Annotated in this window: 56 protein-coding genes, 4 pseudogenes and 1 riboswitch (1 of these 61 cut by a window edge); of the genes and pseudogenes, 47 read left to right on the forward strand and 13 right to left on the reverse strand. The window is 39.0% G+C overall.

Features of this window, described 5'->3' with window-relative positions; translation table 11 throughout:
* Positions 1 to 602: 602 nt before the first annotated feature.
* The gene (locus KP78_RS12150; RefSeq protein ID WP_041089312.1) at positions 603 to 2,270 is read right to left on the reverse strand and encodes an alkaline phosphatase; all 1,668 of its coding nucleotides are present in this window, start codon (positions 2,268 to 2,270) and stop codon (positions 603 to 605) included.
* Between the two features lie 595 nt (positions 2,271 to 2,865).
* Between KP78_RS12150 and KP78_RS12155 the strand changes: the two genes are divergently transcribed.
* The 5 genes and pseudogenes from KP78_RS12155 (at position 2,866) to KP78_RS12170 (ending at position 6,532) form a co-directional block, all read left to right on the forward strand.
* Positions 2,866 to 3,669: a CAP domain-containing protein gene (locus KP78_RS12155; protein ID WP_041089314.1), complete on the forward strand. Its 804-nt coding sequence runs from the start codon at positions 2,866 to 2,868 to the stop codon at positions 3,667 to 3,669.
* 254 nt (positions 3,670 to 3,923) lie between these two features.
* The gene (locus KP78_RS20700) at positions 3,924 to 4,091 is read left to right on the forward strand and encodes a PspC domain-containing protein (RefSeq protein WP_422723710.1); all 168 of its coding nucleotides are present in this window, start codon (positions 3,924 to 3,926) and stop codon (positions 4,089 to 4,091) included.
* Positions 4,092 to 4,244: 153 nt separating this feature from the next.
* Positions 4,245 to 5,360, forward strand: a pseudogene (locus tag KP78_RS12160) (IS4 family transposase).
* A gap of 314 nt (positions 5,361 to 5,674) precedes the next feature.
* The gene (locus KP78_RS12165) at positions 5,675 to 6,109 is read left to right on the forward strand and encodes a membrane lipoprotein lipid attachment site-containing protein (RefSeq protein ID WP_041089316.1); all 435 of its coding nucleotides are present in this window, start codon (positions 5,675 to 5,677) and stop codon (positions 6,107 to 6,109) included.
* Between the two features lie 237 nt (positions 6,110 to 6,346).
* Positions 6,347 to 6,532 (forward strand): hypothetical protein, encoded by a 186-nt coding sequence (locus KP78_RS12170; RefSeq protein ID WP_041089317.1) that lies wholly within the window; start codon positions 6,347 to 6,349, stop codon positions 6,530 to 6,532.
* Positions 6,533 to 6,667: 135 nt separating this feature from the next.
* Here the strand turns inward: KP78_RS12170 and KP78_RS12175 are convergent, their stop codons facing one another.
* The 4 genes from KP78_RS12175 to KP78_RS12190 all read right to left on the reverse strand — a co-directional run bounded on the left by KP78_RS12175 (position 6,668) and on the right by KP78_RS12190 (position 10,391).
* Positions 6,668 to 8,191 (reverse strand): NCS2 family permease, encoded by a 1,524-nt coding sequence (locus KP78_RS12175; protein ID WP_041089319.1) that lies wholly within the window; start codon positions 8,189 to 8,191, stop codon positions 6,668 to 6,670.
* 31 nt (positions 8,192 to 8,222) lie between these two features.
* Entirely contained in the window at positions 8,223 to 8,816 is a 594-nt protein-coding gene (locus KP78_RS12180) for a xanthine phosphoribosyltransferase (RefSeq protein ID WP_041089322.1), read from the reverse strand.
* Positions 8,817 to 8,991: 175 nt separating this feature from the next.
* Positions 8,992 to 9,093: riboswitch (purine riboswitch) on the reverse strand.
* 392 nt (positions 9,094 to 9,485) lie between these two features.
* Positions 9,486 to 9,857, reverse strand: a complete 372-nt coding sequence (locus tag KP78_RS12185; RefSeq protein ID WP_041089324.1) for a hypothetical protein — start codon at positions 9,855 to 9,857, stop codon at positions 9,486 to 9,488.
* 15 nt (positions 9,858 to 9,872) lie between these two features.
* Positions 9,873 to 10,391: an acyl-CoA thioesterase gene (locus tag KP78_RS12190; protein WP_041089326.1), complete on the reverse strand. Its 519-nt coding sequence runs from the start codon at positions 10,389 to 10,391 to the stop codon at positions 9,873 to 9,875.
* A 456-nt stretch (positions 10,392 to 10,847) separates the two neighbouring features.
* Between KP78_RS12190 and KP78_RS21100 the strand changes: the two are divergent.
* Positions 10,848 to 10,931 (forward strand): annotated as a pseudogene (locus KP78_RS21100) (DUF6366 family protein); the annotation flags it as partial.
* Positions 10,932 to 11,141: 210 nt separating this feature from the next.
* Here KP78_RS21100 and cidR read toward each other — a convergent pair.
* Both cidR and KP78_RS20090 read right to left on the reverse strand, forming a co-directional pair.
* Entirely contained in the window at positions 11,142 to 12,041 is a 900-nt protein-coding gene (cidR, locus tag KP78_RS12195) for a cidABC operon transcriptional activator CidR (protein ID WP_041089328.1), read from the reverse strand.
* 554 nt (positions 12,042 to 12,595) lie between these two features.
* Positions 12,596 to 12,745 carry a hypothetical protein gene (locus KP78_RS20090; RefSeq protein ID WP_157841494.1) on the reverse strand — a complete coding sequence of 50 codons (150 nt, stop codon included), beginning with the start codon at positions 12,743 to 12,745 and terminating at the stop codon, positions 12,596 to 12,598.
* 243 nt (positions 12,746 to 12,988) lie between these two features.
* Between KP78_RS20090 and KP78_RS12200 the strand changes: the two genes are divergently transcribed.
* From KP78_RS12200 to KP78_RS12345, 30 genes are all read left to right on the forward strand, one after another.
* Complete coding sequence (locus KP78_RS12200; protein WP_041089330.1) at positions 12,989 to 13,795, forward strand: helix-turn-helix domain-containing protein; 807 nt, start codon at positions 12,989 to 12,991, stop codon at positions 13,793 to 13,795.
* Positions 13,796 to 13,863: 68 nt separating this feature from the next.
* Complete coding sequence (locus tag KP78_RS12205; RefSeq protein WP_041089332.1) at positions 13,864 to 14,082, forward strand: DUF1659 domain-containing protein; 219 nt, start codon at positions 13,864 to 13,866, stop codon at positions 14,080 to 14,082.
* Positions 14,083 to 14,116: 34 nt separating this feature from the next.
* Positions 14,117 to 14,335: a DUF2922 domain-containing protein gene (locus tag KP78_RS12210; protein ID WP_041089334.1), complete on the forward strand. Its 219-nt coding sequence runs from the start codon at positions 14,117 to 14,119 to the stop codon at positions 14,333 to 14,335.
* Positions 14,336 to 14,390: 55 nt separating this feature from the next.
* A complete protein-coding gene (locus KP78_RS12215) occupies positions 14,391 to 14,528 on the forward strand; it encodes a YvrJ family protein (protein ID WP_041089336.1) in 138 nt (45 codons plus the stop codon).
* Positions 14,529 to 14,737: 209 nt separating this feature from the next.
* Positions 14,738 to 15,709 (forward strand): oxygen-dependent tRNA uridine(34) hydroxylase TrhO, encoded by a 972-nt coding sequence (trhO, locus tag KP78_RS12220; RefSeq protein ID WP_422723711.1) that lies wholly within the window; start codon positions 14,738 to 14,740, stop codon positions 15,707 to 15,709.
* Between the two features lie 880 nt (positions 15,710 to 16,589).
* Positions 16,590 to 17,375 carry a response regulator transcription factor gene (locus KP78_RS12225; protein ID WP_041089340.1) on the forward strand — a complete coding sequence of 262 codons (786 nt, stop codon included), beginning with the start codon at positions 16,590 to 16,592 and terminating at the stop codon, positions 17,373 to 17,375.
* Positions 17,376 to 17,382: 7 nt separating this feature from the next.
* The gene (locus tag KP78_RS12230) at positions 17,383 to 18,504 is read left to right on the forward strand and encodes an XdhC family protein (protein ID WP_052474786.1); all 1,122 of its coding nucleotides are present in this window, start codon (positions 17,383 to 17,385) and stop codon (positions 18,502 to 18,504) included.
* A 47-nt stretch (positions 18,505 to 18,551) separates the two neighbouring features.
* Positions 18,552 to 19,103, forward strand: a complete 552-nt coding sequence (locus KP78_RS12235; RefSeq protein ID WP_052474787.1) for a nucleotidyltransferase family protein — start codon at positions 18,552 to 18,554, stop codon at positions 19,101 to 19,103.
* A gap of 3 nt (positions 19,104 to 19,106) precedes the next feature.
* Positions 19,107 to 21,521 (forward strand): xanthine dehydrogenase family protein molybdopterin-binding subunit, encoded by a 2,415-nt coding sequence (locus KP78_RS12240; protein WP_041089342.1) that lies wholly within the window; start codon positions 19,107 to 19,109, stop codon positions 21,519 to 21,521.
* Between the two features lie 15 nt (positions 21,522 to 21,536).
* A complete protein-coding gene (locus KP78_RS12245) occupies positions 21,537 to 21,992 on the forward strand; it encodes an SRPBCC family protein (protein ID WP_041089343.1) in 456 nt (151 codons plus the stop codon).
* Between the two features lie 14 nt (positions 21,993 to 22,006).
* A complete protein-coding gene (locus tag KP78_RS12250) occupies positions 22,007 to 22,876 on the forward strand; it encodes an FAD binding domain-containing protein (RefSeq protein WP_041089344.1) in 870 nt (289 codons plus the stop codon).
* Positions 22,877 to 22,881: 5 nt separating this feature from the next.
* Complete coding sequence (locus KP78_RS12255) at positions 22,882 to 23,376, forward strand: (2Fe-2S)-binding protein (protein ID WP_106388565.1); 495 nt, start codon at positions 22,882 to 22,884, stop codon at positions 23,374 to 23,376.
* 4 nt (positions 23,377 to 23,380) lie between these two features.
* Entirely contained in the window at positions 23,381 to 24,940 is a 1,560-nt protein-coding gene (locus tag KP78_RS12260; protein ID WP_041089345.1) for an AMP-binding protein, read from the forward strand.
* 19 nt (positions 24,941 to 24,959) lie between these two features.
* Positions 24,960 to 25,748, forward strand: a complete 789-nt coding sequence (locus tag KP78_RS12265; RefSeq protein ID WP_041089346.1) for an enoyl-CoA hydratase/isomerase family protein — start codon at positions 24,960 to 24,962, stop codon at positions 25,746 to 25,748.
* 204 nt (positions 25,749 to 25,952) lie between these two features.
* Positions 25,953 to 26,132, forward strand: coding sequence for a hypothetical protein (locus tag KP78_RS19770; protein ID WP_131272625.1), 180 nt, complete (start codon positions 25,953 to 25,955; stop codon positions 26,130 to 26,132).
* Between the two features lie 521 nt (positions 26,133 to 26,653).
* A complete protein-coding gene (locus KP78_RS12275; RefSeq protein WP_041089348.1) occupies positions 26,654 to 27,685 on the forward strand; it encodes a TRAP transporter substrate-binding protein in 1,032 nt (343 codons plus the stop codon).
* Positions 27,686 to 27,811: 126 nt separating this feature from the next.
* Positions 27,812 to 28,312, forward strand: a complete 501-nt coding sequence (locus KP78_RS12280; protein WP_041089349.1) for a TRAP transporter small permease — start codon at positions 27,812 to 27,814, stop codon at positions 28,310 to 28,312.
* Positions 28,297 to 29,574, forward strand: coding sequence for a TRAP transporter large permease (locus tag KP78_RS12285; RefSeq protein WP_041089350.1), 1,278 nt, complete (start codon positions 28,297 to 28,299; stop codon positions 29,572 to 29,574). Before KP78_RS12280 ends, KP78_RS12285 begins: the two co-directional genes overlap by 16 nt.
* 62 nt (positions 29,575 to 29,636) lie before the next feature.
* On the forward strand, positions 29,637 to 30,209 hold the full coding sequence (locus tag KP78_RS12290; protein WP_041089351.1) for a UbiX family flavin prenyltransferase: 573 nt from the start codon (positions 29,637 to 29,639) through the stop codon (positions 30,207 to 30,209).
* A gap of 17 nt (positions 30,210 to 30,226) precedes the next feature.
* Positions 30,227 to 31,684 (forward strand): aldehyde dehydrogenase family protein, encoded by a 1,458-nt coding sequence (locus KP78_RS12295; RefSeq protein WP_041089352.1) that lies wholly within the window; start codon positions 30,227 to 30,229, stop codon positions 31,682 to 31,684.
* 39 nt (positions 31,685 to 31,723) lie between these two features.
* Positions 31,724 to 32,857 carry an iron-containing alcohol dehydrogenase gene (locus KP78_RS12300; RefSeq protein WP_235420915.1) on the forward strand — a complete coding sequence of 378 codons (1,134 nt, stop codon included), beginning with the start codon at positions 31,724 to 31,726 and terminating at the stop codon, positions 32,855 to 32,857.
* 11 nt (positions 32,858 to 32,868) lie between these two features.
* Positions 32,869 to 34,275 (forward strand): UbiD family decarboxylase, encoded by a 1,407-nt coding sequence (locus KP78_RS12305; protein ID WP_041089354.1) that lies wholly within the window; start codon positions 32,869 to 32,871, stop codon positions 34,273 to 34,275.
* A gap of 80 nt (positions 34,276 to 34,355) precedes the next feature.
* Positions 34,356 to 35,234: a R2-like ligand-binding oxidase gene (locus tag KP78_RS12310; protein WP_041089355.1), complete on the forward strand. Its 879-nt coding sequence runs from the start codon at positions 34,356 to 34,358 to the stop codon at positions 35,232 to 35,234.
* Between the two features lie 175 nt (positions 35,235 to 35,409).
* Positions 35,410 to 36,504, forward strand: a complete 1,095-nt coding sequence (locus tag KP78_RS12315) for an NAD(P)-dependent alcohol dehydrogenase (protein WP_200889233.1) — start codon at positions 35,410 to 35,412, stop codon at positions 36,502 to 36,504.
* 22 nt (positions 36,505 to 36,526) lie between these two features.
* Positions 36,527 to 37,999, forward strand: a complete 1,473-nt coding sequence (locus tag KP78_RS12320; protein ID WP_041089357.1) for an aldehyde dehydrogenase family protein — start codon at positions 36,527 to 36,529, stop codon at positions 37,997 to 37,999.
* A 548-nt stretch (positions 38,000 to 38,547) separates the two neighbouring features.
* Positions 38,548 to 38,931, forward strand: a complete 384-nt coding sequence (locus KP78_RS12325) for a VOC family protein (RefSeq protein ID WP_200889226.1) — start codon at positions 38,548 to 38,550, stop codon at positions 38,929 to 38,931.
* 297 nt (positions 38,932 to 39,228) lie between these two features.
* On the forward strand, positions 39,229 to 39,657 hold the full coding sequence (locus KP78_RS12330) for an ASCH domain-containing protein (protein ID WP_041089359.1): 429 nt from the start codon (positions 39,229 to 39,231) through the stop codon (positions 39,655 to 39,657).
* A gap of 205 nt (positions 39,658 to 39,862) precedes the next feature.
* Complete coding sequence (locus KP78_RS12335) at positions 39,863 to 40,345, forward strand: GyrI-like domain-containing protein (RefSeq protein ID WP_041089954.1); 483 nt, start codon at positions 39,863 to 39,865, stop codon at positions 40,343 to 40,345.
* 264 nt (positions 40,346 to 40,609) lie between these two features.
* Positions 40,610 to 41,806 (forward strand): MFS transporter, encoded by a 1,197-nt coding sequence (locus KP78_RS12340; RefSeq protein WP_041089360.1) that lies wholly within the window; start codon positions 40,610 to 40,612, stop codon positions 41,804 to 41,806.
* A 170-nt stretch (positions 41,807 to 41,976) separates the two neighbouring features.
* Entirely contained in the window at positions 41,977 to 42,240 is a 264-nt protein-coding gene (locus KP78_RS12345) for a DUF6980 family protein (protein WP_235420916.1), read from the forward strand.
* Positions 42,241 to 42,247: 7 nt separating this feature from the next.
* Here the strand turns inward: KP78_RS12345 and KP78_RS20710 are convergent.
* Positions 42,248 to 42,497, reverse strand: a pseudogene (locus tag KP78_RS20710) (IS1595 family transposase); the annotation flags it as partial.
* 453 nt (positions 42,498 to 42,950) lie between these two features.
* On the opposite strand from KP78_RS20710, the gene KP78_RS12350 reads away from it, so the two are divergent.
* Positions 42,951 to 43,400 (forward strand): RsiV family protein, encoded by a 450-nt coding sequence (locus tag KP78_RS12350; protein WP_084220013.1) that lies wholly within the window; start codon positions 42,951 to 42,953, stop codon positions 43,398 to 43,400.
* A 120-nt stretch (positions 43,401 to 43,520) separates the two neighbouring features.
* Here the strand turns inward: KP78_RS12350 and ltaS are convergent, their stop codons facing one another.
* The gene (gene ltaS, locus KP78_RS12355; protein WP_041089361.1) at positions 43,521 to 45,452 is read right to left on the reverse strand and encodes a lipoteichoic acid synthase; all 1,932 of its coding nucleotides are present in this window, start codon (positions 45,450 to 45,452) and stop codon (positions 43,521 to 43,523) included.
* Positions 45,453 to 46,018: 566 nt separating this feature from the next.
* On the opposite strand from ltaS, the gene KP78_RS12360 reads away from it, so the two are divergent.
* Both KP78_RS12360 and KP78_RS12365 read left to right on the forward strand, forming a co-directional pair.
* Complete coding sequence (locus KP78_RS12360) at positions 46,019 to 46,498, forward strand: divergent PAP2 family protein (RefSeq protein ID WP_041089362.1); 480 nt, start codon at positions 46,019 to 46,021, stop codon at positions 46,496 to 46,498.
* A 394-nt stretch (positions 46,499 to 46,892) separates the two neighbouring features.
* On the forward strand, positions 46,893 to 47,084 hold the full coding sequence (locus KP78_RS12365; RefSeq protein ID WP_041089363.1) for a hypothetical protein: 192 nt from the start codon (positions 46,893 to 46,895) through the stop codon (positions 47,082 to 47,084).
* Positions 47,085 to 47,571: 487 nt separating this feature from the next.
* Here the strand turns inward: KP78_RS12365 and KP78_RS12370 are convergent, their stop codons facing one another.
* Positions 47,572 to 47,868 carry an antibiotic biosynthesis monooxygenase family protein gene (locus KP78_RS12370; protein ID WP_041089364.1) on the reverse strand — a complete coding sequence of 99 codons (297 nt, stop codon included), beginning with the start codon at positions 47,866 to 47,868 and terminating at the stop codon, positions 47,572 to 47,574.
* 401 nt (positions 47,869 to 48,269) lie between these two features.
* Here KP78_RS12370 and KP78_RS12375 point away from each other — a divergent pair, with 401 nt between their 5' ends.
* The 6 genes from KP78_RS12375 to KP78_RS12400 all read left to right on the forward strand — a co-directional run bounded on the left by KP78_RS12375 (position 48,270) and on the right by KP78_RS12400 (position 54,037).
* On the forward strand, positions 48,270 to 48,875 hold the full coding sequence (locus tag KP78_RS12375) for a glycerol-3-phosphate responsive antiterminator (RefSeq protein WP_041089365.1): 606 nt from the start codon (positions 48,270 to 48,272) through the stop codon (positions 48,873 to 48,875).
* The gene (locus tag KP78_RS12380) at positions 48,872 to 49,990 is read left to right on the forward strand and encodes an ABC transporter ATP-binding protein (RefSeq protein ID WP_041089366.1); all 1,119 of its coding nucleotides are present in this window, start codon (positions 48,872 to 48,874) and stop codon (positions 49,988 to 49,990) included. Before KP78_RS12375 ends, KP78_RS12380 begins: the two co-directional genes overlap by 4 nt.
* 62 nt (positions 49,991 to 50,052) lie before the next feature.
* Positions 50,053 to 50,922, forward strand: coding sequence for a carbohydrate ABC transporter permease (locus tag KP78_RS12385; protein WP_235420917.1), 870 nt, complete (start codon positions 50,053 to 50,055; stop codon positions 50,920 to 50,922).
* Positions 50,919 to 51,731 (forward strand): carbohydrate ABC transporter permease, encoded by an 813-nt coding sequence (locus tag KP78_RS12390; protein ID WP_041089370.1) that lies wholly within the window; start codon positions 50,919 to 50,921, stop codon positions 51,729 to 51,731. Before KP78_RS12385 ends, KP78_RS12390 begins: the two co-directional genes overlap by 4 nt.
* A 139-nt stretch (positions 51,732 to 51,870) precedes the next feature.
* On the forward strand, positions 51,871 to 53,211 hold the full coding sequence (locus KP78_RS12395) for an ABC transporter substrate-binding protein (RefSeq protein WP_041089371.1): 1,341 nt from the start codon (positions 51,871 to 51,873) through the stop codon (positions 53,209 to 53,211).
* 37 nt (positions 53,212 to 53,248) lie between these two features.
* Positions 53,249 to 54,037: a glycerophosphodiester phosphodiesterase gene (locus KP78_RS12400; RefSeq protein ID WP_235420918.1), complete on the forward strand. Its 789-nt coding sequence runs from the start codon at positions 53,249 to 53,251 to the stop codon at positions 54,035 to 54,037.
* Between the two features lie 131 nt (positions 54,038 to 54,168).
* Here KP78_RS12400 and KP78_RS12405 read toward each other — a convergent pair whose 3' ends face one another.
* Entirely contained in the window at positions 54,169 to 54,465 is a 297-nt protein-coding gene (locus KP78_RS12405) for a TetR-like C-terminal domain-containing protein (RefSeq protein WP_084220015.1), read from the reverse strand.
* 7 nt (positions 54,466 to 54,472) lie between these two features.
* Here KP78_RS12405 and KP78_RS19225 point away from each other — a divergent pair.
* Positions 54,473 to 54,601: pseudogene (locus KP78_RS19225) on the forward strand (aldo/keto reductase); the annotation flags it as partial.
* Between the two features lie 238 nt (positions 54,602 to 54,839).
* On the opposite strand, the gene KP78_RS12410 reads toward KP78_RS19225, so the two are convergent.
* Together KP78_RS12410 and KP78_RS12415 are read right to left on the reverse strand one after the other, a co-directional pair.
* On the reverse strand, positions 54,840 to 55,724 hold the full coding sequence (locus KP78_RS12410; RefSeq protein WP_041089373.1) for a hydroxymethylglutaryl-CoA lyase: 885 nt from the start codon (positions 55,722 to 55,724) through the stop codon (positions 54,840 to 54,842).
* Between the two features lie 31 nt (positions 55,725 to 55,755).
* Positions 55,756 to 56,391 (reverse strand): GntR family transcriptional regulator, encoded by a 636-nt coding sequence (locus tag KP78_RS12415; RefSeq protein WP_235420919.1) that lies wholly within the window; start codon positions 56,389 to 56,391, stop codon positions 55,756 to 55,758.
* Positions 56,392 to 56,609: 218 nt separating this feature from the next.
* Between KP78_RS12415 and KP78_RS12420 the strand changes: the two genes are divergently transcribed.
* On the forward strand, positions 56,610 to 57,671 hold the 5' portion of the coding sequence (locus KP78_RS12420; RefSeq protein WP_041089375.1) for a CaiB/BaiF CoA transferase family protein. The gene runs 141 nt beyond the window's last position; the window shows 1,062 of its 1,203 coding nt (coding positions 1–1,062); the start codon lies at positions 56,610 to 56,612; its stop codon lies off the right edge, out of view.

Below are 57,671 nucleotides of genomic sequence, written 5' to 3' on the forward strand. Positions count from 1 at the left end.
TTATCGGAGTAAGTTTAGCAACCTTGTTTGGTAAGTGAAATAACCATAAGACAACAAAGAAAAGGCCGTGCGCTCGCATGGCCGCAGGTGTATCCGACTCAGTTAGATAAAACCTTTTTGTAATTGTATAAGCTGTTTGCTGAAAAAACCAGTTTACATCCAAGAAACAAAGACAAGAAGAAACAACCGCTTGCGGCGGCTGTTTCTATTTACACTGTTTTTTTATGATAGGGCATTTCTTACTCGTCTGAATAAGAGGAAACTCCCAATGAAAATTAGGGCTCCGATTGCACTGTTCGTCAGTAGGCTGGACCCTGAATTACAGTAGTTGAAACATCCGGAGAATCGTTTACAATACTCTTCAAGAGACCAAAACTGAACATTTCACCGGGTAATATAAAAAGATCGGCCAGGGGGTATAGATAACCGCTATACAGGTCAATACAGACGACAGCCTTGATTAATCCATCCATATTTAGAGGTTCGGACGATGTAACCTCTATTTCTGTACAATCTTGAATCAAGGTGAAGGTGGACCAAGTAAGATTAAACATAGTTAAAAGCACTTCGTTGACTAAGCAGGTTTAGGTGAGATATTTATGCTATTTTACTGCTTTTAATGCTTGTTCAGAAATATAGAAATTATCTCCATTGTAAACCGTGATCGCGTTTATTTCTTTTTGTTGAGTCGACTTAGAAGTTTTCGTGATAACAATATTTTTATTTGCAGGAAGCTCCACTATTTGACGCCCTTTTTCTGCTACGAATACAGGGTTATTTGGATCGGTAACGTCAATGCGGGTTGAATATCCTTTTTTCTCAAAGGCTTCTTTTGCATTCATATAAAGTTTGTTTGTTAATTGTTCTAAATCAAAACCCATAAATTGTGCCATCTTTTTAGCAAGATCTGTATTTTCAACTAAACCTGTAGGTCTTGAAGGACCGTAAGAATACAAGAATACATCTTCTCCTGTATGGCCTCCCGTTGTAAAGCCAATATTCGCGCGGTCAGCCAGCATCTTTGTCATATCTGATCCTACGTTTTTAGAAGAATTAAGTTTTTCTAATTCTTCAGTCGTTAAATTATCAAGTCCGTAAAGAGCAGCAACTTCTTTTAGATTCGATTTCTCTGAATTTAGCTGACTTAGAGCACCTTCAACTGTCATTTTCGCTTTCTTTAATGGATCAATGTAAGCTGAAACTGGTGTTTCTGAGTATGTGGAGTCCGTGTTCATATTTCCCAGTGTAATGCCGCTGTTTCCATGGTCAGATACAGCAATAACCATTGTGTTTCCATCTTCTTTGGCAAATTCAAGGGCTTCCTTCACGGCATCATCAAAAGCAAGAGTATCACTGATCATTCCGATTGTGTCGTTTCCATGGGCTGCCCAGTCAATTTTGCTTCCTTCAACAAATAAGAAGAAACCGTCTTTATCTTTATTCAATGTGTTAATGGCTTTTTTAGTCATTTCAGCCAAGGTAGGTTCACTTGGCTTCATTGTTTCTCGATCAAAATCATACGCAAGGGCACTTGGCGCAAAGCTTCCCCATATTTTACTCGATTTAGAGGCTAATAGCTCGTCACGGCTTTCCACAATGTCATAGTTGTTTTCATCAAGCACTTCTAATAGATTTTCTCCGTCTTGTCTAGCATTTTTTGTCGTTCCTGGAGAAAGAGCTTCTTTTCCCCCGCCTAAAACGACATCAATACCCTGATAAACTTGCTGTTCTGCAATATCACCGTAATTGCTCCGGTGCGTCACATGAGCAGAAAAGCCTGCTGGCGTCGCATGCTGAATTTCAGATGTGGAGATAATGCCGGTTGCTTTTCCCAGCTGTTTCGCACCTTCTAATACGTTAGCAACTGGTTTGTAGGCATCTTCCGGATTAACCGGGTCGAGGCCTGGTGAATTAACGATAGAAGGTAGAACACCAACATATTTATCGTTTGATTTATTTCCAGTAGCAAGTGCTGTTGCTGCAGGTGCCGAATCGGTAATCGCAGATTCAGCAGAATATGTACGCATACCACCAGCCATCATTTCATCCATCGCCAGATTGTCTCCTTTATACCATCTTGAAAGGGTGGTGGCACCTGCACTCGTTCCATCCATAACCATCATGATGACATTTGTTGGTTCTTTTTGCTTGTCTTTTGCTTGAACGTTTTCTTTTAATGAAGTAAGCCCTATTGATGAAATAACCAATGCCCCCGCTAATGATAACCCGGCTACTTTTTTACTCACTTTACTCAATGTACATACCTCCATCAGATCGCTATTATCTTACGTTTTTAATGATAAAGTAAGTATATTAAGAAATTGCTTTATTAAAGTAAAGAAAAAATTTTAGTCTTGTAAATAATTATAAATTTTTAATTTGATTCAAAAAATAGGGAAATATTTAACTTGAATATTGTTTCTATTATGAAATGGTTGTAATTGAATGGGATTAGTCATGCCCTCTTTTGCAATTAAAGCAACTTGTACAATATTAATTTTTTGCGCAATTTAAATATGAATAGATAGAACGTAAATAAAAAAATCTAAATAATGGAAAATAACGTTACATTTTTGTCATATGTGTAATAGAGAATGAGATTTTATAACCGTGTCAATACTCATTTCCCTGAAATAATTAGTTTGATTATATGAACTTTTCCAATGAATAAACGTATTTACTGATATGGAAAACAACGGAAATCCTATTGGCAACAATAGATTTCGTTGTTTTTTCTATGTAGCGAACATTAAAAGCTAGTAATCATTTAAAGTAATGATTTTTTCCAAATTTAACTATGAATATGACAAAAAACAGATGATAGGATGAAGTAGTCGAAAGAACAAAAAACAAGGGGGAAGAAAAATGAACGTTAAATCATTTGTTATTTCCGGAGCATTAGCAGCATCATTATTGTTAGCACCTACAGCAACACAAGCATCTTCTGGAGCTGTTAATGTAAATCAAGACCTAAATAGTTTTAAAATAGAGCAGGCTGTAAAATCAGCTGCACAACAACAGCGCTTGCCTAAAGATTGTAATACTAATTGGGGAATGAAGACTCCAGCTCCTCAAGCAAATCAAGCTGTAAAACAACCTGCTGCTCCAGCTAAACAGCAGCCTGCAACAAAACAGTCTACTGCGACAAAGGCAGCTCAACCAGTTCAAGCTGTGAAACAACCAGCTTCACAAGCACAAGAGAAGCAAGCTGGGAACCAACAAAGCACACAAAAGTCAGCACCAGCTGCAGAAAACCAAAAACCCGCTAATCAAAGTGCACACAACAAAGCTGTTTCAGCTTTTGAACAAAAGGTAGTTGATCTGACAAATGCAGAACGTGCAAAACAAGGATTAAAGCCATTAACACTAGATGTAAGTCTAAGCAAGGTTGCGAAAGATAAATCTCTTGATATGAAACAAAAAAACTATTTTTCTCATACAAGCCCTACGTACGGATCACCGTTTGATATGATGAAATCATATGGCATCAGCTACAAGACTGCTGGAGAAAATATTGCAATGGGTCAACGTTCACCTGAAGAAGTTGTAAAAGCATGGATGAACAGTGAAGGCCACCGAAAAAATATTATGAGTTCATCGTTTACACATATCGGTGTAGGACATGTTGAACAAGGCAACTATTGGACTCAAATGTTTATCGGAAAATAAGTGAAATAATTAAAGGCATTAATTAGTGCATCAGATCATGGAAAACCCCGATTTCAACTCCTGTTGAATTGGGGTTTTTTTAGCTGAATGCATATTTCTTATTGGTCAGATGATCCTGAATATGTAACAGGATACGTTTCTTCAATTTATGATAAACTCACGGTTTCAGAATTAACAAAATAACAAATTTCAGTTCATAAAGGAGTGTTAAAATACAATAAAAATAAAAAAATCTTCAACTGATGTAGCTATAGCTGGAGTGTGGAGGGGCAGTTGAATATCTGGGTGTATCTTCCACTGCAGTTAGAATAATAGTTATCTTTCTACCTTCTACTATTCTTATTTATCTCATTCTTCCCTATACAGTGCCTGATAGCCCTCCTTCTTTGTACAGAAAACCCTTAACAAAAAAATTTTTATAAATATGAAAGAGATCACTAGTGCTGCATTAAAGAAAATTAAATTTTAAAACAATCAAAATATTCAATAATTTTACTTCGTGTATAAAAAAACTCCTTTATAACGGATAAGGTCAGGTGGTAACCCGTCCAAATTCCATAAAAAGGACACATCTCATGGACAAGATTACACGAAAAACTTCATTTGGACAATGGGTTTCACCAATAAATCTTCAATTATTTGATGAATTGGTGAAAATGATGAAATTAGATTTTTATACGAAAAAATTAACGACAGAGTCATTTCTAAAATTATTACTCTACGTACAGCTCGGAGAAGTTGAAAGTCTTAATACGCTGAGTGATTGTCGTTTCGATGACCAGCTTCAGAAAGGAATTGGCCTTGATTCGATCAGTATTTCTCAGCTGTCACGGCATTTAAATGGGATGAATCCAGATCTATTTCAACGGCTTTTCCTTGATTTAGTCGCACAAATTCATGCCCAAACACGATACCAAAGCTTGTTATGCCGTTAAAAATCATTGAAATAAGCACATTGCAACTTAATTTGACCAATCATAAATGGGCTAAGTTCCGTAAAACAAAAGCGGGTGTAAACCTGCATTTGCGCCTTGTCTTTATGGAAAAGGGAGTATCTTACCCTGAAAAAGCTGTTATAATAACGGCAAAAGAACATAATTGTGGTCAGCTTGAAAATCATGGTGGATGATAAGGCGTACATGTATGTGCTTGACCGGGGTTACCTAGACTACGAGCGCTTTGACCGGATGACTGATGATGGCTACTTTTTTCTTTCTAGACTACGTAAAAACGCAGTCATACGGGAAGTTTACGAATTTAAACTACCAGAAGATTCGGCTGTTTTATCGGATCAACTGATGTTAATTGGGACCACTCAAAACCGTACTGAAAATTACTTTCGCCTTTTAAAAGTGATGGATTCAAAAGGAAATGAACTTCCTTTCATCACCAATCGTTTTGATTTGAGTGCCGAAGAAATATCTGAGGTGTATAAATCAAGATGGGCAATCGAATTGTTTTTCAAATGGATTAAGCAGCCTCTCAATATCAAAAAATTCTACGGTCAAAGTGAATGGGCGATTCAAAATCAAGTGATTATCGCATTCATTGTTTTTTGCCTCCATGTGCTCGTTCAAATGGAGGCAAAAAGCAAGCGCAAAACCTTACAAATTAGTTGTTATTTAAGGGCTGCTTTGTGGAAACCGGCACATATTTGGCTTCGAAAAATTGAAGGAAAAGCCATTCCTTAATAAACAAACTGTCGTCGTCGCATAGATCTAATTATAAATATAATCCAAATGGAGGGAGCCGCCATTATGGGGTATTTCCTTTTGTCTCTAGACAGAAAAGATAGTTAGACGGAAAATTCAGTCATTATTTATGCGACGCTAGTGGAAAGAGATATTATCAAAAAGGTATAAATTCCATATTAAAAAACAACAGTAAATTTTAACATAGCTTTTACACTACTAGTTTTTAAGGATATTAATTTTTTCCTGATTGTTCACTTATTTCATTTTTTATTCACTCTGTAAATATTTTTACTTAAATAAGGAGGGCAAGGATGAAGAAGTTTTTATACTTAATTTTTTTAATGCTTGTATTAACGGGGTGTAATATACTCACTGATAACAAGGAGTTATATTATACAGAAGTTATAATGGAATCTACTGACAAAGCTGTTCAGAAATTCATCAATGAAGTGAAAGAAAAGAACGGCATTTATCTTTATCAAGATGCAGGAGAACGATTGTTTGTTTTCTTGAATAACGTTTTAGTGGAACAAGGAAGTGAGGCTATTTTCTTTAGTGGCTTTGACATTAAAAATGAAAAGGATACAGTTAACATTTATTTCAATCAAGAAACTAAAAAGGATTATGTTAATAAGGACTTAAACAATCAAGTTTTATATGAAGTGAAATTAGATAAAGAATATGACTATATTAAACTTTTCAGCAATAATGAAGAGACACATTTTTCTTTAGTAACAGGCGGGTAATAAACCTTGGTGGAAATTAAAGACTTTATGGAACTAGGGGTCCGTTAACGCAAATTTAATTACGTTAGAAAAACTGTGTTGGTGTTTTTATTCATGGTGTACAAGAGGTTCAGGTAACGAATCGACTGATTAAGCAATATCTAATTGGTGTCTAGTAAATTGACACTCCAATTTATAAGCAATTACGATGACTAATCACGTGAAAAAGGGGAATACAGTTTAAAAGGAGTGATAAGGATGGAACAAACTCATTTTACCTTAGAGACTGAACAACCTGGTCCAAACGAAGTGCCTACTGAGGACCCGAAAGAAGTTCCGGGAGAAATTCCAAAGGAAGCCCCTTATGAACTGCCAAAGGAAGAACCCTATCAGCCGCCGAAAGAAATCCCGAACATCCCGAGAGAAATCCCTAATGATAGATGATCAATCTGATTGAGGGAAACGAGGAAAATAATTATAGCTGGGAGTAATTAAAAAAGCAAGAACCTTTCGGGTAACAGTGAAAGGTTCTTGCTTTTTAAGCTCATTATTACAAAAAGGGAACATGAAATTGAATAATTAAGAAGCCGCTCTTTCTTTCCCTGTTATTAATTCACCTTCATTGGCAGTGCTTTTTGCATGTTTATATGCACAATATCCTAAAAACACGGATACGAGTATATAAGCGATGACAAAGTCCGGAGCCGAGTTTATAGCAAGTTTAGGCGCATGCATGAATCCGACAAAGGACAACAATGCACCAATTAATGAGAAAATACTCGCTTTTCTATACTGCTTATCAATGATATATACAGTTATGGCACCTAATATAATACCAGTAAACATGGCACCCTGACCAAGTGGAACAATACCTGCGGATATATTGGATACAACGTCGCCCGCTGCATTGTTAAAACGTGTCATCACATAGTTTGCTAAATACGGAAGCATCGCAAGGGCAACGGCAGGAAAGTATTTTGCATCATTCGATTGAAATGCAGTAGCAACCATAGAAATACCAACAAATACTAAGATTGGAGCAACAGCAGCGAGAGGAATAATAGCTGAAAAGGCTGCGATCACTCCAGACATTGCAGCAAGTCCAAATACGATTGCATTTAAAATGCTATAACCTCGGCCGGCTCCCATCCATTTGGAACCTACTGTAGCAATATATACAGTCGTAGGGAATAATCCTCCAAAAACAGCGCCAAGCATCGTTCCTACACCATCCACAGCCTGAGATTCACGTACATCATATGAATCTCCAGCAGCTGCCATGGCGTCCACATTATTCATAGTTTCAATTGCATTATATAACGTAATAGGCAGAATGATTGCAAGTAAGCCAATTAAACTTCCGAACAAATAGTTCATTCCTTCAAATGCAGCCAGGCTAGGTAAAATTGGATAAAACCCAACGTGTGTGAGACCTTCTGTAATTTGAGCAGGTGATTGATAGCCAAGTACAAAGGCTAAAATCGTCCCAATAAGCACGGCAAATAGAGAGGTAGGGATTTTAAATGGCATCGACATTTTCCCTACTACACCGACAATTATTATAATAAGAGAAACAAGGCCGACAACTGGAACAGAAAACGTATTGAACAGCATTTCCCCAGCGATAAAAGTAAGGGCGACACCCGCAAGAGCTCCCAGCATGGCAGCGCGAGGAAGATGATTACGAACCCAGTTACCGGATAAACTTACTAAAGCTTCAACCAAGCCGCTTAAAAATGCTGCCGCAACAGCAATTTTCCATGCGAGTTCATGGTCATTTGTTAACGCTAAGGCAGGTGCGAGAACGCCGAATAAAAATACAAACATAACAGGTGTACTTATTCCATAAGAAAGAGCCGTTACATCTGTTCTTCCTTCTTTTTGGGCAAGGCGGTTTGCCATGTGGGCATAATATAAATTTCCAACCATTACAGCAACCGCAGCACCTGGAATCACTTTTCCAAAAACAATTTCTGCGGAGAATCCCATGCCCAGCATGGTAACAGCGATAATCACAAAATTCGCTAAGTTATTTTGAAATAGAGCAAAAAAGGCGTCTGTATCTTCTTTTTTATACCACGGATAATGGACAGTTTTATTCATGTCGTTATTTCCTCTCGTATTTAAAAATTTTTTATTTGTTTAGCAGTATTGGGTCTGATAGGAAGGTTACTTTTCCGTTTTTTAATGATTGGATCCGTGCAAGGGATTCCACTAGATAACCGGCTTCTTTTAGTTTACTGCTGCCGTCCTGGAATGACTTTTCGATCACAATGCCAATTCCTGCTACTGTAGCGTCGGCCTGCTCCACAATTTTGGTTAAGCCAATCGCTGCCTGTCCATTCGCGAGGAAATCATCAATAATCAACACACGATCCTCAGCTGATAAGAAATTTTTAGAAACTGTTATTTCGTTTGTTTCTTGTTTAGTAAAGGAGTAAACACTGCTCGTGTACACATCATTTGTCATCGTCAGCGATTTTTTCTTGCGGGCAAAGACAAGAGGTACAGCCAATTCATTTGCTGCCATAAAACTAGGTGCAATACCAGATGATTCGATTGTCAATACTTTTGTAATCTGGTTATCACGGAATCGATTTGCGAGTTCCTTCCCGACATTGATCATAAGCTGTGTATCGATTTGATGGTTTAGAAAGCTGTCAACCTTTAATACGCCATCACTTAAAACCGTTCCTCTTTCCATAATAGCCTTTTCTAATTCTTTCACTGTTTTCGCCTCCTGGAGTGTATAACGATCATTTGTTATAAAATCAAGCTCATAAAAAAATAAAAAACCCGAACGTCAAGGCCACTTTAAACTGCAAGTGATCGCCTGACATTCGGGTCTAATTTAAATAAATAAAGACCATATTTCCCAATATAACCTTTGGCTTTTTTGGAAACGATGCAAGATTATCACTCATAGTCAAGTCATTTACGGTAACCTGGTAGAAACTTGTAGGCCATATCCCTACGATTATATGAGTTTTCATTCGATTGTTTGTGTATGAGTGAGATTATAAAGGAAATCACGTGAAAATAAAACCTAAATATCCAAAAAACGAATCAATTTAATTTTTTAAAATATTCTGTTCGTTTATGAGGGATCTTTATTTGGTTTACAAATTGAGAGATTAAAGAAAAAAACACCTATTTTGCTGCTGATTAATCCTTTTAAGATTTGATTGAAGATCTGACTAATTTTGTATAATTCAGAGTGGAGGAAAAAGGTGTTTTATGAAATCTATTAATTTATCAAGGCAGCAAAAAAGCAGAAGCAGGAACCTTGTGAATGATCCCTGCTTCTGCTTTAAAGATGGAATAAAGGTCTAAGCATTGATAATAAAACATGTAAGCTATTAATTATTTTGCTTTTTGATGAAGTGATAGGGGTATTTTATTTAATACTAGATGTGCCTACTAATGATTCGGGTGTCATTTCGAGTAGTAAGAGACTTATTTTTGAATAACCAATACTTTTATGTTCAGAAAAAGTTTGTTTTAATACTTGGAAATCACGGTCATCTTTCAATTTTTGAACTTCCTTTTTAAACAAACGTAGAACAGAGCGGTATACAAATTTAGGGGTATTTGCTCCAGGATTTTCATTCATTATTAAACACCCAAGGTAATGGTATTTAAATTGAAGGGCACGGGTAAGATTAACCATATCCAACAGTTTATCAAAAAGGTTAGGATAGTCTTTTTTAAACTTTTCTAAGGCTTCTTCAGCTGCTTTTAACTCATTAAGACTTGATAAAGTTATCATTGATGCTTCCTCCTTTTATTTGTCCCAAGGTTTATCCAATGAAATATTTTCAGCTAATTCTTTACTTTTCTGTCTTCTTAATTTACGCATTTCTGCTCTTTCTTTACCGGTTTTATAAAGAAATTTTTCTTCTTCTGTTTGTGGAATGATACCGGGAACTTCAACTGGCCGTTTCTTTTCATCTAAGGCTACAAATGTCAGAAATGCCGTAGCGGCAATTCGGCGCACACCATTCATCATATCTTCTGCGATAACTTTACAAAAAATTTCCATAGAGCTCTTTCCAGTATATGTGACGAAGGATTCGACACAAACTGAGTCAGTTTGATGAATAGGGCATAAGAAATCGATATGATCCGTAGATGCAGTTACGCATTCCTTAACTCTAGAATGCCTGCGGGCTGATAAAGTTGCCGCGTCATCGAGCTTTTTCATCAAAACGCCGCCAAACAGCGTATTATAGTTATTTAAATCGCAGGATAATACTTGTGCTGTATTAACAATACGACTTTCATTTACTTTTTTCACATCCATTTTTTGCTTCCTTTCATGTTTAGAATCAGGATATAAGATCAATTTTTTAATTAATTCAGTTTTTTTCCTGATGCAAGTGTATGCCGCGCTGTACCGTAAGTAAAATGGTTATTTTTTATCTTTATCATAGCTTTTATCTATGGAAACGCTTCAACCTATGCCTTGTATACAGTATTTTTAAAAAATAAAGGCTGTTTTCTAAAGGATTGTTTTTTAAAAATATGGACATTTATTAATTTCCTATAATATGCTAAAAATTAATTATATATCCATTAGGATAGATTTGTTTAAAGAAAATTAATCTATATATGTTAGATTATACAAATTCGGGGTGTGGTAATGAGTAAAGATAAAGAAACTCCTGAAAGAAGAAGAGAAAGATAAAAACAAGACGAATTGAAAAAAAGTCCAACTGAAAATATGAACGATGCGTTTAACAGGTAAGAAAATGGAAATCTTGTTAATTTAGCAGGTAGTTTAGGTTGGAAAGTCACTGAGGTACTTATACTTGTAATTATTATAGGTTTTGAATTTATTTAATCCAAGACTTCCTTATGCATTCAAGATTTTGTGTCTTCAATAAAATACAGTAGAAATGTGTATGTGAAGTTTTTCAGCAATTTTAGATAGAGTATAACTTTCTATCATTTATTACAGTACGGTCAAGAAAGCAACAATCTATACGAAAACAGCGTAAATAAAAAAGACAATTCAATTTAATTGAACTGTCTTCATGAATCTGGGAGCATATCATTCATCATCTTGAGATCCCTTTGTAAGCTGTTGTTTTGTAAACTGCAGCCATTCTTTTGCAGCATAGGAGAGGTATTGATTTTTTTTCCAAATAATCGCTAGGTTCCAGCTTATTGATGGGTTTACTACTTTAACCGAACGTACATTTTTATTTAGATTATGGCAGATACTCTCCGGTAAAAGGGAGATTCCAAGTTTGAACGCGACCATTTCTTCAATGAAAGAATGATGAGAACTTTCAGATATTATGTGTGGCGTAAAGCCTACATTGTTACAAGAAAGAATAATTCGATCGTTTAAGACGAAGTCCTGATTAAACAAAATGAAAGCTTCATTAATCAATTCAGCTAAATGGACTTCCTCCCTATCTGCCAGGGGGTGTGCCGGGTGAAGGATGAGCTTTAGGTCTTCTTCCATAAAAGAGAAATGGTCGAAGATGTCGTTATTAGTAGGAAGAACAATAATACCAACATCAAGAAGGTTGTTTCCTACGTCTTCTTCAATTTTCTTTGAACCATCTTCTACTAGCTGAAAAGTAATCCCAGGATACTTTTCGTGAAAGCTGCTAACAATTTTTAGGAAAAAATGCGCATAAAAAATTGGAGGCAATCCAATCCGTATATGTCCTTTTTTCAGCCCCGTAAGATTGTCTAATTCCGTTTCCAAATTATTAAATGCTTTGTTAATCAATTTTGCTTGCTCCAAAATGATTTGTCCTGCATCAGTTAAGGTTAACTGTTTACGGGAACGGTCAAAAAGAGCCACTCCCAACTCGGTTTCAAGGTTTTTAATCATTTTACTAATGGTGGGCTGGGTAATAAATAAGTGGTCTGCTGCACGGGAAAAACTATTAAAATTCGATACTTCAATAAAATATTGTAAATGTTTGATATCCAATTTCGTACACCTGCTTATAGCTATTTTTTGGAGTATTACTAAGGAGCAGTTTCAATGAATTAATTGGGTGTTTGTCCTATTGATCTATCTGCTTTTTTCTCTATTTAATGATTATTGTAAAGAATAAACAAAAATAATTGCTGCAGCATTCAACGGAATGATCAAGATAAGTGTTAAAAATGTGAATAAAGAAAAAAATTTATCGTCTTTAAATATTTCACCATATTTTAGAGTATTAAACTATTTTTAATTCAAATCCTATTAAATTAGGTTGAATGTTTCTTTAATTGAACGATGTTTTGTAGAAATTTATGATACATATATAAATATAATTCTCTAAGTTCAACGATTTAGCATTCAATAAAGGAAGAATAGTATGTATGAGTGATGTGAAAATCTTCATAGCTTGGTTTAGGTGAAGAGATATGCGAAATTTTATTAATAAGTACAACATAAAAGAGTCCGATGTATCCTTAAATTCAGGATTTTCGGACTCTTTTCGATGACCTAAACCAAACCCAAGAAGGTTAAACTCCTTGGCGAGACTGAATGTCTTACTGAATTTGTTTGTAGCCAAGGGAGACCAACTGATGTAAATTTTCACGTCGAACACTGTAAAAATTTTCGTCGTCCGCAGTGACCGTGACATAGTCTTCCGTGAGCATATCCATTTCCTCGCCTAAAAAATCGTCAAGTTTGCGCATTCAGAGTCCCTCCTTTCATTGTTATAATTATATTAACTGAAAATTAAAAATATATATATCCGCCAAAAGGCTGAATTATTATAATGGATAAGTTATAAAAACTCACATCAAATGAATGTATACTTGGTGATTACTATTTTGAAATTTTAATTGGGACGGTGTCTTTTCTCGCTGCTTTTCGCTATCTAACTAGTGTAGGGAGTCATTTAATTGATCAACCTCAAGTGAAAAGGAGTGGATACAATGTCCTGGTTGCCGTATTATCAAACATTTCATTCAAAAGAAGAGCTGAATCGCGCGGTAAAGAAGCATCTTTCTGAAAATGCTCATAATATGAAGGAAGCTGAACGAATTCTTTTTCAGTTGATCAGCCGTTATGCGGTTAAATTTCCGGGTGCTGCTCATTTAAAAGCAGCGACGATGGCAGAGCATATGGGCTGCTCTGAAAAAACAATACGACGTCTTCTCATACTGCTGGAATCCAAGAGGATGATTAAAAAAATCCCAACGATCCGAAAAGTCAGCGGAGGAAAAGGAGCCAATGTCATCATTATTCAATCTTATGATGAAAAGGCTGAAAAATGTCTTGAATATACACATAATGACCAGTCGGAATTGTCCAGTCGCACTTCTGCTGAAACCTCTACTGCCACAAGTAATAAACCTCGAAATTCTTCAAATGAAACCATTACTTCTTTTAAGCAAAAAGATCCTTTAAAGAATTTACAAGATACGGCTGTGCCAGCGTCCGTTCTATCCAAAAAAATTCCTGAAGAAATTTTCACTGCCATGTCCAAATATTTCAGTAACGATGCAGAAGCCATGTATTCGTATTATGGGTTGCTGCTCCGAGCAAAGGCATCGGTTGCAAAGGACCTGCGAATTGAGGAAAGTCCTGAACCGTTTATTGAAGCCTGGCACGGAGTAATATTAAAGGCAAAGCAAGGAAAGGTACGCTCGCTCAACAGCTATTTATACAGGGCTTGGCAGCAGGCGGCGCTAACGGCTTTAAGACAAAAAAATCCTATTTTTAATTGGCTTGAATCGTAACTTTTTTACTCAGGGGTGTCTCTTGGCAGGATGAACAGCTATATAGAGGGTGAAGGGAGGTGAGCAGGATGGCACAAATTTTTGTAAATGATGTAAAGCTTCGCCTTGTGTTTGAAGCGGGACTTGGCAACGAGGGTATGCCGATTTTGAAAAATAAAACGTTCAACCGCGTTCGCTTAACGGTTACACCAGAAGAGCTGTACAATACCGCTGCTGCTATTGCTTCATTGAGTGACTATGCTTTATTTGAAGTGAACCGCCTTGAAAAGGCCGCTGTTGCTCAGTAATGTGAAAATCTAGAAAGTGAAGGGAGGAGACAGTGTGATTAAAACATTGGAGCTGCAATTTACAACGCAAGAAGGCGGAACATCATCCATCAGCATCGAGGCACCAAAGGAATCTATAGATCCTGCTGCTATTAAAGCGGCGATGGAGGCCATTATCGCAGGAAATGCCTTTACTTCACCATCAGGCGGACTAGTTGCCATAAAAGGTGCTAGACTGGTTGCGCGTGAAGTAACGCAAGTAGAAATCGTGTAAAAAGTAGAGATGGTCAAGCGTTGCTTGGCCATCTTTTTATAAAGGAGGAGAATAAATGGAGCAATGGATGTCATTTATCAGTGAGCTAGGATTTCCAATCATTGTGACGCTGTATCTTCTGCACAGGATCGAAGCAAAGCTCGAAGCGGTCATTCAATCCATTCAGCATTTACCTGAAAGAATTAAATTATAACCTCTTGAAGAAAAACAATCGTACCAAAGCTTTGTTAAGTACGCTTTATGTATAGCATATGCAGACGGATCCTTAAAGGGTTCGTTTTTTTGGATCAACCTTGTAGAAAAAGTAGAATTACATTTGTTATAATAAAAAATACAATAAAAACACGATTCGTAGGCAGCAACTGTTTTTATTGCAATTAATGATAAGGTGGGCGTATTGTGTTGGAAAAAAATAAATACAGCGTATTGCTGTACTATAAATATGTAACCATTGAAGATCCAGCTGAGTTTGCGAAAGAACATAAAGCGTTGTGTGATGAAATTGGTTTAATGGGCCGTATTTTAGTAGCAAATGAAGGAATCAATGGAACTGTTTCTGGAACCAAAGAACAAACTGAAAGCTATATGGAGGCAATGAGGAACGACCCCCGCTTCCATGACACAGTGTTTAAAATTGATGAATCAGAAGAACATGCCTTTAAAAAAATGAAGGTGCGTCATCGTAAAGAGCTCGTGACACTTCGCTTAGAAAATGATATTAATCCTCTTCAAACAACCGGTAAATATCTTTCTCCAGCAGAATTCTATGAGCAAATGCAAGCAGAGGATACGGTCGTTATTGATGCAAGAAACGACTATGAGTACGATCTAGGCCACTTTAGAGGGGCCATTAAACCGGAAATTCAGAACTTCCGAGAACTTCCTGAATGGATTCGTGAAAACAAAGAACAGTTTGAAGGCAAAAAAATTCTCACCTATTGTACAGGGGGAATTCGCTGCGAAAAGTTTTCAGGCTGGCTGGTTGAGGAAGGCTTTGAAGATGTTTCCCAGCTGCATGGAGGAATCGCAACGTACGGAAAGGACGACGAAGTTCAAGGCAAGCTTTGGGATGGAATGATGTATGTTTTCGATGAAAGAATCAGTGTACCAGTCAATCAAGTGGAGCACGTTGTCGTCGGAAAGGACTACTTTACCGGAGAGCCATGTGAGCGCTATGTAAACTGTGCCAACCCTGCATGCAACAAGAAAATACTTTGTTCAGAAGAGAATGAAGCCTTCTATCTGAGAAGCTGTTCACATGAATGCCGTGTAGATGAAAGAAATCGCTATGTGATTCAACACGGTCTAACGGCTGAAGAGGTTGAAGTGCAATTGCACAAAATTGAGTCTGCAGCTAAAACCGCAGTATGCTGACGTTTAATGTGAACCTGTAATTACTAAAAGTTGATAAAATACAAGAAAAAGGACTCCAGGAGAGTCCTTTTTTCTTGTATTAATAACTAGATAATGTCACTTTATACGGATAATTCGAAGGGTACTAGCACGTACTATATTGGCTATTATCGTTTTCTTTAATGTTTCAATAAAAGTAAGCCTTAGGAGATCGACTCTCATAAGGCTTTTGATATGGATGGAGCATTGAAGGACGGCTGATTGTTCAAGGAGTATACGAAATCCCTAAGGTCCTTATCGATCATTTTACATACTTATATGATCCATATGCCTTCCTTTTAATCCTGCACAAGAAAGACCCTATGCTTATAAGATCAGAATACTAGTACGCCCAATCCGATCGGCGAGTTTAGAAGGAATTTAGCCGCTTTACCACGAACTATATCTATGATGATACTGACTTGAACGTACTGTAAGAGACCAATGCGCATCGGATCGTCATTTCCTATGTATTCGATTCATAGAAAGGTATCTATTATCAATAAGTTGTGTACATCACGAAGAGCTCTGATCTTAACGTTTATACTTATACTGACCCTAAAGCATAACAAAACGTCTTGATGAAGCATTTAATTCCAAAGGCCCTGATCCTAGGGGCATTTAAACCCAGGTTGAACACAAGGAGCGGTTCTTATTTGGGATATTTTGTAAAAATACTGAAAAATAATAAGAATTCTAAGAGTAAAAAGTGATAAATTGAAACATAGGTGCAGCTTGATTTAATAACATTTAAAATAATTAGAAAATTATAAAAAATAATTAAAATTAAATAATATAAAGCAAAATAATGAAACCATTCCTTAGCGAAATCTAATAAGATTTGAGTAGAGGGGGAGAAAGATTGGCTGAATTGCTGATTGTTGATAATGATCAACTAGCCAGACGGGAGATATGTACGATCGTAAAAGAAAGTAAATATCACTTCTTATCTATATATGAGTCAAGTACAGTTCAAAGAGGCCTGCTCCTTTTAAAGCAAAGTCAGCCAAGTGCCCTTATTATCGATCTCTCTTTACCTGATATGGATGGTATTAAATTCGGGAGAACAGCACTTCAATTGTATCCTTCGCTGCCGGTAATTGTCGCCACTCAGCTAAAGATGTTTGAACTAGCTCAAGACGCGATTAACTCTGGTTTTTCTTCTTATTTATTGAAACCGCTTTCAAAAAATGAGTTAATTGAAACATTTGACCGGGTGCTGGCTCCAGAGATTAGTTCGGAATTAAATATGGGGACCAATAAACGATCGGGTCAGTTTTTATCAGATATCAAAAATCCAATCGAAAGCACGATCCAGTATATTCAAATGAACTACGGCGAACAACTAACATTAAAGGGAATAGCCGATCTTGTGTATTTGAGCCCTTCCTACTTCAGCCGTCTATTTAAAGAAGATACTGGAATGACATTTGTTGAGTATTTATCATTTGTCAGGGTTCAAAAAGCAAAAGGAATGCTTCGGCTTTCTTCTTTGCCAATTGAAGTGATTGCAAACAACACCGGTTTTGCAAATTCAAGTTATTTTGCCACAGCATTCAAAAAAATTGTAGGAAAAACACCGAGTGAATATCGGGAACAATTTCACTGGAAATCAAGGGCATCTTTAAAAGCTGACAGCGGGAGGTGAAAAAATTATGATTGCCATTCAAAAGGAAATACAAAGATGTATACAAAACGGGTTAAGTGGTGTAATCGGAACCATCATTTCCACAGAGGGCTCTACCTATCAAAAAACAGGAGCCAAATGCTTCATTCATGAGGATGGAAAAATCACGGGGCTTCTAAGCGGCGGATGTGTTGAAGGGGATTTAAAGGAATACGCTTTTCAAATAATAGAATCAGGAATTCCGCAAATCGTTGAGTATGATTTTCAAGATGAGGGTGATCTTGTTTGGGGCCTTGGATTAGGCTGCAACGGCAAAATGGATATTTTTCTTGAGCCTTTTCTTCCAAAGCAGGAATACGAAAGAGCCGTCAGTATTGATGCGTATTATAAAGCTGCGTTAATGAAACCGATGCACTGTATAACCATTATTAGGTCTGCTGAACAATCATTAGTCGGAACGAAATGGATGATTGATCCTGAATCGGAAGAATTTCCCGAAATAGAAAATAAGGAGATCCTCATCGACTATTTACATCAGCGGGAAACGCTGAAAAATGGTCGAAGCATGATAGAGGAGAAATGCGAACTTCAAGTTTTTTATGAATGTACGACCCCGCCTCCGCAGCTTATGATTTTTGGAGCTGGACCTGATGCTGTTCCAATTGTGCGAATGGCGAAATCATTAAATTGGCAGGTTACGGTGTTGGACTACAGACCGGCATTTGCAACGGAAGAGAATTTTCCAGAGGCGGATCGGCTACTCATTTATCCTGCTGGAACAGCTCCTGTGATTGAACTTAACAGGAACTCCTATGTTATTTTAATGACGCATAATTTTTTGCAGGATCAGCTCATACTGGAGCATATTTTGACTAAAGACGCAGCGTACATCGGACTGCTTGGCCCAAGAAAAAGAACGAATGAATTAATTAAAACGAGTATGAGTCTTGAAATGAATATGAAAATTGATGAAATTCATAGTCCGATTGGCTTGGATATTGGCTCAAAAACGCCTGAAGAAATCGCATTGAGTATAATAGCCGAAATCATGCTCGTGTATCGCGGGGGAACAGGTTCAAGGCTTAGTGACGTGAAATCACACCCTTTAGTGGAAACTCAGAGAGGATGTGAGGTGTTATTGAACACATAAATCCAAAGATTTGGGGGATCGTCCTTGCGGCAGGCTTTTCAAGAAGGATGGGAACCGCTAAAATGCTCCTCCCTTTTAAAGAGAAATCGATTTTCCGGCATGTGATTGATCAAGGCTTACATTCACAGTTATACGGAATAACGGCCGTAGTGAATGCTGATATCCCGGAGCTGATAAAGGAAGCTTCGGCTGTCGGAGCCATTCATACCATTCTTAACGATCGTGCTTCTAATGAGATGTCCCAGTCGATGAAAAAAGGGCTGCAATCGGTGCCTAAGGATGCGGACGCAGCCATGTTTTTACTGGGAGACCAGCCATTAGTAACATCAAACGATATCAATATCGTCATAAGAGATTACTATTCTCAGAAACCCCGGCCCTTGATTGTACAGGCAAGCTATGAAAATCAAAAGGGACATCCGGTGCTTTTCAGTAGATGCTTGTTTCCTCCATTATTGAGGGTTACTGGAGATGAAGGTGGAAGATCTGTTATCCACAAATATCAACAACAGGTTTATTACGCAACGATGCAAAAGAAAATGGCTCCAGATATTGATACAAAAGCAGATTATCAAGCATTGCTTCGGGAGGAGATATAGCAAATGGAAAATGTAGTTGGAAAACCAGTTCCACGTGTTGAAGATGCAAGATTATTAATGGGACAAGGAAAATATATAGACGACATCGGAACGCCGCCAAATACTGCTCATATCGCGATTGTAAGAAGTGCATATCCGCATGCCAGTATACAATCCATTCAGATTGAAAAAGCGCTGGAGGTTCCGGGTGTAAAAGGTATTATTACTGGAAAGGATGTTGTTCAATATTTAAACCCGTTTAGTGTGGGAGTAAGTGCTCCGGTCAAATACTATCCAATTGCGGTTGATAAGGTTCGTTATGTTGGAGAGCCGGTAGCGGTCGTCATCGCAAAAAATCGATACATTGCGGAGGACGCAGCTGAATTAGTTAAGGTGAAATACGAAACGCTTGAAGCGATTGTTGATATTGAGAAATCAATGGAAGACGATGCTCCTTTATTACATGAAAACGTAGGATCTAACATTGCCAATCATCGAAGCTTCCATTATGGTGACGCACATTCTGCATTTAAAAACGCAGACCGCATTATTAAGCATACATTCAATTTTCCTAAGTATTCAGCTACACCTGTTGAAACATATGGAATCATTGCACAGTATGAATCAAGCTCAGATCAATATACAATCAACGCCAATTTTCATGGGCCATTTGTGATTCAAGCGGTCATGGCAGGGGCCTTGAAAATTCCTAGCAACCGTTTAAGAATCATTGTTCCAAAGGACATTGGAGGCAGCTACGGAATTAAAGCGGGAACGTTCCCCTATATGGTTCTCTGTGCAATCGCAAGCCGCATTGCAGGATGTCCTGTTAAGTGGATTGAAGATCGCCAGGAACATCTATCTGCAAGTTCAAGTGGAACGGACCGTGTCACCTATATCGAAGCGGCAGTTCAAGAGGACGGAAAGGTTTTAGGCCTTAAAATGAAAATGATTGATAATGTCGGTGCCTATATCCGTGCCCCTGAGCCTGCCTGTTTATATCGAACCCATGCGAATACTACAGGCGCATATGATATCCCTAATCTGATGGTGGATGGGTATATCGTCATGACGAATAAATTGCCGACTGGGCTGATCAGGGGATACGGAGGTCAGGAGCTTTATTTTCCGCTTGAGCGGATTATGCAAATGATTGCGCATGAGCTTCAATTAGATCCTGCTGATGTGATCAGAAGGAACTTAATCAAAACAGAAAAATTTCCTTATCATACAGCCTCTGGAGGGATCTATGACAGCGGTGATTATGAAAAAGGGTTTGAGCTTGCTTTAGCAACCGGGAAATATACAGAATTTCGTGAGAAACAAGAAAAGGCGAGAAAAGAAGGCAAGATTTTCGGTGTCGGTTTGGCGTGCATTGTTGAACCTTCGGGATCGAATATGGGCTATATTACGATCGCGCTTACGCCTGAAGAAAGAGCAGCCTCGCTACCAAAATCAGGCTGTGCAGAAGCGGCCACGATTTCAATGGATCCGATGGGAAATGTCAATGTACGGATTAGTACAACACCATCAGGACAGGGACATGAAACAGTAGCCGCTCAAATCGTAGCAGATGTTCTGCAAATTCCAAGAGAACAAATTAATGTAGTTGCTGAATTAGATACGGCAACCAGTGCTTGGTCCATTGCATCAGGAAGTTATTCCAGCCGGTTTGCTTCTTTAGGATCAAGTGCCGTCTATTATGCGGCTCATAAGGTAAAGGAGAAAATTCTTAAAATAGCGGCCCATCACCTGCAAACAAAAGAAGATGACCTTGTAATTGAAAGCGCTATTATCCGTTCAAAGAGTGACCCGTCAAAGAAATATTCCATGAAAAGAGCAGCGGGATCCGCACATTGGAATCCATTATCTCTTCCTGATGGAATGCAGCCAGGAATTTATGAAACATACTACTATACTGCAACGATTGCAGAACCGCCGGATGAGAATGACTTAATTAATTCATCCATCACATACGGTTTTGTTGCTGACATGGTCACAGTTGAAATCGACCCGGAAACGGCTGAGGTAAAGATTCTGGATTATTTCACCATTCACGATGCCGGAAAGCTATTAAATCCATTAATCGTTGATGGGCAAATTTATGGCGGCTTGGTGCATGGGCTTGGAGGGGCTTTGTACGAAGAGCTTGCTTACGACGATAAGGGGCAGTTTTTAACGGGGTCATTTATGGATTATTTATGTCCAACCGCGCCTGAAATACCGAACATCACCATTAAGCATATTGAAACACCATCACCAGTAACACCGCTCGGGGCGAAAGGCTTGGGTGAAGGAAATACGATGAGTGCGCCAGTAGCAATAGCTAATGCGGTAAGTGATGCACTGACCCCCTATAACATTATGATTGATTCATTGCCATTAAGCCCCACAAAAATATGGCAATTACTCCAAAGTTCCAAGGTGAAAACTACTTAAAAGAGGTGAACAATAATGGATGGAAAAGGAAAAATCACATTAGAGGCAGGAATTGAAAGAGCTTGGGATGTTTTACTTGATCCAAATGTATTAGAAAAATGTATCACAGGCTGTAAAAAGCTTGAGCCGATCGGTGACAACAAATACAAGGCCGATCTTGCAGTTGGGATTGCCGCGGTAAAAGGAAAATATGATTCCACGATTGAAATTGCGGATATCGAAAAACCAAACCATTACAAGCTTATTGTACAAGGTGAAGGCGGACCAGGAAATGTGGAAGCCACTGGAACCATTGATCTTACACCGATCGATGAAAATACAACCGAGCTTTCCTATTCATACGAGGCAGAAGTAGGCGGCAAGGTCGCGATGATTGGGCAGCGTATGCTAGGCGGAGTAGCTAAGCTGATCATCCAGGATTTTTTCAAAAAGCTTGGAAAAGAATTAAAACGAAATGAAATGAGTGCTTGAAGGGAGGTTAAACCTTGAAACCGCCAAAATTTGAATACTATCGTCCAAATACAGTGGATACCGCACTTTCATTACTAGAGGAATCAGGTTTTGATGGAAAAATTATAGCAGGCGGACAGAGTCTGGTTCCAATTATGAATATGAGATTGGCTTCACCTGAGTGTTTAATCGATATTAATCAGCTGCATGAGCTAGATTTCATCGAAGCTGATGATGACAAGGTGAAAATTGGAACGCTAACACGGCAAAGTCGAATTGAAATATCAGACCTGATTAAAAATAACATTGGTTTATTGCATGAAGCGGTACCATTTATCGGTCATGTTCAAACAAGGAATAGAGGCACGTTTGGAGGCAGTCTCGTTCATGCTGATCCAACAGCGGAAATTCCACTTGCTTTAATGGCATCTGGCGGAACTGTCCATATTGCGTCTGCTGATGAGACAAGAGAAGTTCAAATAGAGGATTTTTTTGTTACATACCTGACGACGGATGTCATGCCTACTGAACTTTTAACAGAGGTTCATATTCCTATTTGGAAAGGAAGAGTGGGATTCGCTTTTGATGAAATTTCCCGCCGTCACGGTGACTTTGCAATTGTCGCCTCCGCTTGCCAGCTAACGCTGGATGATCATAATAAAATTTCCAATGTCCGCCTCGTTTTGGGAGGTGTTGAAGCCGTCCCTCTACTAGTGGAGGGAGCAAATGAGATTATGATCGGGGAAGAACTGTCAGATTCTCTTTTAAACAAAGTAGCTGACATCGTGACAGGCGTTGTTGATCCTGAATCCGACCTTCATGCTTCTGCAGACTATCGAAGACATCTTGCGGCCGTCTATACAAAAAGGATTTTACAAACAGCATACAATCGAGCTAGGAGGTGATCGGCGTGGGAACACATTCTATTAAACTCACAATCAACGGGAAACACTATGTGGAAGAAGTTGAGTCCAGAATACTTTTAAGTGATTTTATCCGTGAAAATTGTGGACTGACAGGCACACATGTCGGGTGTGAGCATGGTGTTTGTGGTGCTTGCACCGTCATTGTAAATGGCACGGCGGTAAGAAGCTGTTTAATGTTCGCTGTTCAGACAGACGGAGAGGAAATTCAAACAGTGGAGGGGCTTAGCCAGGATGGTGAATTAACACCATTGCAGCAAAATTTCAAAGAATGCCACGGGCTGCAGTGTGGGTTTTGTACACCTGGAATTCTAATGTCTGCACAGGATTATTTAGCCAAAAACCCTGAACCGTCAACCCAAGAGTTAAAAGAAATGCTATCAGGACATCTCTGCAGATGTACAGGCTATGATGGCATTTTGAAAGCCATCCAAAAAACAGTTGATGAAAACAAACAACTGGCCTTAACAGAAGGGAGTTGAAACTATGAATCTATCAACCATGTTTGAATTTGCAGTCGATCGTCATCCGAATCGGATCGCGATTGTTGAAAAGGACAAGCGATATACGTATAAGCAGTTGGACAAGGAAATTATTAAGGTTGCTTCATCTCTCCAAAGGATGGGGATTCAGCAACACGACCGAGTGATGATTGTGTTGAAAAATAGACTTGAAAATGTCGTGATGTATTGGGCTTGTCAAAAAATAGGCGCGGTTTATACGCCGATAAACCATCGTTTATCTGCCAAAGAAGTTGAATACTGCGTGAATGATGCAGAGGCAAAAGCGGTTGTGTATGAACGTACAAGTCAGGATGCAGTTCTGAAAGCAACGTTTAGAGAAAATCCGATTTTAATCGGTTTGGGAAGTGTTGATGGAGCCGACATCTTTTACAATGAACTTATAGACAGGAGCGTTGGCAGCTACAATAAGCCAGCTATTCATGAGGATGATATTGCGTTAATGCTCTATACATCTGGGACGACTGGCCGTCCAAAAGGCGTACCAAGAAGCCAAAAAAATGAGTATTCCGCTGCTGTTGCACATGTGATCCAAAATCAATACTGTGACGGGGAGAGCACATTAGGGACGATGCCGCTGTACCATACTATGGGAATACGTTCGCTGTTGTCCATTGCCTTACTAAATGGAAAATACGTGGTTCTTCCTGATTTCGACGCAAAAGAAGCACTTGAATTATTAAGCAGTGAAGAAATTTCTTCCCTATACTTAGTTCCAACCTTATATCACGATATTTTAAGTCACCAAAGCTTTGATCAATATGATTTAAAGAAACTGCGTAAAATCGGCTATGCAGGAGCCTCGATGACTACTTCATTGACAGAAAAATGTGTGGAATTATTAAAGCCTGATGTATTTATTAACCATTTCGGCAGCACTGAAATCTACACGTTTACGATTTGTTCAAATGTAATGGAAAAGCCAGGATGTGCCGGCAAGCCCGGTTTGCAGCAAAGCATTCGTATTGTGAAGGCTGACACAGATGGAGGCTCTCTTCCAGATCACCAAGTTGGCAAGGGTGAAATTGGAGAAATCATTATTTCCCTTAGCTCAGATGAAGCGTTTAAAGGCTATTGGAACAGACCGGAGGCAACTCAAAAAGCGATTCGTGAAGGCTGGTATTTCACTGGGGATTTAGGTGTTATCGATGACGACGGAGATCTTCATGTAGTTGGAAGAGTGGACGATATGATTATCTCTGGTGGAGAAAATATTCATCCGCTGGAAGTAGAGGACGTTCTCTCTAAACACGCAAAGGTTTCAGAAGTTGCAGTTTGCGGAGAAGCGGATGAGCGATGGGGACAGATTGTATGCGCTTATATCGTTCCGAAGGATCATTCGATTTCCGTTCAGGAGCTTGATGAATATTGTAAAAGCCATCCAAAGCTTTCAAATTTCAAACGACCGAGAAACTATGTGTTTGTCAGAGAAATACCAAAAAGTCCGGTCGGTAAAATTCTTCGTCGCATGCTCCGAGAAGGAGAATATGAATTATTTATTGATGAAAATAAAATAGTAGGATAATCAGGAAGGGGAATGATCCATGACAACAAATACAGCGTATGATCATATTCGAGTAGAAAAAAATAGTGAGAGTAAAACGGCAACGATCATTTTTGATCGGCCAGAAAAAATGAATTACATCAGCATGCTTGCTCGTGCTCAATTTGCTGAAATTTTCACTGAGCTAGATAAGGATGACAGCGTTCGTGTCATTATTATTAAAGGAGAAGGGGATAAAGCGTTTAGTGCTGGAGGAAGTATTCAGCAATTTATGGAGACTCACCCTGAAGAGCTGTCTCGTTTAAGAGTGAATGTAGCGGCACCAGAGCGTTCTCCTAAACCAGTAATCGCACAGCTTCAAGGCTATACATTTGGGGTAGGTTTTGAGATTGCTATGGCATGCGATTTCCGAATTGCAGCAGATGATACGCTCTTAGGGCTGCCGGAAATGAACTTGGGCATGATCCCTGGAAGCGGAGGAACGCAGCGTGTAGCAAGAGCGGTTGGACTCACGAGAGCGAAAGATATGATTATGAGAGCAAGAAGAATTCCTGCTGACGAAGCCTATCAATGGGGATTGGTGACTAAGGTGGTTGCAAAGGGTGACCTGGAATCAGAAGTGAATGCACTGGCGAAGGAACTGACTAGGTTTTCGCCTTTAGCACAGCGCGTGGCGAAGGAAGTACTTCATGCTGCTGAAGAAGGACCGCTTAGTACAGGTCTTGAAATTGAAGGAAGAGCTTACGGAATGCTAAGATGTACGGACGATTTTAAAGAAGGTGTAGATGCCTTCTATGAAAAGAGAAAACCAAACTTCACAGGTAAATAATATTTGGTATAAAACCCCACATTTTATGTGGGGTTTACATTGTTGTGATAGTAAATCGACCCAAGGACGTTTGATACTGATCTTGTGGAAAGGATGAGATAGATGAGTAAAAAAGATCATGTTTTCATGGTGATGGTGAATTGTAGAATGTGGTGGGTTTTTTGTAAATTTAAAGACATATCGAAACAGGAGGCCTATAAAAGAGTGGAGAAGGTGTTAATAGATAAAAAAAATTTAAATTCATATGACCTCTATTATTTAGGAAATCTAAATTATGAAGAGATGGACCCTGAAGTGGCAAATCTATTACCTCTATATGAAAAATATGAAAAAGTGTGGATCTTAACAGATCGTCCTACGGCCTTACAAGAAAATGACAGTTGATTACATACAAGTTAATAATGTTTTAACTCACTCCTGCCTACCAAAAGACTTTAGTGCATAATCACGGCAATATAGACAGTGATTATGCTGCTGTAATAGATTAAAGGTCAATCAAAAAGATACACTTTAGATGAAATATCATCTTTAAAAGAAGATTATTTTATAATTAAAAAAGCAGGAATTTAAAACCAAAAATACCTGAATGAATTATAGTAATAGTAAGAAAATTAAAACTATTAAGAATTATTAGCGGGGTAATTCATTCGTTTAAAAGGATACATAATCAACATATTGGGTTTATAGACTTTTTGTATAACCCCCAAATTTTTTTACAACAAAATGTAATCGCTTTCAAAAAGATGATAACTTTATCATTCACATATAAATAAACTGTGAAAGAACTTTTTTATAGAACCTTAAAACATATTTATAATTTAAATTGCTTTTTCTCTACAGGTACACATCATATTCTCTAGCAGAGTAAATATGGTCATCCATAGTATAAAAAGGGGGAGAATGAATTGAAAAAGTCTTTATTATGGGCAGCAATTCTTTGTTTACTTGTTCTATCTGCCTGTGGTTCAGAAGGTTCATCGGGGGAAGCTGAAGGATCTAGTACAGGTGATTCTGGAGACACCATTACATTACGGTTAGGGCATGTAACACAAGATACACATCCCTATCATTTAGCGGCTGAAAAATACGCAGAATTAGTAAACGAAAAAAGTGCAGGAAAAATTGAAATCGAAATTTTTCCTGCACGTCAGCTTGGCGGTGATGTAGATATGCTTCAAAGTATTCAAAATGGATCACTTGATGCAGGGTTTATTACAACTGCTGTATTCAGTGGCTCTACGCCAGTACTTGATGGGCTTCAATTGCCATTCTTAATTGACAGTTATGAGGTTTTCGAAAAGACGTTGGAAACAGAAACGATTCAAAAGATGCTAGAAAGTTTAGAAGATATTAATGTGAAAGGTCTTGCAATCAATGAAAGTGGAATCCGTCATATTGGAAGTAATATATCTCAAATTCAATCTCCAGATGATATGCAAGGACTGAAGATTCGTGTAGCAGAAAGCCCGCTCATGACGGATATATTTAATGAACTGGGAGCGAGTCCTACACCTATGCCTTATGGTGAGATTTACAGTTCATTGCAAACCGGGGTTATTGATGCTCATGAAGCCAATCTTCCAGCTTATCTGGATGAAAAATTTGATGAAGTAACGGAGTATATTACGTTAACAGGGCATTTTCCTTGGCCAAATGCAAATATTATCAATTTAGATAAGTTCAATTCATTATCTGAGGAGCATCAGCAAATCCTGGAAGAATCAGCAAAAGAAGCATCAAAATGGATTATTACTGAACTAAAAACTGTAGACGAGCAATCCATTGAAGAATTAAAAGCGAAGGGGGAAAATATCGAAGAGCTGGAAAATAGAGAGTCATTTGTAGAGAAAGTTCAGCCTGTCTATGACAAATATTCTGAGAACCACGAATTAATAAAGGAATTGATCGAGGAAGTGAACAAGATTAAGGAACAATAAAAAAATGTGGGATTTCCCTTAATGCAGATCAATTCTTTATAAGAGAAATAAATAGGTTAGATTTCCTCTAACCTATTTATTTCAGGATTGAGTTTTCATTGTACATAAAATAAGGCGGTGAAAAGGTTGAATAGGGTCAGTAATCTTATAAATGGAATATCTATTAAATTTATTACTATTTTAGGCATCGTCATGACATTAACGATTATCGCTCAAGTAATCTGTCGGACATTTCTTGGATTTTCTATCTATTGGAGTGAAGAACTAGCAAGATACTGTCTCATTTGGATTACATTTATCGGAGCCGCTATTGCTTATCGAAACGCGGACCTGGCTGTATTAGATCTACTAGATCAAAAAATCAGCGGGAAGTCAAAGTGGATTTACAAGCTGATTATACAATTGATTGTAGCTAACTTTATATTTGTTTGTATATATTATGGTTTTAAACAAGCGACAAGCCCAAGTACGGTTAATGTTGTCTCACCAGCCTTAAGGTTACCAATGCAATATATTTATCTTTCAGTTCCTGTTGCTTTCTCCATTATGTTCATACATTGGATTCGATCAGTGATAGAAATTATTACTAATCGAAAGGGGAAGGGTGAGAAATGTCAATTATCATAGCGTTCTTTATCCTGCTTATCCTGGGTGTACCCATTGCATTTGTGCTCGGTTTGTCCAGTGTCTTTTATATGCTTTTTACTGGGAATATCGATTTTTTACTAAGTGTTCCCCAAAGAATGATTGTGGCTGCGGATAATTTTAGCTTAATGGCCATTCCGCTCTTTGTTTTAGCAGGAGAATTAATGAATTATGGTGGAATTACTAGAAGACTGACTGATTTCGCCCGATCATGCATTTCTCATCTTCGTGGCGGACTTGCGTATGTGAATATTCTTGTCAGTATGTTTCTTTCTGCCATCATTGGTTCAGCAAATGCGGTAGCAGCTATTCAAAGCTCATCCATGGTTCCTGAAATGAGAAAGGATGGCTATGATAATGAATATTCTTCAGCTGTGACAGCTGCTTCAGCTATTATGGGGCCGATCATCCCCCCCAGCATGGTATTTATTATTTATGGTGTCTCAGCCGGGACCTCCATTGGGGCTTTGTTTTTAGCAGGGATCACTCCCGGTATCCTATTAGGAGTTGGTTTCTTTGTACTTTCTTATTTTTATGCAAAAAAGAAAAATTTCCCCACTCGAAAAAGATCCTCTTTACAAGAAGTGATTAAAACGTTGCTAATTGCCATTCCAGCCTTAACGATTCCCCTATTTATTATAGGAGGAATCATTTCAGGCAGCTTTACACCGACTGAAGCCGGGGCTGTTGGAAGTTTAATTGCGTTTTTAGTAGGTATGTTTATCTATCGAGAAATTAAATGGAAGGATATCCCTTCTATTTTTTTGAAAACGGGAGTGATTACTGCTTCTATTATGATCATTGTTGCTTGTGCCAACATTTTTGGTTGGACTTTGGCAATGGAACGTATTCCACAAGTTATAGCCGAATCTATTTTATCTATTTCCACCAACACAATCATTATACTGATTATTATTAATATTCTTTTACTAGTGGTCGGCATGTTTTTGGAGCCTATTGCCGCAATTATTATTGTTGTTCCTGTCTTACTTCCGGTGGTGCTCGAGCTTGGAATTGATCCGGTTCACTTCGGCTTAATTGTTTGTTTGAATTTAGTAATCGGGTTGATTACTCCTCCTGTTGGGATTGTATTGTTTGTTGTTTCCGGCATAACAAAAATTTCAGTTCAGCGATTAAGCCAATCTATTTTTCCTTTTGTTGTAGTCGCAGTGGTTGTATTGTTTGTAATTACGTTTGTTCCAGATCTAGTAACTTATCTTCCTGAGAGATTTCTATCTCAGTAATGAATTGAATTTAAAGCATAGAGTGATAACGAACGAAATTAGTAAGATAGGGAGGTCATGGTATGAAAAAAAAAATTGTGGTCGGTATGACAGGAGCAAGCGGGGCAATCTATGGAATTCGTTTGATTGAAGCACTCAATAAGTTAAATATCGAATCCCATGTTGTCATTAGTTCATCCGCTGTTAAAACCATTCATCATGAAACGGACTACACCATAAACCAGGTTGAATCTTTATGCTCCCACCTTTATGACTCAAATGATATAGGAGCAACAATTTCAAGTGGCTCTTTTCTCGTTGACGGAATGATTATCGCTCCATGCTCGATTAAAACACTCTCCTCTGTGGCAAATAGCTTTAACGATAACTTGATTACACGCGCGGCAGACGTTTCATTAAAAGAAAGAAGAAAGCTCGTTTTAATGGTGCGGGAAACACCGCTCCATCTTGGACATTTGAAACTGATGCAAACCGTTACGGAAAACGGAGCGGTTATTCTGCCTCCAGTACCAAGCTTTTACCATCATCCTAAATTGTTGGACGATATAGTGGCACAAAGTGTTGGAAAGGCTTTAGACCAATTCCGGATTGAGGCAGATTTATTTGAAAGATGGGGCGGGCTGGAAGAAAATTAAGGAAGGATGAATGGCTCATGATCGTAAAAACAGATGCGGTAAAAAACTATATTGATGGAAGTTGGCAAGCAGCTGCAAAAGGAGAAACCATCGAGTCTTTTAATCCTGCAACAGGAGAGCTTGTCGGACTCGCGCAAAAATCAGGCCTCGATGATATTAAACTGGCAATTGAAGCGGCTAAAAATGCCTTTAAAAATGAGGATTGGAAATACAATTCAAGCAAACGGTCTGATGCCTTGATGAAATGGGCGGCAAACCTCAATGAACAAAAAGAAAGGATAGCAAAGCTGTTAACAGAAGAAAACGGGAAAACATTGAAGGAATCCCGTATTGAAATTGGGGCGTGCATTGATACATTAAAGTATTTCGCTGGTATGGCACGCAGCGTCTTCGGGAGATCGATCAACCTTTCAGAAACGGCTTATGGAATCATTGATAAGAGTCCAATTGGTGTAGTGGGAATTATCTCTCCCTGGAATTGGCCGGCTATGCTGATGATTCGTGAGGCGGCGCCTGCTTTGGCAGCTGGAAATACGGTTATTTTAAAACCGGCGAGTCGAACACCTTTAGTCAGCGTAGCGATAGTTGAGCTAATCGAAGATATTGCAGAATTTCCACCTGGTACAGTTAATATCGTGACCGGACCGGGAGATTTAATCGGCGATGAAATTTCTAAAAATCCTGATGTTCAAGCGATCAGCTTTACCGGTGATACATCGACGGGTATCCAGCTTTCAAAAATTGCTGCAGATAAAGTAAAGAAATTGGCACTTGAGCTTGGTGGGAAATCTCCAAATCTCATTTTTCCTGATGCTGATTTAAAAAAAGCAATACCCACTGTCATTAAATCCATTTTTATTACAGCGGGTCAAATGTGTTTTGCAGGAACAAGATTACTTGTACATGAATCAATCCATAAAGAAGTAGTAGAAGAGCTTAAAAGAGAAACGGAAAAGCTGCGGGTTGGAAATGGGAATGATGACGCAGTTGATATGGGACCAGTCATTTCTGAATCTCAATTAAAAGAAGTGTTGGAATACTGCGAGGTTGGTAGAAAGGATGCAACGCTTGTCACCGGAGGGAATCAACTAAAAGGCGGAGATTATGATAAAGGTTTTTTCATCGAGCCGACAATCTTTGATCATGTTCCACTTGAATCCAAAATCTGTCAGGAGGAAATATTTGGACCCGTTCTTGTTGTTCAATCATTTAAAGATGAAAAAGAGGCAATCCAGCTGGCAAATGGCACGAGTTTTGGCCTTGCGGCAGGTGTATGGACGAAAGATATAAATAAAGCAATAAGAGTGTCTAAGAAGATTGATGCCGGTACGGTTTGGATTAATACGTATAACAAGAACTATCCTCAAACTGAATTTGGCGGATATAAGGAGAGCGGCTTGGGTCGTACAAGAGGGCTGGAAGGGTTATTTGAGTACACGGAAACCAAGCATATCAATATTGATTTTGAAGATTAAATGGAGGGTTTGGTGTGATACCTTATGCATTCATCATTTATGTTTCATTTACCAACGAAAGTATTTTTCGGTAATGGGAAAATAGAAGAGTTAAAGAATTTACCATTCGAAGTGAAAAGAGCTTTTATCGTTACGGATAAAGGCGTTTTAAATGCCGGACTGATCGATGGCATCACCCAACAGTTAATAGCAGCGGGCATTTCCTATGAAATATATAGTGACGTGGAACCAGATCCGAGTGTCGAAACAGTAGATAAAGCAGCAATGGCATTTCATAAGGCTGACTGTGATCTCATTATATCCATTGGGGGAGGAAGCCCCATTGATACCGCGAAAGGCGTAAGAGCAGTAGCAAGCAATGGCGGTTCAATCAGGGATTATGCAGGAAATAATATGGTTAAAAAGGCGGCAGACATTCCTTTCGTAGCGATCCCGACAACGTCCGGAACAGGCAGTGAAGTGACCATCTTTGCGGTGTTTTCAGACTGGAATGAAAATCGTAAAGTAACAGTTGTAAGTCCACATCTCTCACCTGATATCAGTATTGTGGACCCGATGCTTACGATTACAGCACCGCCATCCATTACGGCAGCAGCGGGCTTTGATGCTTTTGCACATGCGGCAGAGACATTTGTATCTAGGGCCGCGCAGCCTGCAAGTGATGCACTGGCATTATCTGCAATGAAAACAGTCTATGACTATTTACGCCGTGCGGTATTTGAGGGACATGATGTAGAAGCAAGAACGAAAATGGCTGAAGCAAGTCTGCTTGCAGGCATGGCGTTTAACCAATCCTATCTTGGTTTAGCCCATGCAATAGGCAGCGCGATCAGTGGCCATGCTCATGTTAGTCATGGTGTTTCCATAGGCCTTTTACTGCCGAGTGTGATGGAATATAACCTAGTTTCAAGAATCGATAAGTATCAACAAATCGGGAATATCCTGTTTGATACACGAAATCTTTCGAAAAGGGAAACCGCCGAAAAAGTTGTAGCTGAAGTGAGACAGCTGAGAGACGATCTCCTATTGCCTCGCAGGCTTAAAGACGTACAAGTAAAAGAAGAACAATTAAAAGGAATTGCAGATGACTCGATTAAGAGCGGAATGTGGAAGTTTAATCCGCGTGAAGCTTCTGTAGAGGATATTCAGCAATTATTAAAGCAAATTTTTTAAGGGGGGGTTCTATGCAAAAAAATAAATCGCTCAGGAGCTGGCTAGGTCATTTAAAAGAACTGAACCAACTTGCTGTTGTTGATAAAAAGGTTTCATTGGAGTTTGAAATTGCAGGGATTGTGAAAAAGCTCGATGGGACGAAAGCGGCTTATTTCCCCAATGTAAAAGGTTATCAAATACCCGTTGTAGCTGGAACTGCAACAACAAGAAGGCAATTTGCCGATGCACTTGATATAACAGAGACACAATTAAATGAAAAATTTTTAGATGCACTGGAGCATCCCATTCCGTGTAAAGAAATTCCGAGTGAAGCAGCACCTGTCCACGAAAATGTGATTCTTGGGGAAGCGGTTGATTTACTGAAATATTTTCCCATTCCTATTCATCATGAAAAGGATTCAGGCAATTACATATCAGCGGGTCTTTCCATAGCGAAGGATCCGATCTCTGGCAGTCAAAACGTATCCATTCATCGCCTTCAGGTTTCCGGGAAAAACAAATTGGGCGCACTAATCCTTCCAAGGCATTTGTACAGCTTTTATAAAGAAGCGGAAGAAAAAGGACAACCCCTTAATGTGGCCATCGTCATAGGTGTAGACCCTGTCACGATTCTAGCCTCACAGGCAATCGCTCCGCTTGGTCAGGATGAAATGGAAATTACAGGAGCATTAAAAGGAAGACCTGAACCGGTCGTTAAGTGCAAGACGATTGATGTTCTTGTGCCTGCACACGCTGAAATTGTTCTAGAAGGCAGAATACTGCCCATTGTACGCGAGCCTGAAGGACCGTTTGGTGAATTCCCTAAATATTACGGACCGAGAAGCGATAAAGAAGTGATCGAAATTACGGCAATTACCCATCGTAATAACCCTATTTATCAAACGATTGTAGCAGCAAGCTATGAGCACTTATTGCTGGGTGGGATTCCACGGGAAGCGAGCCTGCTGCAGGCGTTGAGAAATACTGTACCAACAGTGAAGGATGTTCATCTAACATTAGGCGGTACATGCCGTTATCACTTAGTTGTTCAAATGAAAAAAAGAAATGAAGGAGAAGCAAAAAATGTCATTTTGGCTGCATTCGCTGGACACTATGATGTAAAGCACGTCGTCGTCGTGGATGACGATGTCGATATATATAACTTGGAGGAAGTCGAATGGGCGATCGCAACAAGGTTCCAGGCAGAAAAAGATCTAGTGGTGATTAACGGAGCTCTTGGTTCTAAGCTTGATCCATCAACTGATAATGGAGTTGGCTCCAAGCTTGGCTTTGATTGTACTGTGCCATTAAACAGTGAGCCAATGGAATTCGAAAAAATTCAAATTCCTGGGATGAAGGGTTTGGATACAGAATATTACAGAAATCAAGATGTACGTTCAATAGAGGTAGTTTCCGAGCATTTTATAGAAAGAGATTGATCTATTAAGCTCTGTTTATCATAAAAGCTGTGGCTAGATATTTACATGAAAAACATTCACGAAAACGAAGGAGGATTATAATGAGTATCTCAGAAGAGCGCTTGAATTATGAAAAGGTGGATCAGGAGCTGGATCGAATTCAGGATTTGACACAGGAGGATAGAAGAAAAGCGGATGAGTTGGCGTACTCTCTTTATCGAATGGCCATACGATTTGGGACGTGGGATCCTTTGGAAATAGATTTAACTGAAGACAAAAAGCATTTTGCAGAGATGGATAAACAAAAAAGAGATTATCTCATTCATTTTTGCACGGGCTTTTGGAATGCAGAGGAAAATGTTGCTCTTCAATTTTGTCCATGGGTGATGGTAGCACCCTCCACCTATCAGCAAGCATTTTTAAGTACACAGCTGGTGGAAGAGTTTAAGCACACGGAATTCTTTGAACATTATTTTAAAGAAGTAATTGGAGTTGAACGTGAAAATAAAGTGCAAAATATTGTGCACGATAGCCTTGATCCAAGAGGTAAACAGCTTATTCAAGCAATAGACGCAGGACCAGTTGAACGGGAAGCAGCGATGGTGGAAGGACTCGTTCATTATCAAGGTGTGATTGAAGGCGTTCAGGCAATGGTGGGGTACGATGTATTCGAAGCGGTTTGGGGGCAATATGATCTTTTACCTGGATTAAAGGAAGGGTTTAAAAACATCAAAAGGGACGAGGGGCGTCATGTTGGTTTTGGTCTTCGTATGTTAAAGCAATTTGCCAAAAAACCAGAGCATGCTGAGCGAATTAAGAAGATTTATACGGAATACCTTCCTGCTATGCTGACACGTTATGACCAACAAGTAATCGTCAATGGGGAAGAGGTGGAAACACCAATAGAGGTTCAAGGTAAAGACCGAATTCAAAATATGTTTGACCGCAGATTAAAAGACGTACTGGGACAAACCGTCTGAATTTCAATTTAACAGGTGTTCAATCTTGTCGAAAAATTACTGGATAATATTCAAATATTTAGTAGATCATAATTTATTAAAGATGAGAGAGTGACATTTTAAAACACTGAATTTTCGGTGTATTATATGATAGAAATTGTAAACGCTTTCAATACGATGGGGGGCATTAAAAATGATACAGACAAAAGCTGCTGTTACGCATGGAAAAGGGGAACCATTTAAGATTGAAGACATTACAATTGATGATCCAAAAGCTGGAGAGGTGCTTGTCCGAATTGAAGCTGTAGGGATTTGTCACACGGATTTAATTGTGCGTGATCAATATTATCCTGTTCCTTTGCCTGCTGTATTAGGACATGAGGGTTCAGGCGTTGTTGAAAAGGTGGGTCCTGGAGTAAGCAGTGTCCAGCCTGGTGATCATGTTGTTTTATCATTTGCTTCCTGTGGAGATTGCGTGAAGTGTAATAGCGGAAACCCTTATGCCTGTGATCGATTTTACGATTTAAACTTTGCAGGTACGATGGGCGATGGGACATGCAGATTGCACCAGCATGACAAAGATATTTCCAATTTCTTTGGTCAGGGAAGCTTTGCTCATTATTCCGTGGTGTCAGAAAGAAATGCTGTTAAAGTGCCAAAGGATGTTCCACTGGAGCTATTAGGACCATTAGGATGCGGGATTCAAACGGGAAGCGGGGCCGTTCTTAATAAGCTACAGCCGAGGGAAGGATCGACTATCGTTGTTTTTGGCTGTGGTTCAGTAGGCTTAAGTGCCATCATGGCTTCGAAAGTAGCAAATTGTACAACCATCATAGCCGTTGATTTGCAGGAAAGCCGATTAGAAATGGCAAAAGAGCTCGGAGCCACGCACACTATTAATCCGAAGGACGTAAATTCGGTTGAAGAAATTCAACGTATTACAGGGGGCGGTGCAGACTACTCGATAGAAACCACCAGCAACCCTAATGTTTTACGACAAGCTGTTGACTGTCTTGCTACATTAGGAAAAGCAGTTGTCATTGGTGCACCTCCAATGGGCACAGAAGTTAATTTGGATGTTAACACGGTTTTATTTGAACGTTCGGTTATGGGTGTTTTATTAGGTTCAGCCGTTCCTCAAGTGTTTATTCCGAAATTAATTAATCTTTATAAACAAGGAAAATTTCCATTTGATAAGCTAGTAAAATATTATAATTTAGAAGATATTAATCAGGCAAGTACAGACTCGGAATCAGGTGTAACCATTAAACCAATATTGAAAATAGGTTGATTATTTAAGGGAGGGAAAACGAATGACTGTAAAGACAAATCAATACTCTGAATGGAATAAGCTGATGATCAATGGAAGCTGGAGAGATGGAGCAAGTGAAAAAATTTGTACAGTAACGAACCCCTATAATGATGAAGTTCTAACAACCTTTAACTATGCAAATAGAGACGATATCAATGAAGCATATGAAAAAGCCGAAGAAGCACAAAAAGAATGGGCAAAAATTTCTCCATATGAAAAAATCGCGCTGCTAGAAAGAGCGGCTCAAATCGTACAGGATCGAAAAGAAGAACTGGTGGAATTGCTCGTAGCTGAAACAGGAAGCTCACAAATTAAGGCAAGCGTCGAAGTAGACTGCTGTGTTGCCGATATTAAACTAGCCGCAACGTTTCCTTTGATGATGGGCGGGGAAATTCGTCCATCCGCTATTCCTGGTAAGGAAAACCGTGTGTACCACAATCCAGCGGGGGTTGTAGGAGCGATTACGCCTTGGAACTGGCCAATGCATTTATCAATGCGTGTAGTTGCACCGGCAATTGCTACAGGGAATGGGATTGTATTGAAGCCGGATCACCAAACACCGATTTCTGGCGGACTCGTGATTGCACAAATCTTTGAAGAAGCTGGACTTCCAAAAGGGATATTAAATGTCACAGTAGCGGATCTTGAAGAAATTGGCGACCAATTTGTCGAGCACCCAATTCCAAGTATTATTTCCTTCACTGGCTCTACTGCTGCCGGAAGACATGTAGGCTCCCTTGCCGTAAAAAATGTAAAAAAACCAGCCTTGGAGCTTGGCGGCAACAATGCATTTATCGTATTGGATGATGCGGATGTTGATCAGGCAGTAGCTGCTGCAACATTCGGCAAATTTTTCCACTCAGGACAAATTTGCCTAGCAATTAACCGTATTATCGTGGACAGAAAACTATATGATTCTTTCACAGAAAAATTCATAGCAGCCGCCAAGAAGGTAAAAGTAGGCGATCCGTTTGAGAGTGATACCATTATTGGTCCGATGATTAATAGAAAACAAGTAGACCGTGCATTGAAATTTGTTGAACAAAGTGAGCGTGAAGGGGCGAAAGTAGTCCACAGAGGAAGTGTAAATGGAAACGTAATGGAACCGATTATTCTTACCGATGTAACAAATGATATGACAATCGCGCAAAATGAAGCATTTGCGCCAGTTGCGTGTATTATTCCTGTTGACAGTGAAGAAGAAGCAATTCAAGTTGCGAATGGTTCGCCATTTGGACTAAGCGGGGCAGTATTCTCTGGCTCACTTGACCGAGGAATTAATGTTGCCCATCAAATTAGAACAGGTATGATTCACGTTAATGACCAATCCGTAAATGTTGAAGCTAACGTACCATTTGGCGGAGAAAAACTCTCTGGTATTGGAAGATACTGCGGTGAATGGGCATTTGAAGAATTTACAACAGTGAAATGGATTTCGGTCCAAAAAGAGGCTAGACAATTTCCATTCTCTTAATAAATAGGAAATAGAGGTGACTATTCTTATACCTATAAAAGTTTTTGTTTGTTAACCCTGCTGACCTAAGAAATACAAGCTCTTTAGAATCCTCCATCGAGTGAGATGTGAAGGATTCTAAAGAGTTTTTTATTAGGAAAATAGAAACAGCAAAAAAGTATGCTAATGGCAGGGAATTAAATAAAGGATATCGAACAAGTCAAGGTGGTTGTGTCTTGTACTTTTAAAGGTAAAAACTTTCTCGTGGTGTAAATAATGGAAATAAATCTATGTAAAATTAAGAAATTGAAAGACATTTTATACTACCTTTTAAGATTGGGGATTATATTTATTGGTATACATCCTTTCATAATCAATTGCAGCCCTTTAAATAGACTTTCTTTTACAGAAGAGTGCTTTTTAGAATAGAAGATGGTAGGAAAAAAAATTTTTCAGAACAAATACTTCTTACAATGCTTTATTGGGGAGGGAGTGCCTAGTGAACGAACGAGGGAGGTTATAAATTGATTACAAGATACAATGAATAAAAAAAATAAGACCATGGGGTGATGGCATTGAAAATTTCTCAACTTGATCATTTCGTTTTAACTGTTAAAAACATTAGTAAAACATGTGATTTTTATCATCGAGTATTAGGGATGAAGGTTATCACGTTTGGAGAGGGGAGAAAGGCACTGCAATTTGGACAGCAGAAAATTAACTTGCATGAAGCAGGTAGAGAATTTGAGCCAAAAGCAAAGCTCCCCACGTCTGGAAGTGCTGATTTATGTTTTATCTCTGATGTTGACCTATCTGATGTGATGAGTCATTTAAAAGACAATGATGTACCTGTTGAAGAAGGTCCTGTTGAAAGAACAGGAGCATTAGGACCAATAAAATCAGTATATATAAGAGATCCAGATGGTAATCTGATCGAGATTTCTAACGATTAATTTATGAGTTGATCATGATATGAACAGATGCGTTAGTTAAAGCCACAGTTGCCAGACAGATTTTTAATGATTAAAGACACATAAGGAATTTAAACTTGTCATAAGCACATTGGTGATATATATGAGAAATATCTCCATGGGCTTTCCCTTCATAATTTGGATCTGGATCAAGGACGGCAAAATGTGAATTTTCATGGAATCTGGTTTCCGAATTCCAATTAAACCTTTTTGCTAATAATATTCCTCTCTACGGACACGATAAGACAAACGAAACTTTATAGATTGGTGGCCGGGAGAATGAAGGTATTATCTATGATTCAGCCTTGGGCAAGTCTTTTTGTCCTTCGAGAGAACGAATTTGAAACAAGGTCATGGAAAACGAATTATCGCGGGCCGCTGGCCATTCATACAAGTAAAAAAATAGATAAGGCTGTCTGCAGGCATGTGGCCATCCGTTCGCTGCTCGGTAAGCATGGATACACAGAAGAGACCCTTCCAACCGGGATGATCATTGCTGTAGGCCGGCTTGAAAATTGTCTGAAGGTAACTGAAAAAAATCAGACATCAGCAGTCCTGGAAAATGGACAAATCGTATCAGGAAATGATTATTTTTTAGGAGACTTTAATGTGGGAGGATATGCTTGGGAGATTCAAGATATGAAGATCTTGAATGAACGTATTCCAGCAAAAGGCCAGCTTGGGTTATGGGAAACTGATTTATTATGAAAGGCAATGAAGGTAAACAGTATTTCACTTGTATATAGGAATAACGGATTAATTTTTATACTGAGGTGACTTTAATCGAGAGGGAGATTTAGTGATCTTTGGATTTTACAAAGGCTTTCCGCCAAGTGAAGCGAGAAAGTTCCTGGGAGGCATAAATTTTAATAACCTTCTGATCATTCATATGAGATTGAAAGGGGCAGAACCAATGAAAAACTATGTAATCAAAAGAGAGGCATTTCAGGCAGTTGGGATCAAGCGTGAATTTTCTTTTGTGAATAACGATCACCATGCAAAAATCCCTCAAATGTGGGACGAACTGAATAAGGATGGAACAACGGACACATTAGTAAAGCTGAATAATGGTCAAATAAAAGGGATACTGGGTGTCTGTGTAATGGACAAGAATAAGCAATCACAGCAGATAATAGATTACTGGATTGCCGCAGAATACAAAGGGGACAAGCCAAACGGATTGGAGTCGATAGAAATCTCTGCATCCAAATGGATGGTTTTTGAAGTGAACGGGGTAATGCCAGATGCTATCCAACATGCGTGGAAAACGATCTTTTCAGAATGGTTTCCAATAAGCGGGTATGAGCATGCAGGAATACCTGAGTTTGAAGTTTATCCGGAAGGTGATCCATATAATGAAAATTACTACTCTGAAATCTGGGTTCCTGTGAAATAGCAATCATTCAAGCCCTCTACTATATTGGTATAGGGCTTATTCTTTGTTTATTTCAGTAGTTGGATGACTAGGGGAATTCTTGAAAAGAATGTTGTTGGGGGAACACTAGATACTGTAAAATCTTTAAAATAAAATCGATTAACAAATAAATTTTACATCAGCCTTATTATATTTTAATGATTTTATTAGTTGACATGGGGAAATTTAATTATATAATTAAACAGGTGTAAATATAAAGTTTACACTTGTAAAAGGAGGGTTTGTTTGGATAACAAAGAGATTTCCCAACGTAAACTTCTCGGTATAGCAGGACTAGGCTGGTTGTTTGATGCGCTAGATGTAGGATTGCTATCGTTTCTCATTGCCGCTTTGCAAAAGGATTGGGGACTTACTCCCCAACAGATGGGGTGGATCGGCAGTGTAAACTCACTCGGGATGGCTGTTGGAGCATTAGCTTTTGGATTATTAGCAGATAAGATCGGCCGGAAGCATGTCTTTATTATTACCTTATTACTTTTTTCAATCGGCAGTGGTTTGTCTGCTTTTACAACGACATTAGCGATGTTCCTCTTGCTGCGCTTTTTTATCGGAATGGGATTAGGAGGAGAGCTCCCGGTTGCATCCACGCTTGTTTCTGAGAGTGTAGCAGCAAAGGATCGGGGAAGGGTAGTTGTCCTGCTAGAGAGCTTTTGGGCAGGAGGATTTATACTTGCAGCATTAATTGCCTACTTCATTATTCCGGACTATGGCTGGCAATCAGCTCTTATTATTAGTGCTCTTCCAGCATTTTATGCCATTTATCTGCGTTTGAAGTTACCAGACTCACCTCGTTTCCAAGCGATCAAAACAAAGAGATCAGCCCTTCAAAATGTGGCAGCTGTGTGGTCAAAGAAATATCGTCGTGAGACGGTTATGCTATGGATTCTATGGTTTTGTGTGGTATTTTCCTATTACGGAATCTTTTTATGGCTTCCAAGTGTCATGATCATGAAAGGCTTTGATTTAATTCACAGCTTCCAATATGTGCTTATCATGACCCTGGCGCAGTTGCCTGGATATTTCAGTGCTGCATGGCTGATCGAGCGGGCTGGAAGGAAATTTGTCCTCATCACTTATCTGCTTGGAACAGCAGCAAGCGCCTACTTTTTTGGAAATGCCGAGTCACTATCATTATTGATAACATCAGGTATTTTCCTATCATTCTTTAACCTCGGTGCGTGGGGAGCTCTTTATGCCTATACACCGGAACAATATCCGACAGAAATACGCGGAACAGGTTCAGGCATGGCCGCCTCCTTTGGGCGTATTGGAGGAATCCTTGGACCACTATTGGTAGGCTACCTCATTGCTCAAAAAACATCCATCGATATGATCTTTCTCGTTTTCTGTATCGCCATATTCATTGGAGCGCTTTCCGTTTTATTGCTAGGAAAAGAGACAAAGGCGATGGAATTAGAGTAGGAGAAACGTATCTGATTACATCCGTCTTAAATGATTTTTTATAGAAGAAAGGCTCTTTTCTTAAATATTGTTGCTCTGTGATATAATTCTGTCACATATCTTTTGTTAAAAGAGATGAAAACAAATGACCAAAAAGCACTGTTGCGAAGATATGACTGATAGAGTTAATTATGTTTGTAAGCAACACGAAGCCCCTTTTGATTGTCCCAGATAACTTGATATTTTACAGCTCTAAATTTGATGAATACGGAATAATTGTTCACGATGGAGGGACTTCATTTATAGAAATTTCATACTGTCCTTGGTGTGGTACAAAACTGCCAATGTCAAAAAGAGATTTATGGTTCGATTCACTTGAAAAATTAAGTTATGACGAACCATTTGAGCAGGATATACCAGAAGAATTTAAATCAGATAAGTGGTACAACAAATAAGCCTCTATTATAGGGGCTTTTTTGAAGCTCTTATACCACTTACAGTTGTAAAATTTACTTTTTTACAAGAACCAAGCACCAAGAACCAAGAAGCAAATCTTTCAATCTTTCTTGATGCGGCATTTTTTTATTCAACTCAAGAAATTGATACCAGAAGAGGTAGTTATCTAGGTGATTAGTAGCAACTCCTTGGAAACGGTCCATCAATCTTTCAGGCGTTTGTGGTATCCGTTTACGTGTTGGATATGATAAATACCTTTTCTAACATAGAACTTTTAGCTTACATTTATTGGTTCGTGTTGAAGACCTTTCATTAAGGCAAATTTCTTATAGTTAGTGGCAGTATCAGTTCAGAACAAAGCAGAGGTGTCAATATGATTACCTAATACCTGATCCAACTCTACTGCTGTAATACGCCCTTTTCCTGCCATTTAGGAGAGGATTTGACCGTTTCTATCGTGTGCAACAACTACACAAATTTGCTCTTTGGATATTCCTTTTTTTTCGCTACTCCACCGCTTTTACGAGGCTTTCTATGAGTAATATTTTTCTTTACCTTATCACTTTCCAATTAGATGAGTGAGCAGCGGACCGGATAAAACGGTCTATTATCCAGAGGGAATGGGTATGAAAAATCAAGAAATAGAAAGATCATCAATCGAACGGTTGTCGATCAAACCCAATACCTCATAAATCGGCAAGTTGGTAATATGCCGACAACAGTGATGGAAATGATTGGATCATATGAAACCAAAAACAATCAACGCCAGGTTTTGAGCATAGCACTTTCCAATTATACCTACCATTACCACGCTGCCCAGGGGATGACGTATATAAAGTCTTTAACGTTTGACCTGCAAACAGGAAAGGTGTATAAAAGTAAAGATTTGTTTATGCCTGGAAGTAGTTATGTTGGAAGACTTTCCACCTTAATTCGTTCACAAATTAAACAACGTGATATTCAGCCTCTCAACGGCTTCACAAGAATTCGGCCTAATCAAGACTTTTACATTGCGGATAAAGTTCTTGTCATCTATTTTCAATTTTATGAAATCACTCCATATGTATTCCGTTTCCCAATGTTTCCTATCTCGGTATATGATCTACAAGATATTATTGACGAAAATAGTCCACTCGGACGAATGGCTGTTAACCATTAACCTATTTTTTTCATAACCAGCAAAGAATTAACTATTCATTCTGATGAAAAGAACACCTCCAACCAGCACAAAAAGCCAAACAACAATCCAAAAGGATCGCTGTTTGGCTTTTTAAATACATTACTTTTGATTTTTATCCTCCGTTTCCATCCCATACTGATACTGAGATGGATCGACTGGCATGAAGTCAGGAGTTTTATGAAATCTTAATAAATCCTTGTAAAGTACAGAGTCTGATAGTGCGAGATGGTTGTTTACTTTTGTTTTTAAGCTGTCTGTTTCTTCATTTAACTCCAGCTGTTCACCAGAGTTTGTGTCATAAACCGAATTGTTTACAAACGTATATTCTGGATTGACGTAGCTGCCGTCTCTGAATGCAACGGTTGAGTCATGGTCTTCAGAGAACAAGTCTGTTCCGAAAAGAACAAATTCTTTACTATCAATTCCTATTAAATGAAGGAGGGTAGGCATCACATCTGTTTCTCCGGCAAATGTATGATTCACACCTCCATTTTTACCTGGAATGTGAAGCATAAACGGCACGCGCTGGTTCATTGCATTTTGGTATTCATCGATATCCTTGCCTAAAACCTCTTTCATTGCCCGGTTGTGGTTTTCGGAAATGCCATTGTGGTCTCCATAGATCATGATCACGGAATTTTCGTATAAACCAGCGTTTTTAAGGTCTGTAAAGAACTGCTCCAGCGCCTCATCTAAATAACGGGCTGTTTGAAAATAGCCATCAACTGTTTTATCACCGGTAGTACCTTTTGCAATTGTTGCCTCGTCAGGATCCAAAATAAATGGATAATGGTTTGTTAATGTCATTAAGTGCGCATAGAATGGCTGTTTAAGAGATTGTAGCATAGGGATGGATTCTTGAAAGAAAGGTTTATCCTTCAGTCCAAGATTCACAAGATTATCCTCTGTCATCGTGTACGAGCTGGCATCAAAAAATTGATCAATGCCAAATTTCTTGTAAATCTGATCACGATTCCAGAACGATTTATAATCGCCATGCATAACAGCACTTGTATAATTTTGTTTCTGATTTAATATAGCGGGAAGTGCTTGATACGTATTATCTGCTTTTGTGACAAAGGCGGACCCTTCAGGAAGACCAAAGAAGCCATTATCAAGAATGAGCTCGGCATCCGCTGTTTTTCCTTGACCAGTCTGATGGAAGAAGTTATCGAAATAAATTATATCCTCCTGACCGTGAGCCAATTTATTTAAGAAAGGCGTAACCTCCTCTCCATTCAATTGATAATCAATCAAGAAGGATTGGAAGCTTTCCAAATGGATTTTAATAATATTTTTCCCTTGAGCCGCTCCAAAGTATGCCGGATTTGGCTTTGCGGAGTGGGCTCTCGTGTAATTTAAAACTTCCGTATGATCATCCGTTTTTGCGGAGACTCTTTGTGATTCAGATTGCACGGTTTGAATCCCGTTGTAAATGGTATAGTTGTACGGACCCAAATATTTGACAATATAATTGCGGTCAAATGTTCTTTGAAGAAGTTCAGGACGATCAATTTCGGCAATCGCTAAGTTAAAGAAAAATAAAGCAACACTGCCGAGCATAATATAGGCAGGTATTTTTTTCTTTAACTGACCCAATTTTAGCTGAGAAGATTTCCATTTCATCACAGCAAGCAAAATAGCAAAATCAATAAAATAAACAAAATCATGAGGCTTTATACTAGCAAAAACTCCATCTTCCATATTGCCTAGATTCCCTGCTTGTCCGATATTTGACAGGGTTAAAAAATCATCAAAGAACCGGTAAAAAATAATATTAGAATATAAAACAAGCGTCAGGATGGCATCAAGAATGAGGACGGCAATCGCCGCTTTTCGTCCTTTCGCAAATAAGCCAATACTCAAGATAAGTATGGCCGTACTAAACGGGTTAAGAAATAACAGAAAATGCTGTAAAGCTCCTTTAACACCAAGGTTAAATTCTAAAAAGTACGAAGCGTATGTTTTCGCCCATACAAGAATGACTGCTAACCAAAAAAAGCTAAGCTTATCAGAAAAAATCTTCTTCATTCTATCCTCTTCTTTCTTCAATTTGTTTTTAGCTTTTTAATCATTTTTTATGGTAAAGAATTTAGTTTTATAATCCCTCGATTAATCGTCCAAATAGGTATCTAAGAAACATCCACTATTCTATTCTAAAATAACGCTATTTTCAAGTGTTTGTTAATAATTGGCATGAAGGAAGGGTTCAAGATCGTAGAAGGGAAAGGAAGAAAAAACATCTCCACAGTAGTTATGGAGAAGGATGCTTTCAGAATTGATAGAAATAAGAATCATTCTTTTGAATGTCTTTAAAAAATGGTATTTGATTTTTCAGAGATTATGGCAATGAACAGACAGGATTATGTAAATAATGATAGTGATTCTGCTAATCGTCTTCATGAAATAAACGAAAAATAAACGAAAAATAGAAGAAAATGCTTGGGGAAGGCTAAATAGTATTTATACCGCAGTTAACTACAACCAAGAATGCTGCATTTTTCATTGTAAAGGAAGAATAAATTTTGTTCGGCGGGGTATTACACTTAAATAGACAAACTTTTATTAACCTATTTTCTATTTAAATTGAATCGAGGGTGAAGAGAATGAATCGTGGGATTGTGACAGCACTAGCTGGCATTGGGATCGCTCAAGGTCTTAAAGTATTCACACACAAAAAAGCAACAGGAAAATGGGATTGGAAGCCGATCTTTCAGACAGGAGGTATGCCAAGCTCTCATTCAGCTGGCGTTGCGTCGCTTGCTGCCTATGTTGCAGCAAATAAAGGTACTAGACACACGGAAACTGCTCTTGCTGTTATTTTCGGCACAATCGTTATGTATGATGCGCAAGGAATTAGACGACATACAGGTGAAATTGCCCGACTGGTAAACGACCTTGATGACAATATTGAGGCCATTTCAGGAGACTTTCCTAGTGTGAAATATATGAAGCAGGAAAAAGAGCTGAATGAACTTCTCGGACACCAGCCAATCGAAGTAGCCACTGGCGCTTTTCTAGGCGTCTTAATCGGTCTAATTTCAGCGAAAATAGAAAATGCAGCGAGAGGGAACTAAACCGAGTCTTACTTTTGTCTGTGCAGGAAGTAGTTTAAAATATAGAGGGCTATCTATTGTTAAGCAATGGTTCAATGATTACATATCCATGTTCACGAAAACAACCAGTATCGTGTGATTTTTCAAAGCAGCAGAATGATAATATCTGCTGTTTTAATCATTAAGGGGCTCTTAATTTTTATGCTATGTTAAAGTCCTTTATTGATTTTGGATAGTGGAAAGCGAGCGTCTGCAGCGTTTAACAAAGCTATTTTTTAAAAAAAACTGTGAAGTTACCTTATTTATTATCGTTACTAAGTGCAGCAGATATAGGGATGCGCAGTTCCTTGTAAACGACATAATTAATGCTATACTTGATGGATAGATTTGATACCTGAAAGGAAATAAATACCTTATGAAGTACATGAAATTGCAAATGAAACAGCTAGTCAAAGACAATAAAGAATTGCAAGCACGCTTAAAAAAGCTGATGGAGGAACATGACCTTGAGAAAAATTTTGCCCTTAAGGCTTTGTACCATTCAGAAGTTGCTGATGGCGGAAAATATCAATTAGCATACCAAGCACTTGACTTGCCCAAAGGGTAGGTCATTTTTTTATTAATGTCAACTAAAACAAAAAATAACAACCTCACATAGATTCATTATAGCGTCTCATACCACAAGTCATGGTAATCCATAACAAATAATCAATGTACAGTATTCATTCAATATCTTTTGGTCTAGTGCCTTAATTGTTGCTGCAGAATACAGCTAAAAGAATCTTATTTGTAGATAACGAAGAAGTCGTGAAGGATTGTTTATAACACTAGTACTTTTGATATGCATGATAATCAGATAAACCAAAGTGATCAATTAGTATTAAGATTCAAACCCATTATAAAATAAAGTGCAGTAGGATTATTTGAATGGCAGCTGAGCTCTTCTATATAATCCAATGTATATGGATATTGTTGATTTTTATGAAAAATGACATAGAAAACTTCTATTGAAGCTCGTGAAAATAAAAAGAAATAGTAAATGTTTCTGCAAGTAAAGAAACATTTACGGTATAAAAGCTGTTCGATGCCATTTACTAAGCAAGCTTCACTTGTTCAAAATGTTCTACAACTGGAAAGGGGTCGTAGAAATGATGCAGCTGTTTTTTCCATTCTTGGTATTCATTTGATTGTCTAAATCCAATCGTATGGTCTTCTAAGCTTTCCCACTTCACCAAAAGCAAATATTTCCCCTCAGCTTCCATACAGCGCTGTAATTCATGAGTGATATATCCCTTCATAGAAGAAATAATTTGAGATGCTTGTCGAAAGGCTTCTTCGTATTCCTTTTCCATTCCTTGTTTAATCTGAAGCATCGCAGACTCCAATATCATTTAAACTCCTCCTATATTGAAAGTTTAGCATTATCAAATTTGTAGTTCTGGTTAAAAACCGAATCTTGATCATCTCAGCTTATCATAAATGGCATTGGCAGAGAACAAAACACAGCCAGCAATTAGACAAGGAAAAGAGTTTATCTTTATTCACCTGAAGCTTAGGTTTTCGTTCATACAAAAACGACAGAACAAATTCTTTTGTAAAGACAGTTTTTAAAAATCTCAATATTTGGTTAATATCCCCTTAACATTCCTACTGTAAAGTAAGACTTGTGAAAGACAAGTGAATAGCATCGGTTGTGAAACAGAGAAACCATAGAAGCATTGAGAGGCAGCTACTGCCGGATCTCAATATGTTTTTATGGTGTTTTTTTGTTTCACCGAAGGGAGTGCATGGAATGAACATACAGACTGAATTTTTTGAACGGCTAGCGAAAGACAGTATTATTTCATCCATTAAGGATCCAAAAAGCCTTGATCAGTTTTTGGAGAAAGACATAGGATGTGCTTTTCTGCTGCTAGGAAATATAAACGTAATTAAAACTTATGTGGATTTATTAAAAACCCACGGGAGGCATGTGTTTTTACATATTGAAAAGATACCTGGTATCAGCTATGACAAAGAAGGGCTGCGTTTTATTAATCATTATGTTAAACCGACAGGAATCGTAACAACGAAGAGCTCATTGATTCAGTTGGCCAAAAAAGAAGGGCTTATTGCCATTCAGCGTTTGTTTCTAATCGATTCAGACGCACTGAAGCAAGGGTTGAAAAATGCAGAAGAGGTTCAGCCGGATGCGTTGGAGCTGATGCCTGGAATTATACCGGACATGATCAGGAAGGTCAGCAGGGAAACTGCTATTCCGCTCATCACAGGAGGGCTAGTCCAGAATAAATCCCAGATGGTAGCCGCGCTAGAAAGCGGTGCATATGCAGTGTCAACAGGGAAACCGTGGCTATGGGAGCCAGTTGAATCACGAGTGAGGGAGGAGCTGAAGCAATGAAAAAGGTGGAGCTGATAAACTTTCAGAAATCATACGATCAGAGGACACAGGTATTAAAAGGCATTGATGTAATAATCGAACCGGGAGAGTTTTTTGTGCTGGTTGGTCCCTCTGGCTGCGGGAAAAGTACGATGCTAAGAATGATTGCGGGTCTTGAAAGCATCTCAGGTGGGGATTTGTTTTTAGGAGATAAAAAAGCGAATCATCTTACGCCAAGCCAACGAGATTTATCGATGGTATTCCAAAACTATGCGCTCTACCCGCATCTGACTGTGGAGGAAAACATTACATTCGGCTTGCACGTTAAGAAGATTTTCAAAAAAGAACAAAAAATGCGTTGTGAAGAGGCTGGTGAAATGCTGGGATTAACGGATTACATGAAGCGCAAACCAAAAGAGCTTTCCGGTGGTCAAAGGCAGCGAGTCGCGCTTGCAAGAGCAATCGTGACTCACGCGCCGCTCTGTTTAATGGATGAACCGCTGTCGAACCTGGATGCCAAGTTAAGGGCACGAATGCGATCAGAAATCAGACAAATTCAACGAAAGCTAGGGCTGACCATGATCTATGTCACGCACGACCAGACAGAGGCGATGACGATGGCGGATCGTATGATGATATTGAATGGCGGTGAGGTCCAGCAAATCGGCAAACCGATGGATATATACAATGAACCAAAGAACACCTTTGTTGCTTCATTTATGGGAGCACCACCGATGAATTTAATTCATGCGAAAGTAAAAGGCTCTTCACTTGTTGTCGATGAACAGTGGCTTATTCCAATGAGCGAGTCTATTCGAGCGGCTGCACAGCTAAATGAAGTAACGATCGGGGTGCGGCCTGAACATATTCAACTTGCAAACGACGATGAACCCGGGTTTGTTGTTGTGGTATCAAACGTTGAAGTACTTGGAACGGAAACGCTCATCACCTTTAATATTGGGGATAAAAAACAATGGATTGCCAGATGGTCAGGTCAATGGAATCTGAGAATTGAACAGCCTTTGCGCATCTTTATTGAGGATCAGCATTTATGCCTGTTTGATGCACAAACAGGGGGAAAATTAGACGGCTCACAGGATTCAAGTTTTTTAAATAAAGAGTGGATCACCATATGAATCTGGCACAAAGAGAACCCTCTCCTTTTAAGACCTATGATGAACCTGAGCGGAGACGATGGATGTCGTCACCGTTTCTCGCAGGGATGCTGTTTTTATTACCGTCATTAGTATTGTTTGGTGTTTTTCTTTTCTATCCGATGATGCGCACGATTTATTTGAGTCTGTATCTAATAGATACTCAAGGGGAACCGCTTGTGTTTGTGGGGGTTGAGAACTTCATTAATCTATTTCAGTCCTCAAGTTTTCAAACAAGTGCCAAAGCAACGGGTTTATTCGTACTTTACACCGTGCCGATTGGATTGATATTGGCTTTGGTACTCGCATTGCTTGCGAATGAAAAAGTAAAGGGTATCGGTTTTTTTCGTACCATGTTCTCCTCCACGATGGGAATGAGTGTCGCAGCCTCCTCTGTTATTTGGATGTTTATGTACAATCCGTCAATCGGGATTATGAACAGGCTATTATCAGGGATAGGAATGTCAGAGGTTCAGTGGCTGCTAGATCCACAGTTTGCTTTAATGTCTGTTGCGGCTGCAACGATTTGGATGAATACAGGATTCACCTTTTTAATTCTGCTTGGAGGTCTTCAAAATATAGACCAGCAATTATACGAAAGTGCGAGAGTAGCGGGGGTAAGTGATTGGTATAAGCTAAGAAAAATTACACTTCCAATGCTGTCGCCGACGCTGTTTTTTGTCACAGTAGTGAGTTTAATTAACTCTTTTCAAACATTTGGCCAAATCGATATTCTGACGAAAGGAGGTCCGATGGAATCGACGAATGTCATTGTCTATTCCATCTATAAGGATGCCTTTATTAACTACAATGTTGGATCGGCGAGCGCACAGGCAGTACTGCTTTTTTTCTGTATTCTTATTGTGACCGTGCTGCAGTTTAAGCTGACGGAAAGGAAGGTGCATTACCAGTGAGTTTAACGAAAAAAATTGTCACTTACACACTGCTGGCCTCCTTCACATTGATCATGATGTTTCCCATTTTGTATGCATTTTTGATCAGCTTTATGCAAGGAGGAGAGGTCCTTCAAGGAAAACTTTGGCCTGAGTCATTTTCCTTTGATAATTACATATCTGCTTTTGAGAAGGTTCCGCTTCTTACCTACTTGTTAAATAGTTTAATTGTGTCAACTGTTATCATGATCGGGGTGCTGGCAGTATCAAGTCTAGCCGCTTTTGCTTTTGTGTTCATCAACTTTAAAGGACGTGATATTCTATTCTATCTATTTATTTCAACGATGATGATTCCGTGGGAGGCCGCGATGGTTCCGAACTTTCAAACCGTTCAAGCGCTTGGCTGGCTTAACAGCTACGCAGGATTAACCATTCCGTTTTTTGCACTGGCCTTCGGGACATTTTTACTGAGACAGCAATTCAAAACTATTCCTCATGAATTGTATGAAGCATCTCAAGTTTCAGGTATAAGCCGTTTTCGATTTTTCTATAAAATTGCTCTTCCCGTTTCGAAAACCAGCATGGTCACGCTTGGAATATACAGCTTTCTTACAGCCTGGAATATGTACCTGTGGCCGCTTCTTGTCACAAACAATGAAGCTGTACGTACTGTTCAAATCGGTTTAAAGCAAATGCAGTCACAGGAAATCTCAACCGAATGGGGCGTCGTCATGGCGGGAGTAGTAATAGTCATTTTGCCAACCCTTGTCCTCTTATTCCTAGGCCAAAAACGGCTGCAGGAAGGACTGACACAAGGAGCAATTAAATAAGAAATGTAGAACGAGCTTGTGCAGACTGGACAAGCTCAAGGCGAGAAGGCGTCTTGGTGATTTTAGTCAATAAGACGGCTTGACTAGTAACCTTGAGCAGCTAACGTTTGGAACTGAACTATAGAAAAGGAGTGTTAAAATGAAAAAGTTATTGATCTTAATGATGGGGATTTTTGTATTGATTTTAGGTGCCTGCTCGTCAAATACGAGTGAAGCAAATGATCAAGAGGAAGCGTCTTCCGGAAGTGCGTCCGGCAAAGCAGAGGTTTTGTTCTGGCATGCAATGAGCGGGGAGCTGGAAACAGCATTAAATAAGCTAGTTGATGAGTTCAATGCTTCACATGATAACATCGAAGTAACAGCCATTTTTCAAGGAACATATGAAGAGGCATTAACAAAACTAAATACGGTAGCAGGAACAGAGGATGCACCAACAATTATGCAAACATTTGAAGTGGGTACAAAATATATGATCGACACAGGACATATTCAACCTGTTCAAAAATATATTGATGAGGAAGATTACGATACTTCTCAATGGGAAGAAAATATTTCTAATTACTACAGTGTTAATGGTGAACAATACTCGATGCCATTTAACTCTTCAACACCGGTTCTGATTTACAACAAGGATGCTTTTGAAGCAGCTGGACTTGATCCGGAGAAGGCACCAATGACTTATTCTGAACTTCAAGAAGCAGCAGCAAAACTGACAACGGATGATCAGTATGGATTCTCGATTTTGAATTACGGCTGGTTTTTTGAAGAACTAGTTGCCGTACAAGGCGGGCTTTTTGTAAATGGTGAAAACGGCCGCGAAGGTCAAGCAACGGAAGCCGTTTTTAATAGTGAAGAGGGCGTAAACGTTTTTAATTTGATTCACGCTATGTATGAGGACGGTACATTTTACAATGCAGGACAAAACTGGGATGATATGCGCGCTGCCTTTCAATCTGGCCGTATTGCCATGTACTTAGATTCTTCTGCAGGTGTTAAATCAATGATCGATAATTCTCCGTTTGAAGTAGGTGTCTCCTATTTGCCAGTGCCTGATGATACAGAGCGCCAAGGTGTTATTATCGGTGGAGCTTCTCTTTGGATGGCGAGTGCAGCTGAAGAAGCAGAGCAGCAGGCTGCGTGGGAATTTATGGAATATTTAGCGACACCAGACGTTCAAGCTAATTGGCATGTAGACACAGGATACTTCGCCATTAATCCTGCTGCATATGAAGAAGAGGTTGTAAAAGAGCAGTGGGAGCAGTATCCTCAATTAAAGGTAACGGTTGATCAACTAAAAGAAACGAAAGCAACAACGGCTACACAGGGTGCACTAATTTCAGTGTTCCCAGAGGCACGACAAAAGGTTGTAAATGCAATGGAGAGCCTTTATCAAGGGGCAGACCCTCAAGAAGCTCTTGATCGTGCGGTTGAAGAAACGAACCAGGCGCTTGAAGTGAACGCGAAAAAAAGCGGTAACTAAGAATTTTGAAAGAAATAGGTTTAAAAAATCGTATGAAGTGCAGGAGGGATTTGCGATTAGACAAGCCGAGATTGAAATTTTTGGTCATCGGGGAGCGAGCGGTCATTTCCCTGAAAATACACTTATCGCCTTTCAGGAAACACGAATAGCGGGAGCAAATGGAATTGAGCTGGATGTGCAAATGAGCAAGGATCGACAGCTGATCGTCATGCATGATGAAACCATCGACCGCACAACCAACGGATCCGGATACATCAAGGACATGACGTATGAAATACTTAAAGCACTTGATGCAGGCAGCTGGTTTCATTCATCCTTCTCAAATGAAAAAATAATAACGCTTGATGAAGTACTTGAGTGGGCGACAGGTGAGGGCAATCATTTAACCATTAATATTGAACTGAAAAATGATCAAATTTTCTATGATGGATTGGAGGAAGCGGTTTTGAATCTCGTCCAGCAGTATCATCTGGAAGACAGAGTCATCATTTCTTCCTTTAACCCAAAAAGCCTTCAAAAGGTTCGTTCTCTCCACAAAACAATTGATATCGGCTACTTAATTGAAGGAAAACCGCCCGATACGGTTGAGATTGCCAAACAGATTGGTGCAAATGCAATCCATTGTCAAGAAGTGTTTGCATTGTCAGAGAAAGGACAAACAGCGAGAGCTGAAGGGCTTCTTCTTCGAGTGTATACAGTAAATGACACAAATGCTATTGAGCGATTGAAACATGCTGAAGTATCCGTTATTATGACGGACTATCCAGCTGAGTTTGTTAAATCAAGTGCAAAAAAGAAAGATAATAGAAAGACGCAGGGAGTGTAACTCTCTGCGTTTTTTTTCGATTGATCAAGTAATGAATATCACGTTTAAAAATAAGAGACATTGAATTTTATAGATGAAGTCTTTTATCTTAAATCGGTGCTGATGAAAGATGGGTCAATCAATTCAATTGGTTAACCCATCTTTTGTTTCCTAGAATTGTGTCTAAGGATTTTCTTCTTTGAAAACACTATAGATTCCTCCAACAAAATTCCCGCTTGTTCTGCCATGACATGAGGCGGATACAGCATTCCATTTTTGAACCACCATTCCACGATCCCTACATAAGACGTCACAATAAATTGTAGAATTACCCCTTCATTTAATCCGTGATTTTTGCCTTTTGTTACATCCACTGCATCCTTGCACTCTTCGACGAGAAATTCAAGGAACTGCCTACGAAAATAAGAGGCTCCTTTACTGGCTGACATCGTCGAGCAGAATCATTTAAAGCTCTTATACCGGGAAGTGGAGAGAGAGATACTGCAGCTTTGTAAAGAAGCAAAAATCGGTGTGATTCCATATAGCCCGCTTGCATCAGGAAGATTGACACGTCATTGGAATGATATCTTTATTACAGAAGCGACAGAGTGAATCGATTTACGGAAATATATCGAAATTTGGATTGGCAAAAGTATTTGGACATAAAGAGATTACTTCATTTACTGACCCAGCACAAAAGCGATTAGTTACAAAATAGATTAATAAACGAATACAACCTCCCAGGTGAGGGGGGGTATTCGTTTGGGTTTTTTTACTCCGACTTACTTCTCATTCTATCTTTAAAAAATGGATCGGATCCCTATCACGCAATCCCGGCCTTCATCACCATCCCATCCAATGAACGGTCCATCCTTTCCTCCAGCCATTTTGCGGTATTTACGAGTTTTTCCAAATCAGTTCCTGTTTGCACGCCCATGCCGTGAAGCATATTGACCATGTCTTCTGTACAGACGTTTCCAACCGCTTTTGGGGCAAATGGACAGCCGCCAAGACCTGCGATGGAAGAGTCAAATCGTGTGATGCCTGATTGATAGCCTGCTAATGTATTGGCAAGACCGAGGCCTCGCGTATTGTGAAAGTGTAAACCTATTAATAAATCATCTCCGAAAGCATTTTTAAAGGCTTTAATTACAGCCTGTACCTGGGCAGGGTTTGCCATCCCGGTCGTGTCAGCAAGTGTGATTTCTGTACAGCCGGCTTCCACAAACTTTTCAGCTGTTTTAAGCACGCGGTCGACAGGGACTTCCCCTTCAAACGGACAGCCAAAGGCAGTGCCCAGCACGCCAGCCACTCCTTTTTTTGCTTTGACCCCATCCTGAATCACCAGCGACAATTCCTGAACAGCCTGTTCCACCGTTCTTTTTACGTTTCTCAGATTAAATGAATCGCTCGTCGTTGTGACAACATGAAGGTAGTCAACATCTGTTTTCAACGCTCTTTCAAGACCTGAACGACTTAGCACAAGTCCTCCGTAACGTACGTCCTCACGTTTCGGAACTAATCGCATGACTTCCTCTGCATCTGCCATTTGTGGAACGACCTTTGGATTAACAAAAGAAACAGCTTCAATGTTGTGAATTCCAGCATCGATCAAGCGTTTAATTAACTCCACTTTGGTTTCAGCAGAAAGGATTTTACTTTCATTCTGCAATCCGTCACGGGGACCTACTTCACAAATTTCGATCATAAAACTTCCTCCTTTAACAAAATAGAAAAATTTAATTCGATAAATGCTTTAACACATGGTCGCGGCCTTGGTAAATATGCTCATGCATAGCGATTCGCGCACGTTCAGGCTCTTTATTTTTTACTGCTGCTAGAATAATTTTATGTGATTCCAGTGATTGCTTTAGATGAAAGTGGTTGTACCAGTAAAAAGAACGGAAAATAATTGGAACAACCACCACTTTCGAAAGATGAAAATGTATATGGGAGTTCTTTGTTGCTGCGATAATGGCTTCATGATATTGCTGATTTGCATCCACAATCTCTTTAATATTTCTTATGTTTGATTCTATACATTCATTAATGACTTTTTCATAGTGCTTATTGGCTTTTTCCATTGCTTTTAAATCGTGCTCTGTTCTAAAGTGGGCAGCTTGACTGGCTGCGTATCCTTCTAGAAGAATGCGAAGATCATAGATTTGTCGAATATCCTCTTTTGTAAAGGCTCTTACGCTTACCCCGCGCTTTAATGGAACGACAAGTCCCTCTGCCTCCAGCTGCTTTATTGCTTCTCTGATCGGTGTTCTGCTCAAATTCAATTGTTTGGCAAGTGATTCTTCACCAAGCCTCATGTCGGGCTCGAATTTACCTTGAACAATGGCGTCTTTTATATATTCGTATGCATCCATGTAAACACCTCGAGTAAATTGTATACAAAAGAAAAGAGAATATCAATAATATTCTGAATATAATGCATTGTAATTGGTTAAATTAAGTATTTTATCACGGATTTACAAATTTATATTGACTTATTGTATACAAAGGATTAAGTTTGTGTACAAGATTATGAATATTTAATAAATATAAAAATAAATAGTTGTACGTATTACTGTTGGGAGGGAAATGTATGAGTGAAAATCGAATGCCGCTTGAAAACTTAAGGGTCATTGAGTTAGGCACATTATTAGCAGGACCTTTCTCAGGAAGATTGCTAGCTGATTTTGGTGCTGAAGTCATCAAGGTTGAACCGCCGGGGAAAGAGGACCCCATGAGAAACTGGGGAAAATCAAGGGATGGGGTAGGTCTTTGGTGGCCGATCCAGTCAAGAAACAAAAAATCAATCACGCTTAATTTACGTGTAAAAGAAGGACAAGAAATTTTAAAGGAATTGGTAAAAGAAGCGGATATTGTGATTGAGAATTTTCGCCCAGGCACGATGGAGAAATGGAATCTTTCCTACGAAGAATTATCTGAAATAAACCCAAGATTAATTATGCTTAGAACATCAGGATTTGGTCAAACGGGTCCTTATAAAGACCGGGCAGGCTTCGGAAGCGTTGGAGAGGCAATGGGGGGCCTTCGTTATGTAACAGGTTTTCCTGATCGTCCGCCTTCAAGAATTGGTGTGTCAATTGGTGATACACTTACGGCTTTATTTGCAACGATCGGCTGTCTCGTTGCAGTTCATGAAAGAGAGCATTCAGGAAAGGGACAGATGGTAGATACCGCTTTATATGAATCTGTGTTTTCTGTAATGGAGAGCATTATTCCGGACTATATGCTAGCAGGATATGTTCGGGAAAGAATGGGCAATATTCTGCCTGGGGTTGCTCCCTCCAATATTTATTTTACAGAAGATAAAACATTCATTGTCATTGGTGCCAATGCAGACGGTGTTTTTCGCAGACTTTGTGAAGCGATGGATCAGCCTGGACTGGCAGAAGATCCTAGGTTCTCCACTCATCATGCAAGAGGGGAAAACATGAAGCTGCTTGATTCATTAATTGAGGATTGGACAAAAAAGCTGTCTGCAAAAGATGCGCTTAAAATCCTTGAAGAAAAAGGTGTACCATCCGGGCTGATGTATACAGCGAAGGATATTATTGAAGACCCTCATTACAATGAGCGGGAAATGATTATAAAGGTAGATCATCCTCAATTAGGTGAATTTCCGATGCCTGGAATTGTA

The organism is Jeotgalibacillus soli, assembly GCF_000829435.1.
Taxonomy (GTDB): Bacteria; Bacillota; Bacilli; order Bacillales; family Jeotgalibacillaceae; genus Jeotgalibacillus; species Jeotgalibacillus soli.

Excerpts from the sequence above, each read along its gene's own strand:
- KP78_RS12150 (WP_041089312.1), bottom strand. The coding sequence starts at position 2,270 with ATGGAGGTATGTACATTGAGTAAAGTGAGTAAAAAAGTAGCCGGGTTA.
- KP78_RS12155 (WP_041089314.1), top strand. The coding sequence starts at position 2,866 with ATGAACGTTAAATCATTTGTTATTTCCGGAGCATTAGCAGCATCATTA.
- KP78_RS12165 (WP_041089316.1), top strand. The coding sequence starts at position 5,675 with ATGAAGAAGTTTTTATACTTAATTTTTTTAATGCTTGTATTAACGGGG.
- KP78_RS12170 (WP_041089317.1), top strand. The coding sequence starts at position 6,347 with ATGGAACAAACTCATTTTACCTTAGAGACTGAACAACCTGGTCCAAAC.
- KP78_RS12175 (WP_041089319.1), bottom strand. The coding sequence starts at position 8,191 with ATGAATAAAACTGTCCATTATCCGTGGTATAAAAAAGAAGATACAGAC.
- KP78_RS12185 (WP_041089324.1), bottom strand. The coding sequence starts at position 9,857 with ATGATAACTTTATCAAGTCTTAATGAGTTAAAAGCAGCTGAAGAAGCC.
- KP78_RS12190 (WP_041089326.1), bottom strand. The coding sequence starts at position 10,391 with ATGGATGTGAAAAAAGTAAATGAAAGTCGTATTGTTAATACAGCACAA.
- KP78_RS20090 (WP_157841494.1), bottom strand. The coding sequence starts at position 12,745 with ATGCGCAAACTTGACGATTTTTTAGGCGAGGAAATGGATATGCTCACG.
- KP78_RS12200 (WP_041089330.1), top strand. The coding sequence starts at position 12,989 with ATGTCCTGGTTGCCGTATTATCAAACATTTCATTCAAAAGAAGAGCTG.
- KP78_RS12205 (WP_041089332.1), top strand. The coding sequence starts at position 13,864 with ATGGCACAAATTTTTGTAAATGATGTAAAGCTTCGCCTTGTGTTTGAA.
- KP78_RS12215 (WP_041089336.1), top strand. The coding sequence starts at position 14,391 with ATGGAGCAATGGATGTCATTTATCAGTGAGCTAGGATTTCCAATCATT.
- KP78_RS12230 (WP_052474786.1), top strand. The coding sequence starts at position 17,383 with ATGATTGCCATTCAAAAGGAAATACAAAGATGTATACAAAACGGGTTA.
- KP78_RS12235 (WP_052474787.1), top strand. The coding sequence starts at position 18,552 with ATGGGAACCGCTAAAATGCTCCTCCCTTTTAAAGAGAAATCGATTTTC.
- KP78_RS12240 (WP_041089342.1), top strand. The coding sequence starts at position 19,107 with ATGGAAAATGTAGTTGGAAAACCAGTTCCACGTGTTGAAGATGCAAGA.
- KP78_RS12245 (WP_041089343.1), top strand. The coding sequence starts at position 21,537 with ATGGATGGAAAAGGAAAAATCACATTAGAGGCAGGAATTGAAAGAGCT.
- KP78_RS12260 (WP_041089345.1), top strand. The coding sequence starts at position 23,381 with ATGAATCTATCAACCATGTTTGAATTTGCAGTCGATCGTCATCCGAAT.
- KP78_RS12265 (WP_041089346.1), top strand. The coding sequence starts at position 24,960 with ATGACAACAAATACAGCGTATGATCATATTCGAGTAGAAAAAAATAGT.
- KP78_RS12285 (WP_041089350.1), top strand. The coding sequence starts at position 28,297 with ATGTCAATTATCATAGCGTTCTTTATCCTGCTTATCCTGGGTGTACCC.
- KP78_RS12290 (WP_041089351.1), top strand. The coding sequence starts at position 29,637 with ATGAAAAAAAAAATTGTGGTCGGTATGACAGGAGCAAGCGGGGCAATC.
- KP78_RS12295 (WP_041089352.1), top strand. The coding sequence starts at position 30,227 with ATGATCGTAAAAACAGATGCGGTAAAAAACTATATTGATGGAAGTTGG.
- KP78_RS12300 (WP_235420915.1), top strand. The coding sequence starts at position 31,724 with ATGTTTCATTTACCAACGAAAGTATTTTTCGGTAATGGGAAAATAGAA.
- KP78_RS12305 (WP_041089354.1), top strand. The coding sequence starts at position 32,869 with ATGCAAAAAAATAAATCGCTCAGGAGCTGGCTAGGTCATTTAAAAGAA.
- KP78_RS12310 (WP_041089355.1), top strand. The coding sequence starts at position 34,356 with ATGAGTATCTCAGAAGAGCGCTTGAATTATGAAAAGGTGGATCAGGAG.
- KP78_RS12320 (WP_041089357.1), top strand. The coding sequence starts at position 36,527 with ATGACTGTAAAGACAAATCAATACTCTGAATGGAATAAGCTGATGATC.
- KP78_RS12325 (WP_200889226.1), top strand. The coding sequence starts at position 38,548 with ATGGCATTGAAAATTTCTCAACTTGATCATTTCGTTTTAACTGTTAAA.
- KP78_RS12330 (WP_041089359.1), top strand. The coding sequence starts at position 39,229 with ATGAAGGTATTATCTATGATTCAGCCTTGGGCAAGTCTTTTTGTCCTT.
- KP78_RS12335 (WP_041089954.1), top strand. The coding sequence starts at position 39,863 with ATGAAAAACTATGTAATCAAAAGAGAGGCATTTCAGGCAGTTGGGATC.
- KP78_RS12345 (WP_235420916.1), top strand. The coding sequence starts at position 41,977 with ATGTTTGTAAGCAACACGAAGCCCCTTTTGATTGTCCCAGATAACTTG.
- KP78_RS12350 (WP_084220013.1), top strand. The coding sequence starts at position 42,951 with ATGCCGACAACAGTGATGGAAATGATTGGATCATATGAAACCAAAAAC.
- ltaS (WP_041089361.1), bottom strand. The coding sequence starts at position 45,452 with ATGAAGAAGATTTTTTCTGATAAGCTTAGCTTTTTTTGGTTAGCAGTC.
- KP78_RS12365 (WP_041089363.1), top strand. The coding sequence starts at position 46,893 with ATGAAGTACATGAAATTGCAAATGAAACAGCTAGTCAAAGACAATAAA.
- KP78_RS12370 (WP_041089364.1), bottom strand. The coding sequence starts at position 47,868 with ATGATATTGGAGTCTGCGATGCTTCAGATTAAACAAGGAATGGAAAAG.
- KP78_RS12375 (WP_041089365.1), top strand. The coding sequence starts at position 48,270 with ATGAACATACAGACTGAATTTTTTGAACGGCTAGCGAAAGACAGTATT.
- KP78_RS12380 (WP_041089366.1), top strand. The coding sequence starts at position 48,872 with ATGAAAAAGGTGGAGCTGATAAACTTTCAGAAATCATACGATCAGAGG.
- KP78_RS12385 (WP_235420917.1), top strand. The coding sequence starts at position 50,053 with ATGTCGTCACCGTTTCTCGCAGGGATGCTGTTTTTATTACCGTCATTA.
- KP78_RS12395 (WP_041089371.1), top strand. The coding sequence starts at position 51,871 with ATGAAAAAGTTATTGATCTTAATGATGGGGATTTTTGTATTGATTTTA.
- KP78_RS12405 (WP_084220015.1), bottom strand. The coding sequence starts at position 54,465 with ATGTCAGCCAGTAAAGGAGCCTCTTATTTTCGTAGGCAGTTCCTTGAA.
- KP78_RS12410 (WP_041089373.1), bottom strand. The coding sequence starts at position 55,724 with ATGATCGAAATTTGTGAAGTAGGTCCCCGTGACGGATTGCAGAATGAA.
- KP78_RS12415 (WP_235420919.1), bottom strand. The coding sequence starts at position 56,391 with ATGGATGCATACGAATATATAAAAGACGCCATTGTTCAAGGTAAATTC.